Raw genomic sequence first — 49,741 nt, forward strand, 5'->3', positions numbered from 1 at the left:
TGCCGCCGAGATGGCCAAGGTGCTCGACGACCGTCCGAACCTGCGCGTGCTGCCGATGGTGACCTATGGCGCGCTCGGCAACATCGAGGACCTGCTGTATCTGCGCGGCGTCGACGTCACCATCACCTCGGCCGACGTGCTCGACGAGTTCGTGCGCAACGGCACGCTCGCCAACATCAAGAACCGCATCCGCTACATCTGCTCGTTCTACATCAACGAGATGCACGTCTACGTCCGCCCCGAGATCAAGACGCTGGAGGATCTCCAGGGCAAGAAGGTCAGCTTCAACACGGTGGGAAGTGCTGCGAACCTCACCGGCGGCATCGTGTTCGACCGGCTCAAGATCGGCGCGGAGAAGGTGTTCATCAACAATTCGGTGGCGCTGGAGAAGATGCGGACCGGCGAGATCGCCGGCGTCGTGCACGTGACCGGCAAGCCGACCGACCTGTTCGCCAAGTTCAAGCCCGAGCCCGGCTTCCACTTCCTGCCCGTCCCGTTCGCGCGCAGCCTGCAGGATTACTACGTGCCGACCAAGCTGACGTCGCAGGACTACCCGAACCTGCTCAAGCCCGGCGAGACCATCGAGACGATCGGCGTGCCGCAGGTGCTGGCGGTCTACAACTGGTCGCCGGAGACCGAGCGCTATCGCCGCGTCTCGCGTTTCGTGGAGTATCTGTTCAAGCGGTTCGACCAGTTCAAGCAGCCGCCGTTCCACCCGAAATGGAACGAGATCAACCTCGCCTCCTCGCTGCCCGGCTGGACCCGTTTTCGCGCGGCGGAGGAGCTGCTCGCGAGCACGCGTTCGCCAGAGGCCGACGTCGCCGTCAAGCAGCAGTTCGATCAGTGGATGAGCGCCAAGACCACCCCCGGCGGCCGGCGGATGAGCGAGGACGAGACCAGGGTGCTGTTCGAGCAGTTTCGCGACTGGATGAAGCGCGATGGCGGCCAGCCGGCGCGCTAGCGCCGCTGCTTTCGCAAGCTACGGCGCGACGGGCCTGCGCCGCAGCTCGTCCGGTGCATCGGGCTGCGCCAGCGGATGCGCGGACGCAAATGCTGGCGTGACCATGGCAGCCTCGAACACGCGCCTGAGCGTCGGCGCCGAGGCGAGATCGAGGCCCTGGTTGAGCGCGAAGGTGACGTGGCCCGCGAGGCAGATGTCCGCCGTCGTCGGCGCATCGCCATGGCAGAAGCGGCCGGTCGCGGCGTGGCCGGCGAGTTGCGCCTCGACAGCGACGATCATCTCCGCGGCCCAATGCCTGAGCCAGGCCGTGCGCGCGCGGTCGTCGACATGCAGCACCTCGGTGAGATAGCGCTGCACCCGGGGCGTCGTCAGCGGATGCGCGTCGCAGGCGATCATCGCCGCCAGCGCCCGCACCCGGGCGCGGCCCTTCGCATCGGCCGGCAACAGCGCCGGTGCCGGAAAGACCTCGTCGAGATAATCGAGGATCGCGAGCGACTGCGTCAGCACCGTGCCGTCTTCGAGCTCCAGCGACGGCAGCGCCATCTGCGGGTTGAGCGCGGCATAGGCCTCGCCGCGATGCTGCCGACGGTCGATATCGACCGGCACGAGCTCGTACGCGACGCCCTTCAGATTGAGCGCGATGCGCACACGAAAGCTCGCAAGCGACCGCCAGAACGAATAGAGCTTCATGCGGATGCTCCCCGGAGGACGTCCGATTGTGCCTCAGGGTCCGCCCGCCGTCACTCCGCGCCCGGCGTGAAATCCTGGTCCGCCACCGCGGCGCCCTGCGGCACCTTGATCACGACGACAGCCCGGTTGAGCGCCTGGTGGCACGAATTGCAGGCCGCCGTGAGGTCCGCATAGGACTGTTCGAAACGGCCGATGTCCTTGACCTTGATGGCCTGCGCCAGCTCGTCGAACGGCTGCTGCGTCACGGCGGCGTTCATGTCGGCGAACGAGTTGCCGTCGACCAGCGGCTGCGCCCGGCTGACGCGGTTGAAGGCGCCCTTCAGATTGCTGAGCTCGTAGGCGCTGAACGCCCAATTGCCGGCGTGGGCGGCGATCCACAGCCGGATGTGGCGCGGCTGGATGGTCGCGATCATCAGGTCGCTGACGGTCGGCACATAGGCAGGCGCCGGCGGGGGCGCTTCCGCGCGCAGGCCGGCCATGGTCGCAAGCGAGGCAAGCCCTGCGGCTACAGCCGTCAGCCGTACGCTGCGGCGAAGCGTCTCGAAATTCATCTAATGTACTCCCATTCATTTAGAATTATTCTAAAGAATGGCTGCAGCCGTCGCCAATGGATTTCGGTGATCGCAACGATCAGAAATTCTTGATGGCGCGCGCCCGACGGCAATTTGCGGTCTCGCCACGATGCGCGCACTGGCGGCTGCTCGTTCATTGGCCGGGCCTGCCTCACGCGCTGCCCTTGATTGGCTTCAGGGCCGCGCAGCCCACCGGCCGTCGTCGTCAGAGTCGCAATGGCGCGGGGCCCGTCGGCTTTGCAGCGGGCGCCGCTTCCGGTGACGGCCTCGGCGAGGTCATTCGCAAGCGCGCTCGGCAGCGATCGGCACCAGACCCAGACGGGTGCGATGTGGTGTCATCTGGCGCCGATCGTCCGGCGCAGCCACGCGTCGACGATCGCGGTGGCGGGATGGCTGGCATTGCCGAGTTCGCGGTTGATCTCGATGTGGCCGCGCAGCCCGGTGCCGCGGACAGCTTCGACCTCGGCCGGCGTTCCGGCCTGCATCAGGGCGGCGCCGAGCGCCTCGGATTGCGCCGTGCCGTCGGCGCGGTCGACGTGGAGGATCAGGAAGGCCGGCGCATTCGGCTTGGCGGCCTGCAGCGTCGGCGACAGCGCCCGCTGGCGCGCGGGATCGGTGCCGAACGCCTGGATGTAGGTGTCCGTCATGAAGCGGCCGCTGTCGGCGATCTGGCGCGCAACGTCGTAGCAGGCGCCATCGAGCGCGACGATGCCGCCGACGTCGCGCAGCGACAGCCCGGCCGCGGCCAGGTAACGCGGATCGGTCCCGACCAGCGCCACCAGATGGGCGCCGGCACTGTGGCCCATCAGCACGATCCGCGCGGGATCGATCCCGAGCCGCCCGGCATTGTTGCGCAACCACGCCACCGCCGCGGCGACATCGGCCGCCTGCTGCTCGACGCTCGCCGAGGGCACCAGGCGATAATCGATCGAGGCGAAGGCATAGCCCTGCGCCAGCAGATGCTCGACCTTCGCAGCCCCGGTCGCGTTGCGCTTGTCGCCCCGCATCCATCCACCGCCATGGACGAAAACGACCAGCGGAGCCGCGGTGCCTCCCCTCGCCTGCCAAAAATCGAGTCTCTGCAGCGGATCGCTTCCATAAGCATATTCTGCGGCCGGCGCGATCCTGCTCTCTGCCTCCCGCGCCGCCATCCGCGCCTGCAGCCGCTCCAGGAATGGCCCCGCAAGCGCAGGCGACAGAGAAGCCGGCTGCAGGAGCCACAGGCCCGCAGCTAACAGAAGAGGAAATGTCGAACGCAACATCGCATGCTCCATCATCGTGAGACGATAGCAGCACGTGTTGCTTAATGAAGGCCGCACGCGGCGTTGTTACAAATTGGCAAGAACGGGCACGTCCGCGGAACTACGGGAGCGGCGCGGCATCACCGGGATGACCGCCGCCGTCAGCGTCAAGCTGGATCGAGCCCCTCCGGAAGGCTGATCCAGATGACGGTCTGCGCCTCCGGAGAATGCAGCGTCCGGTGTCCCTTGCCATGCGTGTCTTCGAACAGGATGAAGCCGCCGGCCGGAATGTGCCTTCGGTCTCCGTCGCTGGTCTGGTAGTCCGCCGATCCGTCGAGCCGGACGGTGAGCGAGCGCCGCGGCACGGTGTGCCAATCGACCAGCCCTGCCCCGGCCGGAATCCGTGTGAAGCTGATATGCGTGCTCGCATATCTCGCGGACACGTCGAAAACCGCGGCCTCCGGGTGAACCTGCCGCGTGCTTGTCGGAATGTCGACCTCGTCGAAATGCGACTCGCCATCGGCGGTCGCGTAAACCCGCGGGCATTTCATCACAGGCCCCCTTCCGGCGAGCGTCATCGTAATCCGTCTCCGATCCCAGACCGGATGGCAGGGTATCATCCAGCGCGGCCGCGATCTGCCCGCCGGCGATACGCGCGCAGAAAAAGCGCCCCACCTCCTGATATTGTATTTGTGTCACGATACATCTTATAATTGATCCGTGCGTGTCGCGCCGCCGGCGTCCGGCGGAAGACCGACAGCCGAAGAGACACGCTGCAGGGGAGGAACAGGATGACGCACAATCCCGGATTCCAGTTCGCGGAAGCGGAGCTTCTGCTCGAGATGGCGCAACATGCCTATGCCGGCACGCCCTCGCTGACGGAAGCGGTGGGAACATGCGGCGTCCCTCCCGTCCCCGAGCCGAGCAAGAATTGGACGATCTGCGCCGACCTGACCCCGAGCAGCGCCACGCTGCTCGATAATTACTGGCAGGTCTGGCAGAACCAGGACGACACCACTCAATACGCGATCGCGGTGCGCGGCACCGTCGCAACCGACGCCAGCATTCTGGCCGACCTGCTCTTTCCGCTGATCAACGCCCGCTTCGACCTCAAGCTCGACTCGATCACGCTGCCGTTCCATCTGGCCCGAGACGAGGGCGACAGCGCCGTGAAGGCCGGCGTGCATTCGGGCTTCGCACTCAGCCTCGTGCTGATGCTGTTGACGACAGACCGCCCGCTGCTCGCGACGTTGCTGTGGCTCGCGGGGGCGGCCAAGACCGTCTACATCACCGGACACAGCCAGGGCGCCTCGATTGCGACGCTGCTGACGTCGCTGGTCCGGCACTCGGCGCAGGATTTCAAGGGGCCGACCTACAAGACCTATACGTTCGCGCCGGCCAAGGCCGGCAATGATCACTATGCCTATGACTACGCGAGGCTGGCCGGCATGAACGGCCATGGCTGGGCGGTGACCTCGACGCAGGACTGGGTGCCGCAGACGCCGCTGACCCTGGAGTGGTTGTCGGACCTGAATACGCCAAATCCGCTGCGCGGCTTCGGCGGCGCTCCCGATCCCGAGGCGGCGGTCACGCTCGGCGGCTTGACCGTGGAGGTCGAGAGCGCCATCGACCGGGTCCGCCAGGATCACACGCAGCGCCTTCGGCGGCGGGTCGAAAGTCTCTCGCTCAGACTGAGGTCGGAGCCGATTCACTTGAAGGCGTCCGATCTCCACGCGCCCTCCGCCGCACCGGTCACGGGCTCTGACATCGCCGACCTGATCCAGCAGATCCTCGACCAGATTCAGCTGTCGCTCGACTACGCCCATGTCGGCGCCACGGTGCCGCTGTTCGCCACCCCCGGCGGCAACCCGACCGACGGCACGAAAGGCTGCCAGACGTTCGACTACTTCTGGCAGCACCATCTCGGCAACTACCTGAAGTACCTGACGCAGCAGTATGGCGGATGAGGCGGGACGCCGCGACGGGCGCGCCGTGTCCCGATCAGCGGCCTGTCCGCCGGGCGTCGGCGCCGGCGCGCAGGCGGCGGTCGATGTCGCGCCTTGCGGATCATGGCGGCAACTCCCGGACGCGGCGGCCGCGGCCTGGTGGTGACGCGTCGATACCGTCCGGCGTTCGGCAGAGAGCTCAGGTCACGCTCGACAGGAAGCCGGCCAGGATTGTCCGGCTCTGGCTCAGCGTCTCGATCCGTTGATCGATCAGGCCGACCTGCTGAGCCAGGATGCGTCGCAGATCGTCGCAGGGCGTGAAAGCCGGCTGGTCGCTCTTCACGCAGGGGAGCAATTGCTGGATCGTCTCCAGCGTCATCCCGGCCGCGCCGAGCAATCTGATCCGGCGCACGGTTTCCTCCTCCGCCGGGCCATAGTCGCGATAGCCGGAACCGGTCCGTCGCGGCGCCAGCAATCCCTGGCCTTCGTAGTAACGCAGCATCCGGACGCTGACCCCCGTCCGTCGGGAGAGCTCGCCAATCTTCACCTGAAAACCTCTTGACCCTGACAGCACTGTCAGACCTTACAGAGTCTGCTCATCCAGGTGAATGCCCTTGGAAAGGAGCAACCATGAAAGCCTATCATGTGAATGGCCATGCCGGTGCCGGTCGTCTCGTGCAGGTCGACGTCCGCAAGCCCGAACCCGGCCATGGCGAGGTCCGCATCCGCGTCGAGGCGGCGAGCCTCAACTACCGTGACCTCATCATCCTCGACCGCGCCGGCCAAGGCGGGCTGGATGGCCGCATTCCGCTCTCCGACGGCGCCGGCGTCGTCGATGCCGTGGGCCCCGATGTCGTCCAATGGCAGGTCGGCGACCGGGTCGCCGCGTCGTTCTTTCGCGATTGGGTCTCGGGTCCGTACAAGGCCGCATACGTCGCGTCAGCGCTGGGCGGCAGCACGATGGATGGCATGCTGGCGGAGCATGTCGTGCTGCCGGCCACAGCTGTCGTCGCCGTGCCCGAGCACCTCACCTCGATCGAGGCCGCGACCCTGCCCTGCGCCGCCGTCACGGCCTGGCATGGCCTTGTGACGCGCGGCGGGATGGGCCGAGGCGACACGCTGCTGGTGCAGGGCACCGGCGGCGTCGCGCTGTTCGGCCTCCAGTTCGCCACCGCGCTGGGCGCGCGTGCGATCGTGATCTCGTCCTCGGACGAGAAACTCGCCCGCACCAAGGCGCTCGGCGCTGCGATCCTGATCAACTACCACACCACGCCTGACTGGGACCTGGCGCTGATGACGGCGACCAGCGGCCAAGGCGCCAGTCACGTCCTCGAACTCGGCGGCCCCGACACCTATGACCGATCGATCCGCTCGCTCGCCTCGGGCGGCAAGATCGTTCAGGTCGGCGTCCTCACCGGATTCGGCCCAAAACCCGACCTCGCGCGCCTGCAGTGGGAAAATGCCGACATCATCGGCGTCACCGTCGGTTCGGTCGCGCATTTCACAGCGATGAATCGGTTCCTCAGCGACCACACGATCCACCCGATCGTCGATCGGGTGTTTGGCTTCGACGAGGCACCGCAAGCGTTTGCGCATCTCCGGTCCGGCGCACATTTCGGCAAGATCGTTGTGAAGCTGTAGGCATGGAGGCAATGGATGGCCGGCATCATCATGGGGCGGATCGGCTCCTGGCGGCCAACGCTGCCGATGCCGCCATCTCAGGACTGCCGGCGCCGCGCATTCTGTGCAGTCCGGCAGCATCACCGTAACCTCGCGCTATGCTCGAGCTTCTGACCAGCACGCTGCTCGATGCGCCAATCGACCACACCTATGGCGAGTTGCTTCTGGAGAACCGCTTCGGCTCGGCTAGCTTCACCGTGCCGTTCGGCCTAAAAGAACATGAACCTTGCCCCCCGCGCCGCCACAGCATTGCGCACGCCGATGGCTCGGCGTCGGGCGCGACGATCGACGATCGCAATGGAGGGCGAAGACGTGGATTGCCGGCGTGTCAATTCGCGGAACGCGATGGGATAGGGACAGCCAGATTGAAACACGTACCTCTCTGGCAGACTAGGAAGTGATTTCCGCCAACAACAAAGCACGGGAGAACTGCCTGAAGACTGATTTGGAGGGACGTTCCAGCAATCCATATTATAATACCTCAGCCGGACGATCGCCCGGCTTCGGTGGCACGAGCCTTGCTGAGTGTCGGTGGATAGTTGAAGCGCAACTTCGCGGGAGCCCATCATGCTTAGACGGCTCTATTCGGCCATTGGGATTGTGAGCACGGCGGCAATATGCGGCGTTTGGATTGTTAGCGCGGCTCCCGACTACTGGCTGAAAGTAGCAGCTCGGACCAATGCGGCGCTTGCCGTAGAACCTTTGATTTATTTGGGGGCTCAACCGAACAGCCCGGCGATAGATGGTCAAGCTCTATGGATCGCCGCGCTTAAGGGTAATAGTGCGACCGTAAGAGCTCTTCTAGATGCGGGAGCAGACGTTCACGCCGCGGACGATTTCGCCCTAGCGGAAGCGGCCAAGTACGGCCGTACCGAAGTTGTACAGATACTACTCGAAAGGGGAGCAAATATCCATGCCGAGGACGATTTGGCCTTGCGCGTCGCGTCCAGCGCTGGACAGATCGAAACTGTTAGGCTCCTCCTACAGGCTGGAGCGAGCCCTCATGCCGCCGCCGACGACGCGCTGAGGTGGGCGCGAATCGGTGGGCACTGGGGAATAATACAGTTACTGGAAGACACGTCCCGGAAACGGGCTAGAGACGGCCAGCTTCGCCAGCCAGCAGATCGCAAAGAAAATCAAAAAAACTTGTGATAGATAGACCGAAATGCAATCATAAGATGAGACGCATTTAGGAGGGGGAGGATGCTCGACAATACCTCTCGGAGCTTGTTTGCTCTCGGATTTCTTGCATTAGTCTCATTTCCAACGAATGCCGGAGCCAGCTACTATATCGAGCTATACAACTACTTTTCCCTCATCCCAGCACTGCCAATCGTGACTCCACAAAATGAGCAGCCGGGCGACATCTACGACGCCCCTGGCACGATATACGCCCGCAAAACTGATTGTTTTCCAGAGGCTAAAGTCGATTCTTCTGAGACATACTTTCCAAGAGCCCTCACTTTGGACATCAGAAATCTATCTGGAGAAGCTGCAGCGGCTCGCGAGATGATCGGGCAGGTTACCGCCGAAGCTGGAACGTCACTCGAAAATTCCGTGAAAGTGTCGTTCGGAGAGAGCGGCAAAGTTAAGTGGGACCAGATCACTGTCCGCAACCTAGGCACCCTTCTGTCTGAGCAGAACACCAGGAATGCCTGCCGTCAACGCCTACTCTCTTTGCTACGATCCACATCCGACGATCCGAATAGCGTTCCATGGATCATTCAATCAGTTTGGTATGCAACAGTGAACACCGCTTATCGAACAACGACTAAAGTGAGCGCAGCTGCGAGCGGGAGCATTAAATTACGGCTGTATTCCATTGATACTAGCGGAGCAACTCAGACTGAGCAGCAATCGGAGAGATTAACGATCGCAAATACAGGAAGAACCCCCTTCCCCATTGCTTGGCGACCGGCATTTATTTCACAATCGCACTATGAATACATCAACCAATTATTATATGCGGACTGGCTTCGATCGTTGATGAAGCAGATTTATCTCGGCAAATCCGATCAGGAGATCTTAGAGATCCTTCGAAAGGACTTTCAGTTCGACCCCCGAAAAATCCCTACCCCCAAAGAGATTGCGCGTGACATGACGCGAGGCAAGCCAATCAGCTTCGAACCCGACAACAAGGAGCACCTCCTCTACATGCAAGCGACCGATTTGCTCTTTGGAGTCTCTGAAGCTATCGCGGTCAACAACAGCAAGTGAAGGGAACCGGGAAATCAGAATATCTTGAGATATTTGCCGACCGTAGCTGCATGATCCTTTGGATTGTGTAATTTCGTCCTAACGAACGCCCTTGGTAGCAGTGCGGCATTCCAGGGACGCCCCAAGAGATTCGCTAGAAGCGCGAGTATTTTGATTTACCGAAACTTTTCTTTCCATTTTTTCCGAATCCGTTCTTATATTGTCCCGTCCTGCTTCCGCCCGAGGGGCGTGTCGCGACCGTCGCGAGAGGTGGGATGTGATGGGCGCAAGGAATCGCAGCGCGTAGGGCGGATTAGCGAAGGCGTAATCCGCCGTCATAACCATGACATTACGCATGCTGCCGACTTACCGGAGTGGCGGATTACGCTCCGCTAATCCGCCCTACGGGCCACCGACTCTTCGGGTCGGTCCATTGCTCCAAATAGAAAACCGGAATGTAGTAGTGCTTCGGCTCTTTTGACATACTTGCTGTATATCAGACCGCTTTGCGTGGCTTCATCAGAAACTAATGCGAGGAACGAACGAAGTTTGCGACCGCAACTATTGCAGCAATGACGCCGCCCGGGATGCCAATCCACATAGCCAGTGTTTTCCAGTGTTCGCGTCGACGCTCTATCTCGGCCCGAACTTCCGTGGCATTCATGTCGTATTTGCCCCACTTCCGTTCCTCTTTGAGCAATTCCCAATACGACCAAGTGCTAAGATTGCCTTGATTCTTCATTGCGCCCTCTCCCACGCTCCGAAATCAGGCCCGACCCGCCATCCCAACCATAGCGGCCTAGTTAAAAAAAGCCTACAGTAGAAGTCTGAGATTCGGAGGCGAGCATGAACGGCATGGAAAGCGCCCGGCGCGACGGCAGCTATGTAGCAGTTTCGCTCGGCGGAGAAGCTCTGGCCTTTGCCTATTTTGAAGACGGGAATTGGATAGCACCGCGAATGGTTGGCAGGCCTGAACTTGGTTTTAGCCCTGTCAGCCCAATAGGTTGGGTCGACATTCCGACACCAGAGCGCCACTAACTAACTCCCCAGAGCTGACTTCTGAACCGATAGCGGTTCTGGCCTCAACATTGTTTTGAAAAGCAGCGCCTCGCTGCCGCTGCCAGTACACGGCGATAGAGCGCCTTCATCATGACGATCTCGACGTTTCGTATTACTACCGCGCTCCGCCATCATTAGCGCGTAGGGCAGATTGGCCAAAGGCGTAGTCCGCCGTCAGATTCATGACATTACGCGTGCTGCTGACTTACCGGAGCGGCGGATTACGCTCCGCCAATCCGCCCTACGAGCTGCATCGCGCATCCCCACGGGCTACTCCGGCCCTTGCACCGTTAGTCTGACAAGGTGTTAGGATGGCGCTTCCCTGGAGGTCGCCATGCTGAGACCGGCGCCAGAGCGAAGAGAAATCGAAACAGCAATTCGAAGGATTATGCCACCCAAAACACATTTGGGACGCGCCCCATGAAACATCTGCTTCAATCACTTCAATTGTTGGCCGTGCAGCCAGACCAGGGAAACAATCTCCATATTTCTGAACGTAACATCAGAGATTTCATGGCGAGGATTCCTATAAAGGACCGCGCGCGAACATTGGCTAGCATTAGATCCGGAATTGCTGATCTAATGCAAAATGATCCTCGGACCAAACTCCTGTTAGAGGGGGTCGACGATTATCTAAATCGTTTAGAATCAGACTAGGCTCCCTTCCCAGCAAACAAGCTTTATAAGAGCGGCAAGGGGATGATGCGTCGATCACTTGGCCAAGTTAGGACCGCTTGCGGTTATGCCAGTGCGGCGCTGTCAAGCGAGCTGGAATAAGGCGCTAAGATTCTGCGACCAAGGGCGCGCGCAATGATGCGATTCATTTTCATCATAACGGCTTCCGTCGTAGCCGCGGGGCAAGTCTCCGCTCAATCAGGCGGGCTTATCAAACAAGTGCAAGACCGATGGGAGAAGTGCCTCAAGGAATCCTACAGCACCAACAGGAAACGCACGCCCGATCGAAACGCGGCGGCTGAAATGGCTTTTCAGGCGTGTGGCACCGAGGAAGAGTAGCTCTGGGCACAATCGCAGCAAGTCGGCGTGCCTCGCAGTTCTTTTGCTCACCTCAGGTCGGCAATGAAGCAGGTCTTGTTGGAAGGGAAGTAACCATCACGCCGCCCGGCTGTCCGACCAAGACCTAGATGGCACACCAAAGTACCGGACAGTATCGAGCGCGGCGACCCAGACTGGGGCCGCATTGGGTCATTCTTGATCGGACCACCCGGCATGTCCGGAATTCGCCCTTAAGGGGCATTCCAGGGCTTTGATAAGAGGTGCGTTATTGGCGCTTCGGAACATACTGCGCCGCCGCGCGAGCGTATCGCTAACGGGCCAAATCGGACGTAGCCTTCGTCACGCCAACCGGTTTATGAATACACTGCTTAGTTTCAGTATTTTCGAATTCTGTCGTCGGCGCATCAGTCGACCCCTGGCTGGTTGCCATCAACGAAGTCAACCCGGCGGCTTCAAGTGCACGGTGTATGGCAGCCAGATGTTGATGGATGGGACCCAGCGGCCCGTTTCAAAATAGTGGATGGGCTATACGGTGACGCTGCACTTAATTGAACTTCGTTTAGTTCCTGAATAGAGTGCAGCGTCACCGCAATGAGCTGAGTTTGCTCGATGTGTCGATGATTTAAGACGTAGTTGCTACGATCTGGATCATTGGCATCCCGGGTCTTGACTTCGCCAACCAGTACCTCATTTGGAGAATGAACCAGAACCTGACGCCAGGTCTGGCTCAATTCGAAGGCTATACCGATTGGCGGCACGAAGGACGGCGGCTCTCGCTTCATCGAGATCCCGCGGCGTACAGCGAGCGCGGGAAGAGATATCGATATTGCTCCATCGTGGTCGAGTGTCTGGTCCTGCCTTGGTTGTTTGGCGGGCTGCTGATTCTGATGAGCGCTCGTTAGTGGCCCACTCGTCAGCAGGCGACGGTTCGGAGTCGAGCCGCTGTTTGGCGCTGAGCTGCCTTATCGACGCGAGATGCGCCGGCACCTGGCGCGGAGCGCCGTGGGTCGGCTCAGAAGGCGCCGCCGAAAGCGCATGCGAAACGATCAACCGTGCAATTGCGCGTTGAGACCGGCCCAATTTGAAGTCCGTCTGATCGCCTCGAGAGCGCCGCTCTGGGAGTTGCGACGAAACAGCAGCCCGTTCTGGCCTGAGAGCTGCTTGGCCTTCAAGATGCGGTCATCTTCCAGCAGGATGCGTGCGCCTGCGGTGACGTAGCAGCCGGCTTCGACGATGCAATCATCACCCAGGGAAATGCCGATGCCGGCGTTGGCTCCGATCAGGCAGCGCTCGCCGACCGTGATCCTCTCTTTGCCTCCTCCGGACAGCGTCCCCATGATCGAAGCTCCGCCCCCGATGTCGCTGCCGCTTCCCACGACAACGCCGGCGCTGATCCGACCTTCGACCATGCAGGGGCCGAGCGTGCCCGCGTTGAAATTGCAGAAGCCCTCATGCATGACGGTGGTCCCGGGCGCCAGATGGGCTCCGAGCCGCACCCGGTCCGCATCTGCAATTCTCACATCCGCAGGCGTGACGTAGTCGGTCATGCGCGGAAACTTGTCGACGCCCGTGACCTCGAAGACGAGGCCGCGCGTTCGTGCTCTGAGCTGCGCGGCCGGGACGCGAGCACATTCACAGGGACCGAAGGAGGTCCAGGCCACGTTCGGCAACAGACCGAAGATGCCTTCAAGATTGAGACAGTTGGGCTGCACAAGCCGGTGGCTCAAGAGATGCAGTCGAAGATAGGCGTCGTGCACGTCAACCGGGGCGGAGGCGAGCGAGGCAATCCGTGTACGAATCGGCACGATGTCGACGTTTCGAATAGTGTCGTTCCGTGCATATCCCTCGGCTGCCTGTCCCAACGATCTCGTGATCTCGTCCTCGGTCAGCCGTACCGTCGCAGCCTCGTCGGCCTCGTCGACCAGGCGCAGCTGAAGAAACCAGGAATCGAGCACGTGACCCTCCGCGCTGATCGTGGCAAATCCCTCGCCGCTCGCACCCATCCGTTTCGTGGCCATCCGAATTGCTCACACCAAGTTTCTGCGTTTCTTGCATACGCGAACTCTGCCGAGATTGGCAATCTGCGCAGGCTCACTGCCGAAGTCCGGACCAGCGAGGCGAATCTCCGTGTTCACTCGCTTCCTTCCGATTCACCGAAAGATTCTTCTTTTCTTTTTTCCGAAATCATGTATATCTCTTCCCGTCCTGCTTCCGCCGGAGGGGCGTGTCGCGACCGTCACGAGACGTGGGGAGTGGGATGCGATGGGCGCAGGGAATCGCAGCGTGGCTTCGTGCCGCGCGGACGAACGGTTCGTTGCGCACGGCGAAATCGTGCGGTCCTGACACCCCGACGCTGGTGTCCAGCGCAATGCGCGCAAGCGTATTGTCGCCATGGTGGCCAACAAGCCCGGCGCACCAGGGAGACCACGTATAAGCCGTTCCAACCGTCGCGCAGGGAAGGCCGGGTGTTTCGGCCAGACCTGTGGTGACTGCCGCCTGCTTTTTTTGCTGCAGGCGGGCCACGGGCGCGGCCAGCGCCCGGCCTTCCCTGCGCCCTCCTCTGATGTCGAGGGCGAAACCTGATGCACGGCTCGGGCGCGATGGCGCCGCGGGAGACGATGGCGCATGTCTGCGAGAAGAATGCATTCGGACGGCTTGGCTGCCGAGCAGCGGCACGGCCTCATGGTTCGAGACGCCGCTGCGCGGCTCCTCACCATGAGGGTCAAAAGCCGAGGCGGCACTGCACACCGGACCATGAACACGCCGAGAGGCGTGTTCATGGAGAGGGTTTGGCGCCGAACTCGGCGCGGCAGATCGACCATGAGGTCGCCGCCGGCTTCCGACAGCAACCTCCTGGAGAGTTTAGCGCTGAAATCGGCGTCTCCCCTCACCCTGAGGAGACCGCCGAAGGCGGGCGTCTCGAAGGGCGAGGCCCGGACCGTAGCGGCGTGTCGAAGATGCGGCAGGACCGCTGCCGCTCCCCGCAACCTTTTGTTAACCGGCGTTAACCGAACGCTAACCAACCACCGGGCAAAAATTGCCGAGTTGAAGTGAGTGTCGTGGTCGGGTGCGGATGACGGGGGAGGCCCTTTCCGTGGACGCCAGCACAGTCGCTCCAGTCAGAAACGGCGGCCCTCCGGCCGCCGCGCAGTCGTTCGGGGCCGGCAAACGCGGCTCGCGGGAAGGGGCGAAAGCCATGGTCGACGTCACGGCGGGTCAGGGGGCTGGGTCTTCGGCCGGCGGGTTCTCATTCGGCGACCTCAAAACGGCGGTGCTGCGCGGCGACATCGCGCTGGCGCTCGGCATCCTCACCATCCTGGTGGTGCTGATTCTGCCGCTGCCCTCGGTCATCCTCGACCTGTTCCTGGCGATCTCGATCACGCTGTCGATCCTGATCCTGATGACCGCCCTGTTCATCCAGACGCCGCTGGAATTCTCCGCCTTCCCGACCATCCTGCTGATCTCGACGATGCTGCGGCTGTCGCTGAACCTGGCTTCGACCCGGCTGATCCTGTCGCGCGGGCACGAGGGCACGGATGCCGCCGGCCACGTCATCGAGGCGTTCGGCAACTTCGTGATGAGCGGCAATTTCGTCATCGGCATCATCGTGTTCGCGATCCTGGTGACGGTGAACTTCGTCGTCATCACCAAGGGTTCGGGCCGCATCGCCGAGGTCGCGGCGCGCTTCCACCTGGACTCGATGCCCGGCAAGCAGATGGCGATCGACGCCGATCTCTCCGCCGGCCTGATCGACGAGAAGGTCGCCAAGGCCAGGCGCAAGGAGCTCGAGGACGAAAGCGGCTTCTTCGGCGCCATGGACGGTGCCTCGAAATTCGTCCGCGGCGACGCGGTCGCCGGCCTGCTCGTCGTCTTCATCAACATCATCGGCGGCATCATCATCGGCGTCGCCCAGCAGGGCCTCGGTTTCGGCGAGGCCGCCCGCACCTACACCACGCTGACCGTCGGCGACGGCCTCGTCACCCAGGTCCCTGCGCTGATCGTCTCGACCGCGGCCGGCCTGCTCGTCTCCAAGGCCGGTGTCACCGGCGCTGCCGACAAGGCGCTGATCAAGCAGTTCTCCGGCTATCCGCAGGCGCTCGGCATGTCCGCCGCCGTGATGCTCGTGCTGGCGCTGCTGCCGGGCATCCCGACCCTTCCGTTCCTGGCGCTCGGCGGCGGCGCCGCGGCGCTGGCACTGAAGGCGCGCCGGCACAAGGAGGTCGCGAAGGCCGAGGAGGTCGCCGCAGCCGCCGCGCCCGCCGCAGCCGCGGCCAGCGCCGCGGCCGCGGAGGAGCCGATCTCGGCTGCGCTCAAGATCGACGATCTCAAGATCGAGCTCGGCTACGCGCTGCTGCCGCTGGTCAACGCGCCCGACGGCACCGACCGGCTGACCGACCAGATCAAGGCCCTCAGGCGCTCGCTGGCGATCGAGATGGGGTTCGTGATGCCGTCGGTCCGCATCCTCGACAACGTCCAGCTCGAGGCCAACACCTACATCATCAAGATCAAGGAGGTCGACGCGGGCTCCGGCAAGATCTGGCCGAACCAGTTCATGGTCATGGACCCCGGCGGCAACCAGGTCGCGGTGCCCGGCATCCACACCACGGAGCCGACCTTCGGCCTGCCCGCCACCTGGGTCGACGCCGGACTGAAGGAGGAGGCGACGCTCAAGGGCTACACGGTGGTGGACGCGGCGACCGTGCTGTCGACCCATCTCACCGAGCTGCTCAAGGCCAACATGAGCGACCTGCTCTCCTATGGCGAGGTGCAGAAGCTCTTGAAGGAGCTGCCGAAGGAGCAGAGCGAGCTGGTCAAGGACATCGTGCCGACGCTGATCACGATCTCCGGCATCCAGCGCGTGCTGCAGCTGTTGCTGTCGGAGCGGATCTCGATCCGCGACCTCTCGACCATCCTCGAAGGCGTTGCCGACGCGCTCGCCTTCTCGCGCAATCCCGCGACCATCGTCGAGCACGTCCGCGCCCGCCTCGCCCGCCAGATCTGCGCCCAGAACACCTCGCCGATGGGCTATCTGCCGCTGATCGCGCTGTCGGCGAAGTGGGAGCAGGCGTTTGCGGAGTCGCTGATCGGCCAGGGCGAGGAGAGGAGTCTCGCGATGCAGCCGTCACGGCTGTCGGAGTTCATGACCGCGACCCGCGACGCCTTCGAGCGCGCCGCGCGCGAGGGCGAGTCGCCGGTGCTGGTGACGTCGGCGGCGATCCGGCCCTTCGTGCGCTCGCTGGTCGAGCGCTTCCGTGCCCAGACCACGGTGCTGTCGCAGGCGGAGATTCATCCGCGGGCGCGGCTGAAGACGGTCGGGAGCGTGTGAGGCGGAGGGTGCGGAACTTGCGAGTCAGTCCGAAGTTATTGAATGCAGGACCGGCGCATGGCGCCGGTTTTGCCGCTTTTGAGAGCAAGCCGAGCTGTGCTTGGCCGCAACAGGCAAACGATTTCTTAATTTTGCGTTAGGTGGCTGAAGAATCCGCCGCAGACCGAACTTTGATATAAGATATTGATTTCAAGTGAAATTCACCCATTTTTCCATTCTGAGATCGCGACGCATCACAGCTTATCACACGCTTGTGATGCCATCTACGAAACAGAATCGAGGTTTCCTACGTTACTTGACGCGAGACGATGAACCGGAAACAGCCCGGCTCACACGAATCAGCGAAGGACGGAAGGCGGTAGGAGGCCTCCATGAACCACTCGATTTACAGCGCGGATCGGACGACCCACCTCAAGATCGTGGTGGTGGCGCTCGTGGCTGGCATCGCAGTGGCCGGCCTCGGCATCTCGGCGCGTCTCAACGCCGAGCCGAACTACACGCAGACGGCCAAGGTCATCAAGGCCGGCAAGCCGGTGGTGGTGACGAGCTCGGAGGCGCCGCTGGTGCGCTGACAGGATTTCCCGGAATTCACGCGGTTCTCACAGCCCCCCAACTGGCCGCGTGGATATGTAGTAGACCCAACCCCAAGTCGACTACCGAAAACGCCCGCTCCCCACGGGCGTTTTCTTTTTTGCCGTTCAGCTCAGCGCGACGGCGGCACGGTCTCGATCAGCTTGCCGGTAAACACGATCGGCCCCGTCGCCGCGCCAGTCGGCGACCCGCCCTCCGGCTCGACGGTGACGGCGTAGGTGGCGCGGCTGACGACGTCGGGATCGTAAGAGGACAGAACCGGGCGGCTGGTGAAATCGCTGCCGCCGATCACGCCGAGCGAGCGCGGCTTCTGCAGCTTGTCCGACACGATCCACAGCTCGAAGCTCTTGCCCGGCTCCGGCGCGGCGCCGACCCGGCGCACGGTGTAGCTCCGGGTCGCGGAGTCGACGGTGAGGATGAAGGCGGGCGACGCCGCATCCTTCTGCAACAGGGCAACGAACTGGGCCGCCGGCTCCGGCGCGGCCGGGACCTTGACCTCGACGGTCTGAACCCGCGGCTTCGGCTGCAACCGCTGCGGCAGCAGATCCGGCCGGTAGAGCTGGACCCCGACCAGCGCGAGCAGCGCGGCGGCGACCGCGGTCATCGCATTGGCGACGGTCCGCCATTGCCGCACCTTGGACGAGAGCTGCACCACGCTGGCATTGTCGTTCGCACCCGCAGGGACCGCCGACGAGGGACGCCGCGGCGCCATCACCGGCGGTGCTTCAGCCACAGCTTCGGGCCTGGACATCTCGACCGGTGGAGCTCCGGTCTCCGCAAGCCCGGCCCGGGATGCTGCGAGCCTGGGCGGCTCGACCTTGGGGGATGGGACATCGGGGGATTCGACATCGGGAGTTTCAACGTCGGGAGTTTCGACGTCGGGCGCCGTGCGCGTGGACGGCTCCTCCTGCAGCGCTTCGGCGACGACGGGGACCTCGGGTGCCGGCGGCTCGGACGGCACAGCGACCACCGGAGCGACAGCCGCGGTCTCCGCTGCGCGGGGCACTTCAGTCCCCGGCTGCGACTGCGTGATCGCGGCCTTGATCCGCTCCCACAGCTCCGGGCGCGGCTCGACCAGGCCGACCATCTGATTGAGCGGCCCGAGCCGGAATTCCCACGCCTGGACCAGCGCCGCGAAATCCTTGTCGACGGCCATCATGGTCTCGACCTGCGCCCGTTCGGCCGCGTCGAGCGTACCGAGCGCATATTCCGCCGCGAGCGCGATATGGTCTTCGCTATACGCCATCCAACGTCCAGGTCACGTCACCGACACCAATCTTCGCTTCGTCTGCAGTCCGACCGGCCCTCATCCGATCCCGAGGCATTGGCGGATGTCCATCATGCTCCGCCGCAGCCAAGTCTTCACCGTATTCACCGGCGCCTCGAACTTGGTCGCCAATTGCTCGCGGCTCCAGCCGTTATAATAGGCAAGAAGCACGAGCTTCTGGCGGTCGGGCTCGAGCCGGCCGACGCATTCCAAAAGACGCTTGAGCTCCTCCGACATCTCGCGCCGCGCCAGCGGATCCGGCGTTTCAGCCGCCACCTCGAGCGCGGAGGGCTCGTCCTCCAAAGACAGTTCGCCGCGCTTGCGCACCAGATCGATGGCGCGGTTGCGGGCGATGGCGGCCATCCAGGTGATGGGCGAGGACACCGCGGGATCGAACTGCGCCGCGTTGTTCCAGACCTTCACATAGGTCTCCTGCACGACCTCCTCGGCGAGGTCCTGTCGATGCAAGATACGGAGCACGACGCCATAGAGTTTCGCGCGCGTCGCGGTGTAGAGGCGCTCGAACGCGGCCTCGTCCCCCTTGGCGACCGCGGCAAGCAGCCAGACCAGCTCTGCCGGCGTCAGCATTCAGCGTCCCCGAAAATCGCCCCACTCCCTCGTTCGAACCTGCCCTCCCGTAGCACACATCGCGCGCCGGGCTCCACCCGGGGCGGGCGCGACGAAAAACCCGGACCTCGCGGCCCGGGTTTCTCGATAAGCTCCGGCCGTGGCGGCCGGCTCAGGCGATGACGCCGAGCCGGGCGCGCATCAGGCCGATACTGTCCATGTCGGCCTGCTCGCGGGCGCTCTCCTCGGCCTTTTCGCGGGCCTGGTCACGCTCGTCGAGCAGCTCGACCTTCTTCATCTCCTCGAACGCCTCGGACAGCGCGGCCTTGGCGTCCTCGAGCTGCCCGCGCAGCTCGTCGGCCGAGCGCGTCAGGTTTTCCCGGCGCTGGATCGCGGCCTTGGCATAGGTCGGATAGGCAAAATGGGTCGGGTCGTTGATGCCGGCCCGCTCCTGTTCGGTCTGGATTTCCCGCTCGAGCTCGGCCGACATGCGCTGGAAATCAGCGATCATGCCCTCGATCTGCGTCACCCTGCGGCGTTTCTCATCCACCTGAAACTTCTTCAGGCGGATCAGCGTTTCGCGCGACTTCATCGACTCATACTCCCCAGAAGTCCCGTATACGGCGCGGGACAGGGCCGGCCGCCCTTCCTGGGCCCGCCGACTAGGCTCGTTACATGGGGGGGATGATTACCCGACAAAGTTAGCTTTCCGTTTCCAAGCGTCCAAGGATCTGTTCCAGCTCCCGATACCCTTGGGGCAGGCCGCAGACCTCATCCTTGCGCTGCCGCAGGAAGGCCTCCAGCGGCTCGTGCAGCCGGATCGCCTCGTCGACCTCCGGGCTGGAGCCAGCCCGATAGGCGCCGAGCCGGATCAATTCCTCCATGTCGGCATAGGTCGCCATCACCTGGCGCGCCCGCATGATGGTCGGCAGGAACACCGGGTCGGCCGATTTCGGCATCGTCCGCGACACCGATTTGAGGATGTTGATCGCCGGATAGCGGCCGCGTTCAGCGATCGAACGCTGCATGACCACGTGGCCGTCGAGAATGCCGCGCACCGCATCCGCCACCGGCTCATTATGATCGTCGCCGTCGACCAGCACCGTGAAGATCCCGGTGATAGTGCCGTCGCTGCTGCCGGGCCCGGCGCGCTCGAGCAGTTTCGGCAGCTCGGTGAACACGGTCGGCGTGTAGCCTTTCGCGGTCGGCGGCTCGCCCGCCGACAGCCCGATCTCACGCTGCGCCATCGCAAAGCGCGTCACCGAGTCCATCAGGCAGAGAACATCCTTACCCTCGTCGCGAAAATACTCCGAGATTGCGAGCGTCAGATACGCCGCCTGCCGGCGCATCAGCGCCGGCTCGTCGGAGGTCGCGACGACGACGACGGAACGCGCGAGACCCTCTTCGCCGAGATCGTCCTGCAGGAACTCCTGGACTTCGCGGCCGCGTTCGCCGATCAGCCCGATCACCGAGACGTCGGCATCGACGTTGCGCGCCAGCATCGACAGCAGCACCGATTTGCCGACGCCGGAGCCCGCGAAGATGCCGAGGCGCTGGCCGCGGCAGCACGTCAGAAACGTGTTCAATGCGCGCACGCCGAGATCGAGCGGGAGGCCGACGCGCCTGCGCGAATGCGCCGGCGGCGGGCTGTTGCGATACGGAACCGGCGACGCGCCGTTCGGCAGCGGCCCCTTGCCGTCGATCGGCTCGCCCATCGCGTTGACGACGCGGCCGAGCCAGGCCGGCGACGGCCGCACCTGGTTGGCCGAGTTGGCGATCACGGCGCGACAGCCGCGGCGCACGCCCTCCAGCCCTGCGAACGGCATCACCACGGCGTTCTTGCCGGAGAAGCCGATCACCTCGGCCGGAATGACATTGCTGCCGGTCTCGATCACCAGGCGCGCGCCGACCGACATCGCGTGGATCGGCCCGGCGATCTCCACCATGAGCCCCTTCACGCCGACGACGCGGCCATAGGTGTTCACCGCGTCGATGTCGCTGATCTGGTCGGCAAGCGCTTTCATCACAGACTGGCCTTCATCACCAAACGGCCTTCATTGCGAAAACCTTAAGTAGGAGCAGATTCGCAGGCGCGGTTTAACTCTGTGTTTACTCGCATCATTAATCATTGCGTCATGGTCTGGAGTGACTGACGGAAGCGCTTTGCCGCCCTCGAAAAGCGGTGAGGAACGAGAGTCGGTTAGTTCCATCTCTTAACATGGAGCTTGAACGAGGACGGCTGGGAAAAACTGCTTCATCGCAACACCTTACGGCGATTCGACAAAAATTGCACGGATAGAGCTTGCAGAGGTGAATCAGGATTTGTTAACCATCTCTCGTCAGGATCCGAATCAGTTGTTCAAAGGCGTTTTGAGTGCCGCCGTGGCGGCCGACCTGACGCCCGGAGCGGCGACTATGGGGAACTGGCATGCGCGTTTTGCTGATTGAGGATGACAGCGCCGTCGCGCAGTCGATCGAGCTGATGTTGAAGTCCGAGAGCTTCAACGTCTACACGACTGACCTCGGCGAGGAAGGCGTCGACCTCGGCAAGTTGTACGACTACGACATCATCCTTCTCGACCTCAATCTGCCTGACATGTCCGGTTACGACGTGCTCAAGCAGCTGCGTGTCTCGAAGATCAAGACTCCCATTCTCATTCTGTCCGGCCTCGCCGGCATCGAGGATAAGGTCAAGGGTCTCGGCTTCGGCGCCGACGACTATATGACAAAACCCTTCCACAAGGACGAGCTGATCGCCCGCATTCATGCGATCGTCCGCCGTTCCAAGGGCCACGCCCAATCGGTCATCCAGACCGGCGACCTCGTCGTCAATTTGGACACCAAGACGGTGGAAGTCGGCGGCCAGCGCGTGCATCTGACCGGCAAGGAATACCAGATGCTGGAGCTGCTGTCGCTCCGCAAGGGCACCACGCTCACCAAGGAAATGTTCCTCAACCATCTCTATGGCGGGATGGATGAGCCCGAGCTGAAGATCATCGACGTCTTCATCTGCAAGCTGCGCAAGAAGCTCGCCAACGCCTCCGAAGGCCGCAACTTCATCGAGACCGTGTGGGGCCGCGGCTACGTGCTGCGCGAGCCGCACGACATGGACGAACGCATCCCCGCCTGATCTCGTTTCACTGGGTCCACCGGCAGGCCTCACGGCTTGCTCCTCCCAGACTGGGCCCCGCCGCAAATGGCGGGGTTTTTGTTTGTGGGGGTGGCTGTGGAGTCGAGGGCCTGCCCTGGTCGGATCGGCGTTTGACACGAGATCTCGCGACGCAACCACTGCGCTCCCCTCCCCCTTGCGGGGAGGGGTCGGGGGTGGGGGTCCCAGCAAATGGTCTTCATGTAGGCCACCCCACCGAGCCGAACCAAACAGCAATCTCACCGCTCGCGACGGCCAATGCCCCAAACTCAGCTCGGAGCAAGGAACCCCCACCCCCGCCCCCTCCCCGCAAGGGGGAGGGGAGCTCACCGCCATCGCCGCACCCACCCGCCTCAAACTGACAAACACTCCCTCGCCTGCCACCAGGCGAACACAGGTGCGCCTCGCGCTTGAGCGCAATCGCCGCCATCAAGCTCTCCAACAATCCTCAAGAATCCTGCGTCGCATACCTTCGCGATCTCGCGGCGCCCAGCGCCCGAGCTATGTGCCATTCTCACCGCCCTCTTCCAAACTAAGGGCGCAGGGAACGCCGGGCGCTGGCCGCGCCCGTGGCCCGCCTGCGGAAAAAAATGCAGGCGGCAGGTACCACAGGTCTGGCCGAAAACGCCCGGCCCTCCCTGCGCGATGGCTTTACGACTTATACGCGATCTCCCTGGGGACCGGCTGTCTTGCCCCCATCACCCGCAGGCTGCTCATCAGCAACGCCCACAGGCTTGACCTCAGCACCGGGAGGCCAGGACCACGCGACTTCATCGTGCGCCGGAATCGTTCGTCCGCACGGCGAACCATGCTGCGACCCCAAGCGCCCATCGCATCCCGCACCCGACGTCCGTGACGACCGCGAAGCATCCCCTCGTTGGGGCGGGACGGGGCGGAGTAGAGCATGATTTCTGGGAAAGCGAAAGCGAAATTTTCGAGAAGCCGAAACTATGACTTTCGAGGCGTTTGAACGGCTGTCGTCGAGACGGGCGTTCCACTTCGGACCGTGGCTCTGTCGGACACTCCCTTTCAGGACCAGCGATCGGCAATGCGCGGCTTCGCGCAAGTCAAGAACGCGGGCACAGCGATGTGCGAGCCGCACTATGACGCACTATGAACGAATCGAACGCCTGATCCGCCATTTTTCAGACTGGTCGGTCGGGCCGAGAGGCCGCCCCCCTGGAAAATGCGCTCAGTCCCGCTAATATCGTCTGCAAGGAGCCGCACATGACCAAACTGCTCGATCAGGCGCTCGCGGCCGTTCGCCGCCTGCCGGCCGAGACGCAAGACGAAATCGCGCGCGCAATGCTGACGCTGGCCGGCGATGAGGGCGAGCCGGAGGAGATTGCCCCCGCGCATCTGCCGGACGTGCTGGAGAGCCTTGCGCAGGCCAAGCGCCGCCTGTTCGCGACAGACACCGAGATCGAGGCCGCGTTCCGCCGCTTCGATCCATGAAACTTCGCTTCACGCCGCGCGCGGTCGAGAGCATCGCGGCGATCGCCGACTACATCCGCCTTCACAACCCAGCCGCCGCGCAGCGTGTTCGAGCCGCGATCTACGCGAGTCTTCAGGATATCGTTCTGTTTCCTAACGTCGGTCGCCCGCAACGGACCAAAGGGGTCCGAAAGTTCGTGACGCCCAGATACAGCTATCTCATTTATTACACCGTTGACGATGCAGCGAACGAGATCGTGATCCTGAGCGTCAGGCATCCGGCCCAGGAGCGCGAGCATGACGATGCTTGAGGTGACGGATGATCGAATGCATCATCCCCCCCGATTGGCGAGCAAACCGGTGCTGGCATTGAGATTGTTTTTTCGTAGCCTCGGCGGCATATCCAAGAGCCCTGTGGCCGTCCCCAGCCATTTCAACGACCGCGTCGCACACTTGGCGCTGATCTGCGCCGTGGTGCTCGGCACCATCTGCGAAGCGATTGCACAGAGTTCGAACCCAAACGCCATGCAGGGATTCGTGCAGAACCGCGATCAGCCGATCCAGATCGAGGCTGATGCGCTCGAGGTGCGGGACAAGACCAAGCAGGCCACCTTCTCCGGCAATGTGAAGGTCGTCCAACGCGACACGACGATGACGTCGAAGAGCATCGACGTCTTCTACACGGCCGCTGCACAGTCCTCGTCCAGCGCAAACGATGCGGCCAAATCAGGTCCGCCGCTGCAATCGGCCTCGCCCGGCCCGAGCGGCAGCTCCGCGATCAAGCCCCTGGAGGCACGCGGCAATGTCGTCGTGACGCAGAAGGATCAGGTCGTCACCGGCCAGAGCGCGGTGTTCGACACCAAGACGAATCTGATCACCATGCTCAGCGGCGTCGTGCTGACCCAGTGCCGGAACGTGCTGCGCGGCGATCGCCTTCTGGTCGACATGACGACGGGCGTTTCGCGGGTCGAGGCCAACGGCAAGGTGACGGCGTCGGTCAATCAGTCGGCAGGAGGAGGTTGTGGAACGCCATCGGCCACGCCGGACGCGGCGCCGAAGCCGAAGAAATGACGCGAAAAGTCGGAACGTGCATTGACGTGAATATATCCCAGTTCATCCACTTTCACATCTTTCGCATAGGTCATGCGACCGACTGACCTGGGAAAGCGAGGCGCGACCATGACTCACTCGACCGCCGAAAATCCGCCCGTCGCCGACACGCCGACGACGACGAGCAAGCCGCTCCCGGCCTTCGCCGGCGGCGCGGTGATCGGCGCCCTTGGCGGGCTGATCGGGCTGGGCGGCGCCGAATTCCGGCTGCCGCTGCTGATCGGCCCATTCCGCTTCAAGGCGCTGCAGGCGGTCATCCTGAACAAGGCGATGAGCCTGATCGTCGTCGCCACCGCGCTGCCGTTTCGCGCCGCGACGGTGCCGTTCGGCACCATCGCGTCCCATTGGCCCGTCATCGTCAACCTGCTGGCCGGCAGCCTCGCGGGCGCCCGGCTCGGCGCCGGCTGGGCGACGCGCCTGAGCTCGCGCAATCTCTATCGTGTCCTCGCGGTGCTGCTCGTCCTGATCGCCGGCGCCCTGATGTTCGGGCACGGATCGGCCGACCACGCGGCCTTGCTGGCCGGCCCCGCGCAGGTCGTCGCCGGCGTGGTCGTGGGCTTCGGCATCGGCATCGTCGCCGCGCTGATGGGCGTGGCCGGTGGCGAGCTGCTGATCCCGACGCTGGTGCTGCTGTTCGGCGCCGACATCAAGCTCGCCGGCAGCCTGTCGCTCGCGGTCAGCCTGCCGACGATGATCGTCGGCTTCACCCGCTACAGCCAGTCCAGCGCCTTCTCCGTCGTCGCCGACAACAAGACGTTCGTGCTGGTGATGGCGCTCGGCTCGATCCTTGGCACCTTCATCGGCGGTCGCCTGCTCGGCATCGTCCCCGATCAGGTGCTGCTGCCGATCCTGGCCGTGATCCTGCTGGTGTCGTCGGTGAAGGTGTGGCGGCACGAGTGAGGAACGGTGCGCCGTCGCGGCTCGGGGCGAAAAGAGCTCCTTCTGCATGATTGACCGCAGAGATCGCTTCAATCAGGATGACGAGGATTCCCTCCAATTTCTTACGACGACGCCTTAAGTCGGCCGTCAAGGGACACCAAGACCGCTCTCGCCGAAGCGGACCTCGGCGGCCTCACCACTGTCCCTTCGCAAAGCTGACCACCTTTCGTGGACTCTCGGTGGGCGCGGCGGAACATTCCGGACAGACGCCAGTTCGCCCAGGTTCCCGGCACGCGTCCAGCCCAACACGCTTTGTTGTCAGAGGGTCCCACTGATGTCACCGTCCGATCCCGTCCGGAGTGCTCACGATGGCCGTCAACGAAGGTTGCTCATTGTGCTGGCGTTGGGATTTGTTGCGTTTGGCGCCGCTGCGGCCGGCCTCTTCTACGTCTTGCAGCCCGAGACTCTCCGGATCGCCGTTGGACCGGCAGGGAGCGACGACGCCCAAGTGGTCCAGGCGATGGCCGACGCCTTCAGCGAGGACAGCAGGACCGTCAGGCTCTCCCCGCTCACGACCGGGGGAGCCGCTGAATCGCTCGCCCTGCTGTCTGCCGGCAAAGCGGAGCTGGCGATCGGCCGCGGCGACCTTGGCATGCCGCCCGACGCGCAAACATTGGCCATTCTGCGAAAGAACTACGTCGTCCTGTGGTCGCCCTCCGGGCGACGCAACAACGAGCCCAAGAAGAAAGCCGGCGGCACGATCGGAGAGGTCGCGCAACTGACGGGCCACAAGGTCGGCATCATCGGGAGGACCGGAGCAAACGTCGCCGTTCTCCGGACCATTCTGGAGGGCTCCGGCGTGCCGCCCGACAAGGTGACCACGGTTCAATTCGGGACGGACGAGATCGAAAAGCTTGCGCAGGACCCGACCCTGGATGCGTATCTCGCCGTCGGTCCGCTCGACAGCAAGATCACGGCGGACGCCATCGCCGCGACGGCCCGGGCGCGCGGCGCTCCCACCTTTCTTCCGATCGATGCATCGGAGGCCATTGCTCTGAAGCACGCGCGCTACGAGGCCGAGGAAATTCCGGCCAGCGTCTTTAACGCGCAACCGGCCTGGCCGGAGGACAAGGTCGACACGATCAGCGTCAACCACCTGATCCTGGCCAGGAAGGAACTGTCCGAAGCCAAGGCGGCAGCTTTCTATCGGCAGCTGTTCGCGGTCCGCGACACGATCACGCAAGGCGTCGCCGGCGCGTCCCACATCATGAAGCCCGACACGGAGAAGGAGACCGAACCCTCCGTGCATCGGGGCGCCGCGGCGGTGATCAATGGCACGGAGCGAACCTTCCTGGACAAGTACAGCGACTACTTCTGGTTCGCCCTGCTTCTGCTTTCCGGCATCGGTTCGGCCGCCGCCTGGCTGCGTCGCTTTCTGAACCGGGACGAACCGGACGACGACAACAGCTGTCGCAACCGCATTCTCGCCGCCGTGTCGGAGGTGCGCAATGCCGGGTCGGAAGACGATCTGCTGACACGGCAGCGCGAAGTCGACGCGATCATCGGCGAGACCCTCAAAGCCTACGACGATGGAGCCATCGAACAAGAGGATCTGGCCGCATTCGGTCTGGTCCTCGAGCTATTCCATCATGCCATCGCCGAAAGGCGAGCGACGCTGCAGAGCGGCCCCGCCGATCCAACATGGACGACGGGCCCAACCCTCGCCTCGCGGCGCTAGCTGCGCCCGGCTCGTGCGATCTCATCGGCTCTAAGACCAAACGGCTGGTTATGACCCGCAGCGGACTCTCGCATCGACTACTAGTCGGCTTCAACGTACCGGATGATGCTCTGATTTTGGACGTTCGCAACTAATTCATCGGCGCGGGACAAAAGCCGGCAGACCAAAGGTGATGAATTTGCCCGGTTGTAGCCGAGAGCGAGATCGACCGTTGGCGGGTAGCCCTCAAGCGCTCTGGCGACAACGTTCGGCGCTAGCATATTTTGAGCATAGAGCGGAACAAGAGTCACTCCACCCGTGGATGCGACCAGCGACATGGCCGACGATATGTTCTCGCCTTCGTACTTTGCCTTGAGCACGATCCCAACTTTCGAGGCATAATCCTGAATCACTGCGTGCAATATTGGAGACGTTCTCGCAGAGCTGACATAGACTTCACGGACAAGATCCTGGGGGCGAATCCTTTTCCGCGAGGCCAGACGATGGTCTGCCGGCAGCACCACGATCAAAGGCTCCTTCGCCAACAACTTGAAGGTCACGCCTACGTTCTGCTTCTCGGGGCGTAGAAAAGCTATGTCCAGCTTTCCGCGCGCTAATGCAAGGGCAAGTTCTGGCGAGGACTTACTGGTCAGAGTGACTTCGATCTCGGACTCTTCCTCGCGGAGGATACGCAACAAATGCGGGAGCCACATCACCTCCAGCCCAACCATGAAACCCATAGAAAGTGCAGGCTTCTGCGGTTGTGCGATCCGCCGCGCACCATTTGTCGCCGCTTCAACTTGCGACAGGGCCAGCCGCGCGTGATCGAGAAAAACTCTTCCGGCATCGGTAAGGACGACGCCACGCGTCTGGCGCTCCAGCAACTGCACGCCAACTTCGGATTCCAAATCACGAATCTGCCGGCTCAGGGAAGGCTGTGAAGTGTTGAGGCGCCGCTGGGCAGCGGTCAAAAAGCTACCTTCCTCCGCAACTGCAACGAAATATCGCAAATGCCGAAGTTCCATTCGCCCTCAATATGCTTCGAAAGCATAGATCGCAGCTTACAGGGTATTTGTCGGCAGCGGAAGCAAGAATTACCTTCGCAGTGGCAACGCATCGGCGGACAGGTGCTGCCAAGGTACAGGCTCGCCGGGGCCTCGACTCTCAAGCTCCCCCGAACCTGAGTAACGCATCGCTCAATGGATCAATTGATTGGCGTCTTTTGAAAATGTCTGACAACAAGGATGGAGCGTCTCGATGCCCACAATTACTACTAACGATCATGTCAACATCTACTACAAAGATTGGGGATCAGGTCAGCCGATCGTCTTCAGCCACGGTTGGCCGCTGACAGCGGACGACTGGGATGCCCAAATGACCTTCTTCCTTCATCACGGGTATCGGGTGATCGCCCACGACCGTCGCGGCCACGGCCGATCCGACCAGCCCAGCACCGGCAACGATATGGACCAGTGGGTTGCCGATCTTGCGGCCCTGACTGAACATCTCAACCTGCGCGACGCGATCCACATCGGCCACTCCACGGGTGGCGGCGAGGTGGCTCGCTATGTCGCTCGTCACCAGGAGCGCGTTGCGAAGGCAGTGCTGGTCGCTTCACTGACGCCGAACATGTACCGGAGCGAGGACAACCCGTCAGGTCAACCGCCGGAGTGGTTCGAAGCGATCCGAGCAGGCGTGTTGGGCAACCGGTCGGAGTTCTACCGTTTCGTTCCTGAGAATCCGTTCTACGGATACAACCTTGATGGGGCCAAGCCTTCGGAGGCCATCATTGCGAACTGGTGGCGCCAAGGGATGGCTGGCGGTGCTCTCGCCCACTACGCGACTGTCGACTCTTGGCTCGAAAATTATACCGAAGACCTCACCAAGATCACCGTGCCAGTGCTTGTGATGCATGGCGAGGCCGATCAAGTCGTCCCGTTCGCAAGTTCCGTGCCGCGTGCGGTCGACCTGCTGAAGAACGGGTTTCTTAAGACTTATCCCGGGTATCCCCATGGCATGCTCACCACGCATGCGGATGTCCTCAATCCCGACCTGCTCGCGTTCATCAGGTCTTGACGACAGATCTCCTTGAATGTCGCCTCCCCGCACAAAGGATAGGCCGTTTGCAAGACGGCCTCTCCGTCCAGTTCGAGAGACGGCAGCCGCTGTTGGGGAAGAACCGGACCAACTGCGGTGACGCTGCATGACACGATCAGTTCGCCCGCCGCCCCGCGCGGTTTGCTGGATAGCGACGGACGGCCTGTTGAGCCCGTTTCACGTCTGCTGAGGACCGGATCGATCGTGTGATCAGCTTGGGGCATAAGAAACGAGATCATGATGCGATCCCTCGGACTCGCATCATGACCTCAGGGCCTCGTGTGCGGCGACGGACCACCGCGGGGGCGGCGCTCAGCGCCCCTTCTTGGTCGCGCTCTTCTTGGCTCGCTTGGCGGTCTTGGTCGCGGTCTTCTTCGCCGGACGCTTCGCCGCGGTCTTCCCCGCCTTGGCTTTTGCCTTCTTCGCTGAGGCGGTGCGCTTGCTCGGAGTTTTCGAAGCCTTCTTGGCGACCTTCTTCTTGGTCGTCTTCTTGCGGCCGGCCGTAGTCTTTGCTGCAGCGGCGGTTTTCTTCGGAGCCTTCTTGGCAGGCTTGGTCGACGGCCTCCCAGGCTTCGTCGTCGCTGCCGGAGGCTTCGCCGGCTTGGTGGAGCTGGTGGGCTTTGCGGGCTTCGTCGGCGCCGGTGGTGTTCCGGCCGACACGTTCCCTCCCGCCGCCGATAGCCAGAACCGCAGCTCCGGCGACTTCTCCTCGTCGCCCTTGATGTAGCGGTCCTGCCAGCTGTCGTCTGATTGCAGCGGCTTGCCGAAGATTTCGGGGTGCTGCTTCAGCAGGAAGCGCCAGGCGTAGTGGTCGTAGAGATCGAGGACGTGGCAGGCATAGGCTTCCGCGAGGGCGCGATGGCCGCGGATGATCAGCATGTTCTCATCGTTGTTGTGCGAGGCGCGGAAGCCGAGATTGTGCGAGCCTGTCACGACGACGCAGTCGTCGCTGAACGGGTCGATCACCACGATCTTGTTGTGGATGATGGCGAAGCCGTATTTGGCGAGCTCCTTCTCCCATTTGCCGAAGGCGTCCTGCACCGCGCCGGCCGGCACGCCGCGGAAATCGATGCTGCCTTTGTCGCCCGCCTTCTTCGGCGTGCCGGACTCGCCGACCACCTTCACCTCCGGCGCGGCGTCGTCGGCACCCTCCTCCGCCGGGCCTTCCGAATGCCCGCCGGCATGCAACGATTTCGAGAACTCGGTCGCCCGCACCGGGCTGGTCAGCGCGCCGCGCACGAACAGGTCCGGCTTCTTCGCCAGCAGCTCGCCGGCCTTGTTGAGGATCGAGTTGTTGCCGGGATCGAAGGCGAGGAACAGCACGGCGTGCTTGGCCCCGTCCATCAGCTCGAACACGCGGCCCATGTCGTTGGGCGTCTTCGGAGCCTTGCCGAGCTTGCCGGGCGTGTTCGGCGAGAACATCGGCTCGATGGTGACGCCGTTGGCGAGCTTGACCGGCTTTTGAATCGAACTGGCATTGTTGGCGCGGGCGAAATCGCGCAGCGTCTTCGACTGCAGCTTCGCCTTGTCGCCATCGGCGGCATCGGCGTCGGCCTTCAGCGCGTTCCAGTACGACAGATAGCGCTCGGCCAGCTCGGGACTCTCGACCACCAGAGCGTTGTTGGTCTGCGTGCACAGGCCGGTCGAGGTCCAGTTGGTCGAACCGGACAGCACAGCCGTGGGCTTGCCGTTCTCGGTGAGCACCATGAACTTGTTGTGCGGGATCGAACCCTTGCCGAGGATGCGGTCGATCACGGTGACGCCGGCGGCCTTCAGATTGGCGCGGTTCTCGGCGTCGGCATCGTCCGAATCCTGCCCCTGCTCGTTGCCGAGGATGACGGTGCGGCTCTGCGGGTTCTGATGCAGCTGCGGCTCGAGGCCGTTGGGATCGTTGAGCTCATAGAGCGCGGCATGGATGGTGCCGCCGCCATCGTCGGCGCGCTTCAGCAGCGAGGTCAGGCCGTCCTGCAGCTGGCCCATCAGGCGGATGCGGATCGGATCCTTGGGATCGAGAATGTGCGGCGCCAGCGCAGGCACGCTAGGCTTGTCATTGAGCGCGTGGGTCAGCGCCTGGGTCGCGGTGATGCCGCGGTTGAAATAGACGTGGAACGGCGGCCGCTCCGGCGTCAGCGTGACCTGATTGCTTTCCAGCGGCGCGACGCCGGCGAGCGGCGTCAGCGGCTGGCCGGGCGTGCCGCCCATCGGCACGATGCGATATTTGTAGGTGCCGCCGCGCTTGGCCTTGAGGTCCTTCCACCAGAATTTCTGCACCGGCGCCTGGTCGGTGTTGAGGCCGTCGGCGGTCTGCCCGGCAAAGCGCGCCAGCGCCGGCAGCACCGTGTCGGAGTTGTCAGCGACGTCGATGCGGTGAATGGCGAAGCCAAGACAGCCGTCGAGGCGGCGATCGAAGGTCCAGGCGACGACGGCAATATCATTGTTGGAAAATGCAAGCGCGGGCATGGCGGCACTCCTTGTGTCACAAGGAATATGTCGCGCAGTTGTAACAAGGGTTCGACACATCTGGAACAGGAAATGGCTGGGCGGAGGTCGCAAGGGGGATGGTGCGGTGCGGGATGAGGCGGTGGTGCGACTGACGCGATGCTCACCCTCCCCTGGAGGGAGCCGGGGTGGGGTGACAGACCATCCGCGAACGCGATGCCCGGTGAGCCGATGCTGCAGACGTGCGCGATCTATCTGATGGATCGTGCGCGTGGCTTCACCCCACCCCGACGCGCGCTACGCACGCGTCGACCCTCCCCCTACAGAGGAGGGTGGGCACCTTTCTCCACCTCGTCATTGCGAGGAGCGAAGCGACGAAGCAATCCAGAGTCCCGCGACGACTCTGGATTGCTTCGCTTCGCTCGCAATGACGGAGGAAAGAGCGTGCCCTATGCCAGGGATAGAGCGTGCGTCAGGCCACGGCGCCCGGCTTGCCGCACGTGACGTAGCGGCCGTCGCCTTTCGCGCCGACCAGCTGGCCGTCGCGCACGACGAACTTGCCGCGCAGCATGGTGGCCACCGGCCAGCCCGTGATCTCGATACCCTCATAGGGCGTGTAGTCGGAGCCGTGGTGCAGGCCGGCCTGGCTAATGGTTGCCGTCTTGGTCGGATCCCACAGCGCGATGTCGGCGTCGTAGCCGATCGCGATCGAGCCCTTGCCCTTCAGCCCGTAGGTCTTGGCGTGGTTGGTCGCGGTGAAGGCGACGAACTGGTTCAGCGTGATACGGCCCTTGCTCACGCCCTCCGAGAACAGGATCGGCAGCCGGGTCTCGACGCCGGGGATGCCGTTCGGCACCCAGCGGAAGCTGGTGCGGCCCTTCGGCGTCAGCTTGCCGGCCTCGTCGTCATAGCGGAACGGGCAGTGATCCGACGAAAACAGCGAGAACACGCCCTGTTGCAGGCCTTCCCAGCACGCCTCCTGGCTCGCGTGATCGCGCGGCGGCGGCGAGCAGACATATTTGGCGCCTTCCATGTTGAGGCCCTGCATGTCCTCCTCGGTGAGCACGAGGTATTGCGGGCAGGTCTCACCATGGATCTTCAAGCCGCGCGCCTGCCCACGGCGGATCTCCTCCATCGCCTCGCGGTTGGAGACGTGGACGATCACGATCGGCACATCGATCAGCTCGGCCAGCGAGATCGCGCGATGGGTGGCCTCGCGCTCGACCGGGATCGGGCGCGACTTGCCGTGATAGTAAGGCGCGATGTTTCCGGCGCGCTCCAGGCGGTCGGTGAGGAAGCGGATGGCGTCGTAGTTCTCGGCGTGGATCTGCACCAGCGCGCCCTGCTCGCGCGCGACCTGCAGCACGCCGAGGATCTCGTAATCGTTCAGCGCCAGACCCTCATAGGTCATGAAGATCTTCAGCGACGAATAGCCGTCGGCGACCAGCGCCGGCAGCTCCTGGCCGAGCACGGCATCCGTGGGATCGGCGATGATGAGGTGGAAGGAATGGTCGACGTAGCAGGCCTGGTCGGCCAGCGCGTGATAATCCTTCAGCGCCGCACGCAGCGGCTGGCCCTTTTCCTGAAGGCAATACGGCATCACGAAGGTGTTGCCGCCGAACGCCGCGGCGCGAGTCGCGCTCTCGAAATCGTCGGCCATGACGATGCCGGGGCCGGAGGGCTGCGAGATGTGGACATGGCTGTCGATGCCGCCGGGCAGCACCAGCAGGCCGCTCGCGTCGACGATCTCGTCGGCATCGGTGAGGGCCTCGCCGATCGCGACGATGCGGCCGTCCTTGATGGCGACATCGGCCAGATAGGTGTCGCTCGCGGTGGCAACGGTGCCGTTGCGGATGACGGTGTCGAATGCAGCCATGTGACGCGCGCTCCCGATCTTATGCAGTCAAGCTCAAGCGAATTGATGAAACAGCGATCCCCACTCGCTGACGCCCCGAGTGTCGACGCCCGCCAATTTCAGCGACTTCCATACCACGGTGGCGATGGTGTCGAGAATCGGAATGCCCGTCTCCAGCTCGAGGCGCGCCACCAGCGGAGCCGCCCGCATGTTGGTGCAGACCACCGCAATCGCATCCGGCTTCTCGCGCGCGACCTCGCGGATCATGGTCTCGATCTCTGAAGGCGTCACCTCCGCGAAGGAGAAATTGTCCTGCAAATTGAGGTGGCGGTCGCCGCGGCAGGCGATGCCGAGCTTGGCGTAATTGGCGATGATGCGCGCCTGGACGTCGTCGCGGTAGGGCGTGACGAGGCCGAGCGTGGTGGCCTGCGCGGTCGCCAGGATCTCGTTCAGCGCCAGCATCGAGGTGGTCGCGGGAATACCGGTCGCCGCCGTGATCTGCTCGCACAGTCTGACGTCCGCCTCGAAGCCGAGCCAGCCGGAGGAGGTCCCGTTCCAGCCGATCACGTCGACCTTGGCATGCGCCAGCAGCTCGGCCGCGCGCAGGATGTTTGACGTGTCGAACTGCGCCAGCGCGTCGGTGGACAGCGCGATCTCGGTGACCTTGAAGCGCGAGAAATGCGCCGACACGTTCGGCAGGCCGGCGACCATCGCCGAGGTGATGGGCTCCAGCGCCGTGTTCGACGACGGCGTCAGCATGCCGAGAAGGGTGCGTTTGGTCATTGGTGATTGAGTCCTCTTCGCACGGCCAGAGCCGGCGTGACTAACGGCATTTCCACAGCAGCAGCAGCGGGCGAGCCGCGCATTGATGCGCCCTCTCCCCTTGCGGGAGAGGGCATGCTTGCTCGTGCAGCAGACTCGGTTGGGTGAGGGGTCTGCCTCGACAAATGAGATCGCGGAGAAAGACCCCTCACCCGGTTTCTCACGTCGTGAGAAACCACCCTCTCCCGCAAGGGGAGAGGGTGCACCGCCGTCGTCGAGACAGCATGCGCCGCCAACGGACCCGCGCTTCGGCTCGACCATGCTTGTCCATTGCGAAGCTCTTCAAGATCAAGCAAGCCGCGCCTCATGCCGAAGCCCTCTCCTGCTCCGCCCGCTCCCCGCGCAGCAGCGCCAGGATATGCCGCTTCAGTGCGTTGAACTGCGGTGAGGTGATATCCCGCGGCCGCGGCAGGTCGATCGGGATGATCTCGACGATCCGCCCCGGGCGCGCGCTCATGACGGCGACATGCGTGCCCAGCGTCAGCGCCTCGTCGATGCCATGGGTGACGAACACGATCGTGCCCTGGTGCTGCTGCCAGATCCTGACGAGTTCGGTCTGCATGTCCATGCGGGTCTGCTCGTCGAGCGCGCCGAACGGCTCGTCCATCAGAATCACTTGAGGGTTCATCAGCAGCGCTCGCGCAATGCCGACGCGCTGGTTCATGCCGCCGGACAGCTCCGACGGATAATGGTTCTCGAAGCCGGTGAGACCGACCATGTCGATATAGACCTGCGCCCGCGCGCGGCGCTCGGCCTTCTGGCCGCCGCCGAGCAGAAGGTGAAATGCGACATTCTCCCACACCGGCAGCCACGGCATCAGATTGGCGTGCTGGAACACGACGCCGCGATCGGCCCCGGGCGCGGTGACCGGCCGGCCATCGACGGTGACGTGGCCTGCGCTCGGCTGCTCGAAGCCTGCGATCATGTTGAGAAGCGTCGACTTGCCGCAGCCGGAGGGGCCGAGCAGGCAGACGAACTCGTTGCGTGCGATCGACAGGTTGATGTCGGCGAGCGCGGTGACATCGGCGTTGCGCTTCCTGTCGGTGAAGATTTTTGAGACGACGGTGATGTCGATGGTCGCCATGCTCACTCTCCGCCGCGCAGGGTGGTGTTGCGCTGCCAGTGCAGCACGCGGGCCATCACGGTGCGGATGGCGAGGTCGCTGCAGAAGCCGAGCAGGCCGATGCTCGCCATTGCCGCCAGCACCAGATCGTAGCGCAGGAAGTAGTAGCTGTCCCACAGCACGTAACCGAGCCCGCTCTTCACCGCGACCATCTCGGCGGTGACGGTGAGCATCCAGGCCGAGCCGATGCCGATGCGCAGCCCCGCGAAGATGCTCGGCATCGCCGCGGGCACGACGATGTAGCGCAACAGCTTGCGCTCGCTGCCGCCGACCATGGCGCCGGCGCGAATGAGATTGCGGTCGCAGGTCTTCACGCCGTGGATGGTGTTGAGCAGGATCGGGAAGAACGCGCCGAGAAACACCAGGAAGATCGCCGGCTTGTTGGCGATGCCGAACCAGATGATGGCGAGCGGGATCCACGACACCGGCGGGATCGGCCGCAGCATCTGCAGGGTCGGCTCGATCACGACCTCGATCTTGCGCGACCAGCCGATGGCGACGCCGAGGCCAACGCCTGATACGGTCGCGATGGCGAAGCCCGCGGCGACGCGCGACAGGCTCGCCAGCATGTCGGCGAGCCAATGGCCGCTGTAGGTCTGGGTGTTGCCGTCGGTGCCGACCAGCCAGTCCGCCCACGCCCACAGCACCGTCGACGGCGCCGGCAGCAACGCCGCCGGCAGCGCGCCGGAGCGCGAGAACGCCTCCCAGCCGGCGAGCACGAGCGCCGGGACAATATAGCGGTCGAGCTTGCGCAACTGGGCGAGCGCGATCATCTCAGTAGCCGAGCTCGGTCTTCGGCTTGCCGGTGGCGGCTTCCAGGAAGCGATAGTCGAGGTTCTTCTCGACCGCGGCCGTCACGTCCGAATTGATGTATTTGAGGTCGCGCATCATCGACGCGATGGCGAGCGCCGAGGCCCGGTACATCTTCGGATCGGGATCGAGGTTCTCGACCGCGCCCGTCGCGATCGCCTTGTCGAGGCCGGTGACCTTGGAGATGACCTCGATCAGCGCCGGTTTGTCGGCCGCGATATGGGCATCGACCGCGACCACCGCGCGCACCACGCCCTCGAGCGCCTTCGGGTTCGACACGATCACGTCGGAGCGGGTGAGGATCAGATTGGTCAGCTTGCCGGCAGCCTGGTCATAGGGGAAGCCGAAGAACTTTGCCGCCTTGGCCTGCATGATCTGGGTCGCGAACGGCTCGACGGAGCAGATCAGCTCGACCTCGCCGCGGCGCAGCGCCTGCAGATGGTCGGACGGATTGGGGATGTTGATGAACTGAACGTCCTTGTTGATGTCGATGCCCTGCTTGGCGAAGGCGCCGCGCATGTGGATGTCCTGGGCATTGCCGCGCGAGGCGGCGACGCGGAACGGCTTGCCATCGGCCTTGTACTTGGCAATGACGGCTTTCAGCGCGCCCCAGTCGCCCGGCGCGATCTCGAGATCATTGGCGAGCAGGATCGCAGAGCCGCCATTGACCTGGCCGGAGATGGCGACGACGTCGAAGCCCTTATCGAGCGCGATCGCGTAATGCAGGTAGGTGACCTGGGCGACGTCGATGTTCTTCGACACCAGCGCCGTCAGCGCGTCGGTGCCGGTGTTGAAGCCGACCGCGTCGATCTCGACGCCCTTGGCGAATTGCGGCGTCAGCGACATCGGCGTGCAATGCGCGCATTTGGCGTAGCCGAGTTTGATCTTCGGGGCGTCCTCGGCGAAGCTTGGCGCGGCCAGCGCGAGCATGAGCAGGGCAAGAGCGGGGAGCAGAATGCGTTTCACGTCCATCTCCAGGGCAGGTCGATCATGGGCTCTGTCCTCCCTTCAGCAAGTCACGTGCCATTTGGATGCGATATGCAATGTTGATTTTATATAATAAAATCAATATAGTATCTTATCCAGATCGGACGATTTGCCTGATCCGCGGGCGCGCCGCCCGAATCTGAGGCATATCCCAGCGGAGCCGCAGCTTCTGTCATGACCACCCCGGCACCCCGGCCCAGACTGAAGACGCGCTTCAAGCCGGCGCGGCTGAAGCTGTCGTCCGACCAGTCCACGCGGCCGCTGGCGCGGCTATCGCTGCACGATCAGCTGGTCGCCAAGGTGCGCGAGATGATCGTCGACGGCGAGCTCGCAGCCGGCGCCCCCCTGCCCGAGCGCATGCTGTGCGAGACCTTCGGCGTATCTCGCACGCCGCTGCGCGAGGCCTTCAAGATCCTCGCCGCCGAAGGCCTGATCGAGCTGCGCCCGCACCGCACGCCGGTCGTGACGCCGATCGACATCAGCGAGATCGCGGAGATCTTCGACGTGATGGTGTCGCTCGATGCCGCCGCCGGCCGCGCCGCGGCCGCGCGCGCCACGGCCGACGACATCGCCAGGCTCGACGTCATGCATGCCGAGCTGGTGGCGCTGCACGGCGCCGCCGAGCGTGGCGCCTATTTCCGGCTCAACCAGCAGATCCATACCGAGATCACGACGCTCGCCGGCAACGGCGTGCTGCTCAACATCTGGAGCACCCTGCACGCCAGCGTGTTTCGTGCCCGGGCGGTCGCGAACTACGACGCCAGCCGCTGGGACGAATCGCTCCGGGAGCACGAGGCCTTCATGGCTCTGCTGCGTGCCCGGGATGCACAGGGCTTCGCGCAGGCGCTCTCCGAACACACCCGCAAGACCGGCGACTCCGTGCTGCGGATGCTGGATCAGACGCAACTGAATCAGCCCACCGGCGCATAGACTTTTTTCACGTCGAACCGGTCATGCTGGCGCCGCGACACATGAAAGCTCCACGCGTCGGGCCCCAACATGATCCTGCAATCGCTCGCCGGCCTGCCGGCCTTTCTGGTGTATTTCTGCACCGCGCTGGTCGCGGTGACGGCCTACCTTTTCATCTATACGCGCGTCACGCCGTACAATGAATTTCAGCTGATCCGAGACAATCATCCGTCGGCCGCGATCTCGCTGGGGCTGAGCCTGCTCGGCTTCACCCTGCCGCTGGTCAGCGCCATCGCCCATTCAGCGAACGTGCTGGACTGCCTGATCTGGGCGCTGGTCGCGCTGATCGTCCAGGTGATCGTCTATTTCCTCGTCCGCATCCCCGTGCCGGATCTCGCCAACCGCATTGTCGCCGGCGAATTGGCCTCGGCCATCTGGCTCGGGCTCGCCTCGCTCTCGGCCGGCGCGCTCAACGCCGCCTCGATGATCTACTGACCATGGCCGAGAAACGCATCGACTTCGGCAAGCGCAGGCCGCTGCCCCCGCCGCCGCCGACACCGCCGGTGAAGCGGTCGGGCCACGTCGCCCTGCTGTTGATGGGCACGCTCGCGGTGGGCGGCACGGCCTATGCGCTGATGCCGCGCCAGCAGAGCTGCCCGCAACCAAATGCGGACACGCCTGCGATGGCCGGACCGGCTCAGGCCACCGAGTGCACGACGCACCGGTCGAGCAGCAGCAGTGGCGGCAGTGGCAGCGGATCCGGCCGTTGGGGTTTCTCCAGCAGCGACAGCGATTCCAGAAGCAGCGGCACGAGTCATGTCGCCGACGCGTCGTCCGCCCACGTCTCGCGCGGCGGCTTTGGCGGCTTCGGGCATGGCTTCGGCTTCGGCGGCGGCTGATTTCCGACGCGGAGCCGCCGCGAAAACACCGCCTTTGTGTTGTTTGTTCGGATTCGGATCTTTGACACAGACTCATAATCATAACAAACTGGCCTGCCGACTGATCGGGAATGATCCGATGAAGCGTTCGCGCCGTGTGGTGCTGACGATGATGGGGACTGCAGCGATCGCTGCGGTCTCACCTGGATTTGCAGATCCTGGATTTGCAAGTCCGGCAGATGCAAGGACGGCACTTCCAAACAAGAGAGCGTGCGGACCGGGTCTCGCCCCCGTGGTCGGACCGCGCGGGAAAGTTCGTTGCCGCGCCATTCATGGCGGCTTCGGCCATGGCGTGCACCGTTTCCACGGGCACGGCATGCACGGCCACGCCGGCGGCTAGCGGATGCAGCGTATCCCCTGCCCCGAGCGCGACGACTGGCGGCAGACGGCGGCACAATGCGGCTTCGATTTTTGCGAAGTCGACGGCGAACGCTATTGGGATGAGCGCGCCTACTACGCATTCTCGATCGCCGAGATCGAGCTCGGCATCGAGGAGCCGACCGGCGAGATCGAGCAGATGTGCCTCGCGCTCGTGGCGCGCGTCGTCGATGACGACGCGCTGCTGCGCCGGTTGAAAATCCCCGAAGCCTTCTGGCCGTTGCTGGCGGAGAGCTGGAAGCGCAGGGACGGCAGTCTCTACGGCCGGCTCGATCTCAGCTATCAGGGCGGCCGTACGCCCGCGAAGCTGCTCGAATACAACGCCGACACGCCGACCTCGATCTTCGAGGCCGCCGTCTTCCAATGGACCTGGCTCGAGCAGGCGATCGAGCGCCGTATCCTCCCAGGCCGCGCCGACCAGTACAACTCGATTCACGAGCGGCTGATCGCGCGCTGGCGCGCGCTCGGCCAGCAACGCCCGGTGCATCTGGCGGGACTCACCGCCGAAGCCGAGGATGCCGCGACCTTGAGCTATCTCGCCGACACCGCGGCCCAGGCGGGATTGTCGACAGCCCTGCTCGACATCTCCGACATCGGCTGGCGCGAGACCGGCGGCTTCGTCGATCTCGACGACAACGACATCGCGCTCGCCTTCAAGCTCTATCCCTGGGAGTGGATGTTCCACGATGCCTTCGGCGTGCGGCTCGCGGGGGCGCCGACGCAGTGGGTCGAGCCGCCGTGGAAGGCGATCCTCTCCAACAAGGGCATCCTCCCCCTGCTGTGGCAGATGTACGAAGGCCATCCCAACCTGCTGCCGGCCTATTTCGAGGACGATCCGAAGGCCGCCAGCCTCGGCCCCAGCTTCGTGCGCAAGCCGATCTACTCGCGCGAGGGCGCCAATGTCAGCCTGGTTGCAGACGGGGTCGCACTCTCCACACAGGATGGGCCCTATGGCGCGGAAGGCTTCATCCGCCAAGCCTTGGCGCCGCTGCCGGAGTTCAGCGGCCTGTTTCCGGTCATCGGCAGCTGGCTGGTCGACCATGCGCCATGCGGTCTGTCGATCCGCGAGGATGCCAGTCCGATCACGGGTAACCGCTCGCGCTTCCTGCCGCACGCGATCCTCTAGGCCGTTCACGCGCCCGATCGAAAACGCCTCGACACTCCGCCGCAGATGATTAGATAGAATGAGGGAACGGACCTCCTGGGCGCAGCAGCAGCCAGGCACGACCGGATGTGAGGCATGGCGACCGACAATTCTCAGCTCGACGGACTGCGCATCCTGGTCGCCGAGGACGAGGGCCTGATCGCGCTCGAGCTCGAGACCGTGCTGCAGGGGTTCGGCTGCGAGGTCATCGGCCCGGTGTCGCGCGTTGCCGATGTGCTGCGCGAGGCCGAGCGCGGCGGCCTCGATGGCGCGCTGCTCGACGTCAACCTGCGCGGCGAGCAGATCTTCGCGATCCTGCCGCAGCTGATCGCGCTCGGACTGAAGATCGTCATCACCTCCGGATACGACGACGCGACGTTGTTCCCGCCGGACTTCCGCAACCTGCCGCGCCTCGCCAAGCCGTTCGACGAGCGGGCGCTGCGCGCGATGTGCGAGGCGACGTTCACCCGTCCGCGGCGCGATTGAGTTGGGCATTCCGACCGGCAGACATGAACCGGGAGTACGAACGTGCCGACCGCTGAATGTCCGACCGCAGCGGCCTGAGCGGTCGCCGGATTCAGGCGGCGCATCGAGCGAATTCAACTTATAGTCGATTATTCCGCAGAAGGCGTTCATATTAGGTGATCATTGCTCGATTTCTTATTGCAATTGCAGCAGCGCCGTCCGTTTGAAGTCTTGCCCGGTCCAAACTCACGTCATCGTCTCGTTGCACCTCGCCTGTGGCGCCTGATGCGAACCGCCGAGGCGACGCAGCCCGTAGAGCACGGCTGATCGGAAGCGTGGATCCCCGGCGGACGGTCGCAAGGCAAGACGACGCGTGCATTCGACGTCAGGAGCATCGCTTGTCCATCATCGACGACACCAAGGACTATGAGACCTGGCTGCGCCGCCACTGCACGGTGGTCGACGACGACCTCGACACCAAGCATGACCGGATGCGCAAGGACCCCTTCGTGTTTCTGCGCGCGACCTATTACCGCTGGGCGCGGCGCATCGAGACCATCGCCCCGGACATCGCCGACGCCCCCGCCGCCCTGTGCGTCGGAGACATCCATCTGGAAAATTTCGGCACCTGGCGCGACGCCGACGGACGCTGGGTGTGGGGCGTCAACGATTTCGACGAAGCCGCCGTCATGCCCTACGTGTTCGATTTGGTCCGGCTCACCACCAGCGCCGAGCTTGCGCCCAAGATGGCGGTCGACAGCAGCGATGCCGCCGATGCGATCCTGGACGGGTATCGCGCCGGGCTCCAGACGCCGCGCCCGGCGCTGCTCGACGAGCACGAGATCTGGATCCGCTCCTATGTGAAATGCTCGGACCGATGCCGGCGGGAGTTCTGGGACGAGATCGACGAGCTCGAACCCGCCAGGTCGCTGCCGGGAGCCGTCCGCGAGCTGCTGGTCGGGAGCCTTCCCGGAGAGGCCAACGACGCGACATTCCGGCGCCGCGTCGCAGGTGGCGGCGGCCTCGGACGTCCGCGCTTCGTCATCGTGGCGACCTGGCGCGGCGGGCGCGTCGTCCGCGAGGCCAAGGCGCTGGTGCCTTCGGCCTGGACCTGGAAGAGCAACCCGCAGCAGCGGTCCGTGCCACCGCACCAATTCGTCGCGGTGTCGACCGGAGCCCATCGCGCACCCGACCCGTTCCTCAACGTTCACCGCACGGGCGAGGGCGACTATCTCGTTCGGCGGCTGTCGGCCGACTCGCGCAAGATCGATCTCGGCAAGGACGCCGGCGCCGACCTCAAGCGCGACCTGCTGCGCGCGATGGGCACGGACCTGGCCTCGATCCATGCGGCGACGCACGGTGACGCCGTCGCGAACATCACGGCCGATCTGAAGCGGCGCGGGTCAGGATGGCTGCACAAAGCCGCCCGCGCAGCCCGTAAGGCGACGGAAAAGGACTACGAGGTCTGGTGCCGAAAAGCGTGACCACCGATCGGAACGCCGGCCCGCCCGGTCAGTCGGGCTGCACCGCCGACCCGGGCAGCTGCTCGGGCGTCGTCTCCGCGGTGAGCGCAAAGATCAGCGTGCAGCGGATGCCCTGGGGCTCGAACGCCAGTTTCGCCTCACCATCGAGATCGAAGCGGACCACACGGTCGATCAGCGTGGTGCCGAAGCCGCGCGCGCCGCCGGCTTCGATCATTGGCCCGCCGCGCTCCAGCCACACCAGCTCGAGCTTGTGACGGTCGTCGCGCAGCGTCCAGGAGATCGTGACCCGGCCGAGCGGGGCGGACAGCGCGCCGTATTTGGAGGCGTTGGTCGCGAGCTCATGCAGCACCATCGACAGCGGCAGCACCAGCCGCGCCTCCAGCAGAACCGGCGGGCCGTCGCTGGTGATGCGCCCCTCGCCGACGCCGTAGGGCGCCAGCACCGTGGTCAGCAGCTCATTGAGTCCGATGCCGATCCAACGCGTCTGGGTCAGGATGTCGTGCGCGATCGACACCGCCTGGATGCGGCCGGAGAAGGCCTTGTTGAAGGCGGGCAGCGACGGCGAGGTGCGCAGGGTCTGGCCTGCCACGGACTGCACGATGGCCAGGATGTTCTTGACCCGGTGATTGAGCTCCGCGACCAGCATGGTCTGCTGCTCTTCGGCGCGCTTGCGCTCGGTGATGTCGGTCAGGGTGACGATCGATCCGACGGCATCCTTGGCGTCGTTGACCAGCGGCCCGCCCGACAGCAGGAACGAGCGGCCGGACATCCGCGCGTCGCGCAGCGCGACCTCGACGCCATGAAAGGGCTTGGTGGCCAGCGCCTGATCAAGGCTCTCACGGGAGAAGCGCCGCAAGGTGCCTTGCTGGCTGGCGCTCTGCGCGTCGAGCGGAAACACCTCGGAGAACAACTGCCCCACCGGCGCTCGTTCCGCGAGCTGCTCGGCCACCCAGCTCGCATGGGTGATCCGTCCATCGAGCGCCAGCACGACGACGGCGTCGGTGGCCTGCTCCAGGATGGAGCGCGCGAAGCGCTCGGCCGTGGCGACCTCCTCGGCGCGGCGCACGATCGACATGTCGGTCAAGGTCACCAGAGTGGCGACGACGCCGCCCATCGCCATCTGCCGCATCCACACCGAGACCGGCAGATCGCTGCCGTCGGCACGGCGCAGCTGCGCGTCGCTCTGCGCGTCGTCGGTGCGCTGCTGCGGCAGCTCTCCGGCAAACAGCGACGCAAAGCTGCGCCCCACCAGCTGCTGCGCGCCGAGCCCGGTCAGTGCGCAAAGTCTCGAATTGACGTAGACGATGCTGCCGTCGGCATCGAGCGTGAGCGCACCGTCGCTCATCCGCTCCACCAGCACATGGTAGGGCGCGTCGGCGCCCTGCAGCATGATGATCTGAGGTCCGGTCGGGCCCTGCACCACCACGGCATCGACGCTGCCGCGATGAATCGCCTCGACGGTCTCCTCCGCCTCGTTGCGCGGCCGTGCCGCCTGAATCGCGTCCTTTGCCGCCACGCGTCCTCCGTTCAGCTTGGAGCGATATCCAGCCCGACAAGCACCTTCTCCGCATTCGAGAGGTCGCCGATGATGCGCTTGAGCGGCTCCGGTAGCTGCCTGATCAGTGTCGGAATCGCGACGATCTGGTCGCGCTGCGCCAGCGCGGGGTCCTTCATCAGATCGATCACCTCGATCGTGTAGCGGCCCGGCAGATGCGTCTCGCACAGCTTCTTCAGATTGGCGAGCGCGGCCAGGGATTTCGGCGTCTGCCCCGCAACGTAGAGCCGGAGATTGTAGCCATCCCGTTCCATCGATGCGGCCGTCATTTGCTGGACGTCGTCGGCAGCAACGGCGAACGCGCCGGACGCGTCGACCCACGGAGCTGCGCCAGGGCGATGCGATCGGCCGAGCGCTGATCGTCGCGGGCGGCGCCTTCCAGGTTCAATCGCTCCATCTCCCCCTCCTCACTCGCAAGCTGGACTTTCAGCGTTTCGATCTGCCGCGCGATATCCTGCCGGCGGCGCTCGATCTCGCGCGCGCGACGCTCGACCTCCTGCATGCGCAGCACGCGGTCCGCGCGGTCGCGGGTCTCCTGGGCCACCCGCGCGGATCCGGTGAGCACGCCATCGGGACCGACATAGACCTCACGCAGGGCAATGCCGTCGGAGCTCATCAGGAACTCGCGCACCTGATTGGAGTGCGCCATGCCGCGTGACTTCAACAGATAAAGCTGCCGATTGTGCTCGCCATTGGTCTCGCGGTTGTAGAGCAGCAGCCAGGTGTCGGTCAGCGACGAGATCTGCATTTCGGTCGTCGCCGTATCCGCGGTGCCCGCGCCGAGATTGGTGAACAGCGCCGTGACGCCGCGCGATTTCAGGAAGTCGATCAGGCGCAGCGTCATCGAATGCACGTCGCCGGCGATTCCCGCCCCCATCAGGGACGAGATCGGGTCGACCACGACGGCGGCGGGATCGAACTCCCTGACCTCGCGATGCATCGCGGCGAGATGCGTCTCAAGGCCGTAGAGATTGGGACGGCGGGCCGAGAAGCGCAGCAGGTCGCGATCGACCCATTGCTGCAGGTCGAGACCGACCGATCTCATGTTGCGCACGATCTGCTGCGGCGACTCTTCCAGCGCGAAATAGATGCAGCGCTGTCCAGCCTGGCAGATCGAATTGGCGAAATGCGCCGACACGGTCGATTTGCCGGATCCGGCCATGCCCGAGATCAGGATGCTCGATCCCTTGTAGTAGCCGCGTCCCTCCAGCATGTCGTCGAGATCGGCGATGCCGGTCGAGACCCGCTCCGTCGACGCATCATGCGCAAGGCCCGACGAGGTGATCGGCATCACCGTGATGCCGTCCTGGTCGATGATGAAGGGATATTCGTTGGTGCCGTGCGCCGTGCCGCGATACTTCACGACGCGCAGCCGTCGCGTCGACAACTGGTCGTGTACCCGGTTGTCGAGCAGGATCACGCAGTCGGCGACATATTCCTCGAGACCGTAGCGCGTCAGCGTGCCGTTGCCGCGCTCGGCGGTGATGATGGCGGTGACGCCCTTGCTCTTCAGCCATTCGAACAGACGGCGCAGTTCGGAGCGCAGCACAGCCTGGTTGTCGAGGCCGCCGAACAGCGTCTCGATCGTGTCGATCACCACGCGCTTGGCGCCGATGGAATCGATCGCGAAGCCGATGCGGATGAACAGGCCGTCGAGATCATAGTCGCCGGCCTCCTCGATCTCGTTGCGATCGAGATGGATGTGGTCGACCACGATCTTCTTCTGCTCGATCAGCCGTTCGATGTCATAGCTCAGCGAGCCGACATTCTTGATCAGGTCCTCCGGCTGCTCCTCGAAGGCGATGAACACGCCCGGCTCATCATGGGCGACCGCGCCATTGTAGAGGAACGTCATGGCGAACAGCGTCTTGCCGCAGCCGGCCGCGCCGCACAGCAGCGTCGGCCGCCCCTGCGGCAGGCCCCCGAAGGTGACCTCGTCGAGGCCGTCGATTCCGGTCGGCGATTTCGCGATGACAGGAAGATTTCGCGTCACGATCCGAGGACGCATGCTCGTTTTCATCAATTCCCCCGCCGTCGAACCAACACGCTTCGGCCACACCAATGCGTGAGCCGACGTTCCAGAACCGAAAAGGTTCCAGCGGCGGGAAAAGATTTCGGTTGGCGGGCGATCCGTGGACGAGCGGCCGCCGTTACGGCACGCTCAGCTGGGTTCTTGCCACGGGCAGCACGATCAGCGCGCCGCGACCACCTTCAGGCCGGGAAGCAGCGCGGCGCCTCCGCGCGGGCTGCGGACCGGATTGATCTGGTACAGACCACGCCGCTCCTGGTTGGGCTTGAATGCATCGGTGATGCCGACGACCGACTCGGCCGCTCCCAGCAGCAGGGTGCCGTCGGGCTCCATCACCTTGGCCATCCGCTCGAAGATCGAGGCCTTGGTTTCCTGATCGAAATAGATCAGCACGTTGCGACAGAAGATGACGTCGAACTTGCCGAGATGCGAGAAGTCCTGCAGCAGGTTGAGCTGGCGATGCTGCACCATGCCGCGGATGTCCGCACTGAGCTGCCAGAGCTCGCCGAGCTGGGTGAAATGTTTCACCAGCAGCTGGATCGGCAGGCCGCGCTGAACCTCGAACTGGCTGTAGAGCCCGGCCTTCGACTTCTCCAGCACCTCCTGGGACAGGTCGGTGGCGACGATCTCGATGCGCCATCCGGCCAGCGCCGGGCCGAATTCGCGCAGGCACATCGCAATCGAATAGGGCTCCTGACCGGTCGAGCAGGCGGCCGACCAGATGCGCAGGGACCGCCGGCTGGCGCGCGACTGGATCAGGCCGGGAAGGATGCCTTCGCGCAGATGATCGAACGGAATCTTGTCGCGAAAGAAGAACGTCTCGTTGGTGGTCATCGCCTCGACGACCTGTGTCGTCAGCTGCTCGCCGCCGCTCCGCAGCTTCTGCACCAGCTCCGGGATGCCCGGCAGGTTGGCGCGACGCGCCAGCGGCAGCAGCCGGCTTTCGACCAGATACTGCTTGTCCGCCGACAGATCGAGTCCGGAACGATCCTTCAGGAGCTTACGCAAGAACTCATAGTCAAGGGGGGTCACGAGCGGTCTCCAGCAAACAGACGGACCAGCTTCGGCGCGATCTGATTCAAGGGAAGGATGGCTGCGCAGATTCCGGCATTGGCCGCCGCGCCGGGCATGCCCCAGACGACGCTGGTGGCCTCGTCCTGCGCGATGACGCTGCCGCCGGCGGCGACGATGTCCTTGCCGCCGCGCATGCCGTCGGAGCCCATGCCGGTGAGGATCACGGCCAGCGTCGCGCCTTGCCAGATCTCCACGGCGGAGGTGAACAGCGGGTCGACCGCCGGCTTGCAGAAATTCACCGGCGGACCGTTGTCGAGCGCAATCACGGCGTCGGCGCCGTGGCGCGCGACGCGCATGTGACGTCCGCCCGGCGCGAGATAGATCTGGCCGGGCTTGATGACCTCGCCGTCGATCGCCTCATGGGCCGGCCGGCGGCTCGACCGCGCCAGATGCTCGGCCAGGATGGTGGTGAAGGTGGGCGGCATGTGCTGCGTGATCAGCACGGGGAAACGGTCGATGACCGCTCCGAGCTCGGTGACGACCGACATCAACGCCTGCGGGCCGCCCGTCGACGAGCCGATCAGCAGCACCTTCGGCATCTGGTTGCTGAAGGCGCGGCGGGCGATCGCGGCGGCCGCTGCGGGCGCCGCCGCGGCCGGAACAGGTGCCGCGGGACGCAGCGCCGGTGCGGACCGCAACTCGTGCGCGTGCGGAGCCGCCGGCGCCGCGGCCGGAGCATGGTGAACGGGAGCCGCGCGACGCGCCTTGGCGCCGAGATTGCGGATCTTCTGGATCAGATCGTAGTGAAAATTGTCGGCGGCCGAGGCCTCGCGGGTGCTCTCGGGCTTCGGGATGTAGTCGGCCGCGCCGAGCGACAGCGCCTTGAAGCTGATCTCCGCGTTGCGGCGGGTCAGCGTCGAGGCCATGATCACGGCGAGGTTCTTCTTCTTGGCGAGCAGCCTCGGCAGCGCCGCGATGCCATCGAGCTCGGGCATCTCGATGTCGAGCACGGCGACATCCGGGTTGACGCGGTCGATCTGGTTGACGGCCTCGAGGCCGGTTCGCAGCGACGCCGCCACGACCATGTCGGGCTCGGAGGCGATCCAGCGCGAGATCATGCCGCGGATGACGACGGAATCGTCCACGACCATCACCCGGAGAGGTTCCTGCCTGGTCGAACTAGGAATCGAAGAACTGGCCAACGCGACGCTCATAGTTCACCAACAGGACAGAGGCACAGGGCGACGGCAAGCCCGGGCAAGCACGGATTTGCCGAACTGACAAAAATCAGATCAGCCCGACTTCCTGGAATTTGGCTGTCACGATGTCCTTGTCGAAGGGCTTCATGATGTACTCGTTGGCGCCGGCGTGAAGCGCACGCGCGATATGGGCGACATCGTTTTCGGTGGTGCAGAACACGACCTTCGGCGCGTCGCCGCCGGGCATGCGGCGGAGATTGCCCAGGAACTCGTAGCCGTCCATGACGGGCATGTTCCAGTCGAGCAGAACCGCATCGGGCAGGCCGCGCTTGCAGATCTCCAGCGCCTGCTCGCCGTCCTCCGCTTCCACGATCTGGAAATCCAGACCTTCCAGGATGCGCCGCGCCACTTTTCGAATGACGCTCGAATCGTCAACTACCAGACATGTTCTCATATCAGCCTCTCGGAATCAGGGTCCAAACCGACCGCGCGGTCTCGCGCGGGCGGGCTTACGCTGCGGCCTCAGGCCGCCATCTTGTCGGCAGCGAGTTCGAGCACGCGATCGACATCGAGGATGACCATCAGCTGGCCATCGAGGCGATGCACGCCGCCGGCGAGCTTCGCCATGCGCGGATCGAGGTTGACGGGGTTTTCCTCCCGGCCCTCCTCGGGCAGCCGCAGCACCTCGCCGATCTGGTCGATCAGCAGTCCGTAGGACTCGCCGCGCAGGTCGACGCCGACCGCCATCGGCGGCTTGCCGTCATCGGCCCGGGCAAGGCCGAGCCGCGCCCGCATGTCGATCACGGTGACGATGCGGCCGCGCAGGTTCAACACGCCGGCGATCTCGGCCGAGGACAGCGGCACCCGCGTCACCCGCTCCGGCATGAACACGTCCTGCACCCGCGAGATCGGCAGGCCGAACAGCTGGCCGCCGATCACGGCGGTCACGAATTCGGAAGCCGCACCCTCGGTGGTTTCGATCTTGCTGCTCATCGCACGCTACTCCTGCTCGTTCCTGCTACGCGGCGCGCCGGTTGGCGTCGGCACGCGCCCGTTCCTCGATCTGTTCCTTCAGCGCCGCGATCAGGCCCGGAC

General features: G+C 64.2%; 46 protein-coding genes (1 of these 46 running past the window's edge). 21 read left to right on the forward strand and 25 right to left on the reverse strand.

Features of this window, described 5'->3' with window-relative positions; genetic code table 11:
* A protein-coding gene (locus QQL87_RS17365) for a TAXI family TRAP transporter solute-binding subunit (RefSeq protein ID WP_284420155.1) crosses the window boundary here: on the forward strand, positions 1–961 show its 3' portion. It extends 197 nt beyond the left edge of the window; only the last 961 of its 1,158 coding nucleotides appear in the window; the start codon falls outside the window, past its left edge; it ends in the stop codon at positions 959–961.
* Between the two features lie 18 nt (positions 962–979).
* On the opposite strand, the gene maiA is transcribed toward QQL87_RS17365, so the two are convergent.
* From maiA to QQL87_RS17385, 4 genes are all read right to left on the reverse strand, one after another.
* A complete protein-coding gene (gene maiA / locus QQL87_RS17370; protein WP_284420156.1) occupies positions 980–1,651 on the reverse strand; it encodes a maleylacetoacetate isomerase in 672 nt (223 codons plus the stop codon).
* A 50-nt stretch (positions 1,652–1,701) separates the two neighbouring features.
* Positions 1,702–2,202: a cytochrome family protein gene (locus QQL87_RS17375; RefSeq protein ID WP_284420157.1), complete on the reverse strand. Its 501-nt coding sequence runs from the start codon at positions 2,200–2,202 to the stop codon at positions 1,702–1,704.
* Between the two features lie 356 nt (positions 2,203–2,558).
* Complete coding sequence (locus QQL87_RS17380) at positions 2,559–3,500, reverse strand: alpha/beta hydrolase (protein WP_349817281.1); 942 nt, start codon at positions 3,498–3,500, stop codon at positions 2,559–2,561.
* A 131-nt stretch (positions 3,501–3,631) separates the two neighbouring features.
* The gene (locus QQL87_RS17385) at positions 3,632–4,042 is read right to left on the reverse strand and encodes a cupin domain-containing protein (protein WP_284420158.1); all 411 of its coding nucleotides are present in this window, start codon (positions 4,040–4,042) and stop codon (positions 3,632–3,634) included.
* A 213-nt stretch (positions 4,043–4,255) separates the two neighbouring features.
* Between QQL87_RS17385 and QQL87_RS17390 the strand changes: the two genes are divergently transcribed.
* The gene (locus QQL87_RS17390; RefSeq protein ID WP_284420159.1) at positions 4,256–5,431 is read left to right on the forward strand and encodes a lipase family protein; all 1,176 of its coding nucleotides are present in this window, start codon (positions 4,256–4,258) and stop codon (positions 5,429–5,431) included.
* Between the two features lie 178 nt (positions 5,432–5,609).
* Here the strand turns inward: QQL87_RS17390 and QQL87_RS17395 are convergent, their stop codons facing one another.
* Entirely contained in the window at positions 5,610–5,957 is a 348-nt protein-coding gene (locus tag QQL87_RS17395) for a MerR family transcriptional regulator (RefSeq protein ID WP_284420160.1), read from the reverse strand.
* Positions 5,958–6,040: 83 nt separating this feature from the next.
* Here QQL87_RS17395 and QQL87_RS17400 point away from each other — a divergent pair, with 83 nt between their 5' ends.
* The 3 genes from QQL87_RS17400 (at position 6,041) to QQL87_RS17410 (ending at position 9,307) form a co-directional block, all read left to right on the forward strand.
* Entirely contained in the window at positions 6,041–7,051 is a 1,011-nt protein-coding gene (locus QQL87_RS17400; RefSeq protein ID WP_284420161.1) for a zinc-dependent alcohol dehydrogenase family protein, read from the forward strand.
* Between the two features lie 606 nt (positions 7,052–7,657).
* Positions 7,658–8,242, forward strand: a complete 585-nt coding sequence (locus QQL87_RS17405; RefSeq protein WP_284420162.1) for an ankyrin repeat domain-containing protein — start codon at positions 7,658–7,660, stop codon at positions 8,240–8,242.
* Between the two features lie 51 nt (positions 8,243–8,293).
* The gene (locus QQL87_RS17410; RefSeq protein ID WP_284420164.1) at positions 8,294–9,307 is read left to right on the forward strand and encodes a hypothetical protein; all 1,014 of its coding nucleotides are present in this window, start codon (positions 8,294–8,296) and stop codon (positions 9,305–9,307) included.
* Between the two features lie 505 nt (positions 9,308–9,812).
* Here the strand turns inward: QQL87_RS17410 and QQL87_RS17415 are convergent.
* The gene (locus tag QQL87_RS17415) at positions 9,813–10,028 is read right to left on the reverse strand and encodes a hypothetical protein (protein ID WP_284420166.1); all 216 of its coding nucleotides are present in this window, start codon (positions 10,026–10,028) and stop codon (positions 9,813–9,815) included.
* A gap of 104 nt (positions 10,029–10,132) precedes the next feature.
* Here QQL87_RS17415 and QQL87_RS17420 point away from each other — a divergent pair, with 104 nt between their 5' ends.
* Positions 10,133–10,324, forward strand: a complete 192-nt coding sequence (locus QQL87_RS17420) for a hypothetical protein (RefSeq protein WP_284420167.1) — start codon at positions 10,133–10,135, stop codon at positions 10,322–10,324.
* Positions 10,325–12,405: 2,081 nt separating this feature from the next.
* Here the strand turns inward: QQL87_RS17420 and dapD are convergent.
* Positions 12,406–13,377, reverse strand: a complete 972-nt coding sequence (dapD, locus tag QQL87_RS17425) for a 2,3,4,5-tetrahydropyridine-2,6-dicarboxylate N-succinyltransferase (protein WP_284420168.1) — start codon at positions 13,375–13,377, stop codon at positions 12,406–12,408.
* 1,178 nt (positions 13,378–14,555) lie between these two features.
* On the opposite strand from dapD, the gene flhA reads away from it, so the two are divergent.
* Complete coding sequence (gene flhA / locus QQL87_RS17430; protein WP_284420169.1) at positions 14,556–16,685, forward strand: flagellar biosynthesis protein FlhA; 2,130 nt, start codon at positions 14,556–14,558, stop codon at positions 16,683–16,685.
* 371 nt (positions 16,686–17,056) lie between these two features.
* Complete coding sequence (locus tag QQL87_RS17435) at positions 17,057–17,257, forward strand: hypothetical protein (protein ID WP_284420170.1); 201 nt, start codon at positions 17,057–17,059, stop codon at positions 17,255–17,257.
* A gap of 131 nt (positions 17,258–17,388) precedes the next feature.
* On the opposite strand, the gene QQL87_RS17440 is transcribed toward QQL87_RS17435, so the two are convergent.
* The 4 genes from QQL87_RS17440 to fliI all read right to left on the reverse strand — a co-directional run bounded on the left by QQL87_RS17440 (position 17,389) and on the right by fliI (position 21,134).
* Positions 17,389–18,522, reverse strand: coding sequence for an anti-sigma factor (locus QQL87_RS17440; protein ID WP_284420171.1), 1,134 nt, complete (start codon positions 18,520–18,522; stop codon positions 17,389–17,391).
* Between the two features lie 60 nt (positions 18,523–18,582).
* Positions 18,583–19,131 (reverse strand): sigma-70 family RNA polymerase sigma factor, encoded by a 549-nt coding sequence (locus QQL87_RS17445; protein ID WP_284420172.1) that lies wholly within the window; start codon positions 19,129–19,131, stop codon positions 18,583–18,585.
* A gap of 151 nt (positions 19,132–19,282) precedes the next feature.
* Positions 19,283–19,702 carry a flagellar export protein FliJ gene (gene fliJ / locus QQL87_RS17450; RefSeq protein ID WP_284420173.1) on the reverse strand — a complete coding sequence of 140 codons (420 nt, stop codon included), beginning with the start codon at positions 19,700–19,702 and terminating at the stop codon, positions 19,283–19,285.
* A 109-nt stretch (positions 19,703–19,811) separates the two neighbouring features.
* Positions 19,812–21,134 carry a flagellar protein export ATPase FliI gene (gene fliI, locus QQL87_RS17455; RefSeq protein ID WP_284420174.1) on the reverse strand — a complete coding sequence of 441 codons (1,323 nt, stop codon included), beginning with the start codon at positions 21,132–21,134 and terminating at the stop codon, positions 19,812–19,814.
* Positions 21,135–21,538: 404 nt separating this feature from the next.
* Here fliI and ctrA point away from each other — a divergent pair, with 404 nt between their 5' ends.
* The 6 genes from ctrA (at position 21,539) to QQL87_RS17485 (ending at position 27,419) form a co-directional block, all read left to right on the forward strand.
* Entirely contained in the window at positions 21,539–22,240 is a 702-nt protein-coding gene (gene ctrA / locus QQL87_RS17460) for a response regulator transcription factor CtrA (RefSeq protein WP_012046382.1), read from the forward strand.
* A 1,245-nt stretch (positions 22,241–23,485) separates the two neighbouring features.
* Positions 23,486–23,713, forward strand: coding sequence for a hypothetical protein (locus QQL87_RS17465; protein ID WP_284420175.1), 228 nt, complete (start codon positions 23,486–23,488; stop codon positions 23,711–23,713).
* Complete coding sequence (locus QQL87_RS17470; protein ID WP_284420176.1) at positions 23,710–24,003, forward strand: type II toxin-antitoxin system RelE/ParE family toxin; 294 nt, start codon at positions 23,710–23,712, stop codon at positions 24,001–24,003. Before QQL87_RS17465 ends, QQL87_RS17470 begins: the two co-directional genes overlap by 4 nt.
* A gap of 103 nt (positions 24,004–24,106) precedes the next feature.
* Entirely contained in the window at positions 24,107–24,763 is a 657-nt protein-coding gene (locus tag QQL87_RS17475) for an LptA/OstA family protein (RefSeq protein WP_502871184.1), read from the forward strand.
* 108 nt (positions 24,764–24,871) lie between these two features.
* Positions 24,872–25,702: a sulfite exporter TauE/SafE family protein gene (locus tag QQL87_RS17480; RefSeq protein ID WP_284420177.1), complete on the forward strand. Its 831-nt coding sequence runs from the start codon at positions 24,872–24,874 to the stop codon at positions 25,700–25,702.
* A 313-nt stretch (positions 25,703–26,015) separates the two neighbouring features.
* Complete coding sequence (locus tag QQL87_RS17485; protein ID WP_284420178.1) at positions 26,016–27,419, forward strand: ABC transporter substrate-binding protein; 1,404 nt, start codon at positions 26,016–26,018, stop codon at positions 27,417–27,419.
* Positions 27,420–27,499: 80 nt separating this feature from the next.
* On the opposite strand, the gene QQL87_RS17490 is transcribed toward QQL87_RS17485, so the two are convergent.
* The gene (locus QQL87_RS17490) at positions 27,500–28,423 is read right to left on the reverse strand and encodes a LysR family transcriptional regulator (RefSeq protein WP_284420179.1); all 924 of its coding nucleotides are present in this window, start codon (positions 28,421–28,423) and stop codon (positions 27,500–27,502) included.
* A gap of 232 nt (positions 28,424–28,655) precedes the next feature.
* Here QQL87_RS17490 and QQL87_RS17495 point away from each other — a divergent pair, with 232 nt between their 5' ends.
* On the forward strand, positions 28,656–29,474 hold the full coding sequence (locus QQL87_RS17495) for an alpha/beta fold hydrolase (RefSeq protein ID WP_284420181.1): 819 nt from the start codon (positions 28,656–28,658) through the stop codon (positions 29,472–29,474).
* A gap of 333 nt (positions 29,475–29,807) precedes the next feature.
* On the opposite strand, the gene QQL87_RS17500 is transcribed toward QQL87_RS17495, so the two are convergent.
* From QQL87_RS17500 to QQL87_RS17525, 6 genes are all read right to left on the reverse strand, one after another.
* Positions 29,808–31,955 (reverse strand): phospholipase D-like domain-containing protein, encoded by a 2,148-nt coding sequence (locus QQL87_RS17500; protein ID WP_284420182.1) that lies wholly within the window; start codon positions 31,953–31,955, stop codon positions 29,808–29,810.
* A 451-nt stretch (positions 31,956–32,406) separates the two neighbouring features.
* Complete coding sequence (hydA, locus tag QQL87_RS17505) at positions 32,407–33,810, reverse strand: dihydropyrimidinase (protein ID WP_284420183.1); 1,404 nt, start codon at positions 33,808–33,810, stop codon at positions 32,407–32,409.
* A 33-nt stretch (positions 33,811–33,843) separates the two neighbouring features.
* A complete protein-coding gene (locus QQL87_RS17510) occupies positions 33,844–34,572 on the reverse strand; it encodes a maleate cis-trans isomerase family protein (RefSeq protein ID WP_284420185.1) in 729 nt (242 codons plus the stop codon).
* Between the two features lie 343 nt (positions 34,573–34,915).
* Positions 34,916–35,695 (reverse strand): ABC transporter ATP-binding protein, encoded by a 780-nt coding sequence (locus QQL87_RS17515; protein ID WP_284420186.1) that lies wholly within the window; start codon positions 35,693–35,695, stop codon positions 34,916–34,918.
* Positions 35,696–35,697: 2 nt separating this feature from the next.
* Positions 35,698–36,507, reverse strand: a complete 810-nt coding sequence (locus QQL87_RS17520; protein WP_284420189.1) for an ABC transporter permease — start codon at positions 36,505–36,507, stop codon at positions 35,698–35,700.
* Between the two features lies 1 nt (position 36,508).
* Positions 36,509–37,516, reverse strand: a complete 1,008-nt coding sequence (locus tag QQL87_RS17525) for an ABC transporter substrate-binding protein (protein WP_284420190.1) — start codon at positions 37,514–37,516, stop codon at positions 36,509–36,511.
* A 189-nt stretch (positions 37,517–37,705) separates the two neighbouring features.
* On the opposite strand from QQL87_RS17525, the gene QQL87_RS17530 reads away from it, so the two are divergent.
* From QQL87_RS17530 to QQL87_RS17555, 6 genes are all read left to right on the forward strand, one after another.
* The gene (locus QQL87_RS17530; protein WP_284420191.1) at positions 37,706–38,461 is read left to right on the forward strand and encodes a GntR family transcriptional regulator; all 756 of its coding nucleotides are present in this window, start codon (positions 37,706–37,708) and stop codon (positions 38,459–38,461) included.
* 69 nt (positions 38,462–38,530) lie between these two features.
* Entirely contained in the window at positions 38,531–38,935 is a 405-nt protein-coding gene (locus QQL87_RS17535; RefSeq protein WP_284420192.1) for a DUF350 domain-containing protein, read from the forward strand.
* 2 nt (positions 38,936–38,937) lie between these two features.
* Positions 38,938–39,339: a hypothetical protein gene (locus QQL87_RS17540; protein WP_284420193.1), complete on the forward strand. Its 402-nt coding sequence runs from the start codon at positions 38,938–38,940 to the stop codon at positions 39,337–39,339.
* Positions 39,340–39,721: 382 nt separating this feature from the next.
* Positions 39,722–40,882, forward strand: coding sequence for a glutathionylspermidine synthase family protein (locus tag QQL87_RS17545; RefSeq protein ID WP_284420194.1), 1,161 nt, complete (start codon positions 39,722–39,724; stop codon positions 40,880–40,882).
* A 114-nt stretch (positions 40,883–40,996) separates the two neighbouring features.
* A complete protein-coding gene (locus tag QQL87_RS17550; RefSeq protein WP_284420196.1) occupies positions 40,997–41,386 on the forward strand; it encodes a response regulator in 390 nt (129 codons plus the stop codon).
* 377 nt (positions 41,387–41,763) lie between these two features.
* Positions 41,764–42,849 (forward strand): DUF2252 family protein, encoded by a 1,086-nt coding sequence (locus QQL87_RS17555; protein WP_284420198.1) that lies wholly within the window; start codon positions 41,764–41,766, stop codon positions 42,847–42,849.
* 28 nt (positions 42,850–42,877) lie between these two features.
* Here QQL87_RS17555 and QQL87_RS17560 read toward each other — a convergent pair whose 3' ends face one another.
* From QQL87_RS17560 to QQL87_RS17590, 7 genes are all read right to left on the reverse strand, one after another.
* Positions 42,878–44,365, reverse strand: a complete 1,488-nt coding sequence (locus tag QQL87_RS17560) for a sensor histidine kinase (RefSeq protein ID WP_284420199.1) — start codon at positions 44,363–44,365, stop codon at positions 42,878–42,880.
* A gap of 11 nt (positions 44,366–44,376) precedes the next feature.
* Entirely contained in the window at positions 44,377–44,673 is a 297-nt protein-coding gene (locus tag QQL87_RS17565; protein WP_284420201.1) for a circadian clock KaiB family protein, read from the reverse strand.
* Positions 44,670–46,424: a circadian clock protein KaiC gene (kaiC, locus tag QQL87_RS17570; RefSeq protein WP_284420202.1), complete on the reverse strand. Its 1,755-nt coding sequence runs from the start codon at positions 46,422–46,424 to the stop codon at positions 44,670–44,672. Before kaiC ends, QQL87_RS17565 begins: the two co-directional genes overlap by 4 nt.
* A 171-nt stretch (positions 46,425–46,595) precedes the next feature.
* Complete coding sequence (locus QQL87_RS17575; RefSeq protein WP_284420203.1) at positions 46,596–47,465, reverse strand: CheR family methyltransferase; 870 nt, start codon at positions 47,463–47,465, stop codon at positions 46,596–46,598.
* Positions 47,462–48,661: a protein-glutamate methylesterase/protein-glutamine glutaminase gene (locus QQL87_RS17580; RefSeq protein ID WP_284420205.1), complete on the reverse strand. Its 1,200-nt coding sequence runs from the start codon at positions 48,659–48,661 to the stop codon at positions 47,462–47,464. Before QQL87_RS17580 ends, QQL87_RS17575 begins: the two co-directional genes overlap by 4 nt.
* 73 nt (positions 48,662–48,734) lie before the next feature.
* On the reverse strand, positions 48,735–49,100 hold the full coding sequence (locus tag QQL87_RS17585) for a response regulator (protein ID WP_006613312.1): 366 nt from the start codon (positions 49,098–49,100) through the stop codon (positions 48,735–48,737).
* A gap of 68 nt (positions 49,101–49,168) precedes the next feature.
* Positions 49,169–49,639, reverse strand: coding sequence for a chemotaxis protein CheW (locus QQL87_RS17590; RefSeq protein ID WP_284420206.1), 471 nt, complete (start codon positions 49,637–49,639; stop codon positions 49,169–49,171).
* Between the last annotated feature and the right edge of the window lie 102 nt (positions 49,640–49,741).

This window comes from Bradyrhizobium sp. SSBR45G (genome assembly GCF_030159255.1).
In the GTDB taxonomy this organism is placed as follows: Bacteria; Pseudomonadota; Alphaproteobacteria; order Rhizobiales; family Xanthobacteraceae; genus Bradyrhizobium.

What these genes read in the sequence shown, in the direction of transcription:
- maiA (WP_284420156.1), bottom strand. Translation starts at nt 1,651, where the DNA reads ATGAAGCTCTATTCGTTCTGGCGGTCGCTTGCGAGCTTTCGTGTGCGC.
- QQL87_RS17375 (WP_284420157.1), bottom strand. Translation starts at nt 2,202, where the DNA reads ATGAATTTCGAGACGCTTCGCCGCAGCGTACGGCTGACGGCTGTAGCC.
- QQL87_RS17380 (WP_349817281.1), bottom strand. Translation starts at nt 3,500, where the DNA reads ATGATGGAGCATGCGATGTTGCGTTCGACATTTCCTCTTCTGTTAGCT.
- QQL87_RS17385 (WP_284420158.1), bottom strand. Translation starts at nt 4,042, where the DNA reads ATGACGCTCGCCGGAAGGGGGCCTGTGATGAAATGCCCGCGGGTTTAC.
- QQL87_RS17390 (WP_284420159.1), top strand. Translation starts at nt 4,256, where the DNA reads ATGACGCACAATCCCGGATTCCAGTTCGCGGAAGCGGAGCTTCTGCTC.
- QQL87_RS17400 (WP_284420161.1), top strand. Translation starts at nt 6,041, where the DNA reads ATGAAAGCCTATCATGTGAATGGCCATGCCGGTGCCGGTCGTCTCGTG.
- QQL87_RS17405 (WP_284420162.1), top strand. Translation starts at nt 7,658, where the DNA reads ATGCTTAGACGGCTCTATTCGGCCATTGGGATTGTGAGCACGGCGGCA.
- QQL87_RS17410 (WP_284420164.1), top strand. Translation starts at nt 8,294, where the DNA reads ATGCTCGACAATACCTCTCGGAGCTTGTTTGCTCTCGGATTTCTTGCA.
- QQL87_RS17415 (WP_284420166.1), bottom strand. Translation starts at nt 10,028, where the DNA reads ATGAAGAATCAAGGCAATCTTAGCACTTGGTCGTATTGGGAATTGCTC.
- QQL87_RS17420 (WP_284420167.1), top strand. Translation starts at nt 10,133, where the DNA reads ATGAACGGCATGGAAAGCGCCCGGCGCGACGGCAGCTATGTAGCAGTT.
- dapD (WP_284420168.1), bottom strand. Translation starts at nt 13,377, where the DNA reads ATGGCCACGAAACGGATGGGTGCGAGCGGCGAGGGATTTGCCACGATC.
- flhA (WP_284420169.1), top strand. Translation starts at nt 14,556, where the DNA reads ATGGTCGACGTCACGGCGGGTCAGGGGGCTGGGTCTTCGGCCGGCGGG.
- QQL87_RS17435 (WP_284420170.1), top strand. Translation starts at nt 17,057, where the DNA reads ATGAACCACTCGATTTACAGCGCGGATCGGACGACCCACCTCAAGATC.
- QQL87_RS17440 (WP_284420171.1), bottom strand. Translation starts at nt 18,522, where the DNA reads ATGGCGTATAGCGAAGACCATATCGCGCTCGCGGCGGAATATGCGCTC.
- QQL87_RS17445 (WP_284420172.1), bottom strand. Translation starts at nt 19,131, where the DNA reads ATGCTGACGCCGGCAGAGCTGGTCTGGCTGCTTGCCGCGGTCGCCAAG.
- fliJ (WP_284420173.1), bottom strand. Translation starts at nt 19,702, where the DNA reads ATGAAGTCGCGCGAAACGCTGATCCGCCTGAAGAAGTTTCAGGTGGAT.
- fliI (WP_284420174.1), bottom strand. Translation starts at nt 21,134, where the DNA reads ATGAAAGCGCTTGCCGACCAGATCAGCGACATCGACGCGGTGAACACC.
- ctrA (WP_012046382.1), top strand. Translation starts at nt 21,539, where the DNA reads ATGCGCGTTTTGCTGATTGAGGATGACAGCGCCGTCGCGCAGTCGATC.
- QQL87_RS17465 (WP_284420175.1), top strand. Translation starts at nt 23,486, where the DNA reads ATGACCAAACTGCTCGATCAGGCGCTCGCGGCCGTTCGCCGCCTGCCG.
- QQL87_RS17470 (WP_284420176.1), top strand. Translation starts at nt 23,710, where the DNA reads ATGAAACTTCGCTTCACGCCGCGCGCGGTCGAGAGCATCGCGGCGATC.
- QQL87_RS17480 (WP_284420177.1), top strand. Translation starts at nt 24,872, where the DNA reads ATGACTCACTCGACCGCCGAAAATCCGCCCGTCGCCGACACGCCGACG.
- QQL87_RS17485 (WP_284420178.1), top strand. Translation starts at nt 26,016, where the DNA reads ATGTCACCGTCCGATCCCGTCCGGAGTGCTCACGATGGCCGTCAACGA.
- QQL87_RS17490 (WP_284420179.1), bottom strand. Translation starts at nt 28,423, where the DNA reads ATGGAACTTCGGCATTTGCGATATTTCGTTGCAGTTGCGGAGGAAGGT.
- QQL87_RS17495 (WP_284420181.1), top strand. Translation starts at nt 28,656, where the DNA reads ATGCCCACAATTACTACTAACGATCATGTCAACATCTACTACAAAGAT.
- QQL87_RS17500 (WP_284420182.1), bottom strand. Translation starts at nt 31,955, where the DNA reads ATGCCCGCGCTTGCATTTTCCAACAATGATATTGCCGTCGTCGCCTGG.
- hydA (WP_284420183.1), bottom strand. Translation starts at nt 33,810, where the DNA reads ATGGCTGCATTCGACACCGTCATCCGCAACGGCACCGTTGCCACCGCG.
- QQL87_RS17510 (WP_284420185.1), bottom strand. Translation starts at nt 34,572, where the DNA reads ATGACCAAACGCACCCTTCTCGGCATGCTGACGCCGTCGTCGAACACG.
- QQL87_RS17515 (WP_284420186.1), bottom strand. Translation starts at nt 35,695, where the DNA reads ATGGCGACCATCGACATCACCGTCGTCTCAAAAATCTTCACCGACAGG.
- QQL87_RS17520 (WP_284420189.1), bottom strand. Translation starts at nt 36,507, where the DNA reads ATGATCGCGCTCGCCCAGTTGCGCAAGCTCGACCGCTATATTGTCCCG.
- QQL87_RS17525 (WP_284420190.1), bottom strand. Translation starts at nt 37,516, where the DNA reads ATGGACGTGAAACGCATTCTGCTCCCCGCTCTTGCCCTGCTCATGCTC.
- QQL87_RS17530 (WP_284420191.1), top strand. Translation starts at nt 37,706, where the DNA reads ATGACCACCCCGGCACCCCGGCCCAGACTGAAGACGCGCTTCAAGCCG.
- QQL87_RS17535 (WP_284420192.1), top strand. Translation starts at nt 38,531, where the DNA reads ATGATCCTGCAATCGCTCGCCGGCCTGCCGGCCTTTCTGGTGTATTTC.
- QQL87_RS17540 (WP_284420193.1), top strand. Translation starts at nt 38,938, where the DNA reads ATGGCCGAGAAACGCATCGACTTCGGCAAGCGCAGGCCGCTGCCCCCG.
- QQL87_RS17545 (WP_284420194.1), top strand. Translation starts at nt 39,722, where the DNA reads ATGCAGCGTATCCCCTGCCCCGAGCGCGACGACTGGCGGCAGACGGCG.
- QQL87_RS17550 (WP_284420196.1), top strand. Translation starts at nt 40,997, where the DNA reads ATGGCGACCGACAATTCTCAGCTCGACGGACTGCGCATCCTGGTCGCC.
- QQL87_RS17565 (WP_284420201.1), bottom strand. Translation starts at nt 44,673, where the DNA reads ATGACGGCCGCATCGATGGAACGGGATGGCTACAATCTCCGGCTCTAC.
- kaiC (WP_284420202.1), bottom strand. Translation starts at nt 46,424, where the DNA reads ATGAAAACGAGCATGCGTCCTCGGATCGTGACGCGAAATCTTCCTGTC.
- QQL87_RS17580 (WP_284420205.1), bottom strand. Translation starts at nt 48,661, where the DNA reads ATGAGCGTCGCGTTGGCCAGTTCTTCGATTCCTAGTTCGACCAGGCAG.
- QQL87_RS17585 (WP_006613312.1), bottom strand. Translation starts at nt 49,100, where the DNA reads ATGAGAACATGTCTGGTAGTTGACGATTCGAGCGTCATTCGAAAAGTG.
- QQL87_RS17590 (WP_284420206.1), bottom strand. Translation starts at nt 49,639, where the DNA reads ATGAGCAGCAAGATCGAAACCACCGAGGGTGCGGCTTCCGAATTCGTG.